This is a genomic window from Ostreibacterium oceani, assembly GCF_009362845.1.
Lineage (GTDB): Bacteria > Pseudomonadota > Gammaproteobacteria > Cardiobacteriales > Ostreibacteriaceae > Ostreibacterium > Ostreibacterium oceani.
The window spans coordinates 228763-286433 of sequence record NZ_WHNW01000002.1 but is presented as its reverse complement, the minus strand read 5'-3'; the positions used below and the strand labels follow the sequence as shown (position 1 = coordinate 286433).

Sequence of the window (57671 nt, the reverse complement as noted above, 5' to 3'; positions counted from 1 at the left end):
TTTGCGGAATGGGGATTTCAATGAGCTGTGTTGCGCCGATGGTAAAAGGCAAGTTAAAACCTGCATTATTGGTGATGGTTCCTGCTGTGCCTGCTTCGCCAGAGATAACGAGGTAGGCTGCGGAATAATCTACAAAACTGCCAGGAATAACAGCGGCAATAAAATCAGCGCGGCTGATGCTAGTCGCTAATCCGCATAATAACAGTAAAAAAGCAAGCAGTGGGTGGCGTAGAGAGCGGCGTGATAAAACAGTTGACAAAACAGGGTGTTGAGTTAGCATGATTAAATCCTTTAATTGTTAGTTCAAAGTTAGTTCAATTGGTTAGCGGGGTAAAATAGAAAAAAACATCATTCAATCAAGGCGTTAATTAGCGCTTAAGTTGATGAGTTCGCTTACGCTGGGTAAGGTGGTTTGTCGCAATTGCGCGTAGGTTTGTTTGTACTCTAAGACGCGTTTGACATATTTGCGGGTTTCGTTAAACGGAATGGCTTCTATCCAGATGGTTATATCGCTGGTGTCAAAGCTAACCCATTGCTCCACTCTGGCAGGACCCGCATTATAGGCCGCGGTTGCAAGGACGAGATGATTAAATCGATTATGCATGCTTTTTAGGTAAGCCGCACCAAGCTGTGTATTGATGCTCGGGTTGAAAATATCTTGTGAATTAAGCGTGATGTTATAGGCAGTGGCCATTTGTCTGGCAGTGCCTGGGATGAGCTGCATTAACCCTTGTGCTTGAGCGCTGGAAACGGCACGTGGGTTCATTGATGATTCTTGGCGAATGATAGCGTAAATCCAGTTGGCATCTACGCCTGTGAGTTGCGATGCTGCATCGACTAACGAGTCGTAAGGTCTGGGAAATCTAACGTCGGTGTCGTTCCAATCGCGCATGCGGCCAAGCACAATAATTGCTTCGTGGTGATAGCTGTGTTGATTAAGCCAGTACGCGAGCTGTCTCGCCATAGGTGGCGCGAGCTTGCTTGCGATGTCTAGGATTTCGCGCGTAGCGTTAGTGTGGTCGCCGTTTTCGGTAAATGCTTTGGCGCGAATCAACGACTGGTTGCGGCTGAGATCTGTTTGTAATTCAGCAACGGGTTTGATTGGTTCGTGGTTAAATTCGTAAGGTTGATTGAGTTTGTCCGCAGCGAGAAAGCTGTAATAATCTCGTTTATTGGCAATGAGTTGGTAGTGGGCTTTGGCGTTTTTATCATCGCCTAGTGCTGCAAAAGCACGTCCGCGCCAATAATTAACTAAGTTAGTTTTGGGTGAATTTTCGGTGAGTTGACGCAGCTTGTCCCACTGGCGATTAATGACAAGATAACGCGTAATCGCTTCGGTGGCGTCTTCATCTGGCTGCGTCATTAGTGCGTAGGTGGTTAGTGCTTGCGAATTATGGCGATTGACCAAAAATAGAGTGAGTTTACTCAGCATAGCTTGGTAGTTATTATTGTCGCTGAACTGTGTGGCAAACTGTGTCGCAAACGGGGTGTATTTGACCGAATCAATTCTGACGAGCTTTTCTAGTGCGCTAGGCAATAAATCGCGGTGTAGTGGCGTCGCTGTTAGCTGCTCGGGCGTATAATTAAGTAGCGTTGTTGGCGCATTTAAAAAACCAATAAATCGAGAAAAAATAGGAGCTTGCTCTGGAAGTTTGTCGGCCATGGTTTGCGCAAACGCCGTATTGCCTTCGTGGTAGGCTAATCGTGCGCGTTTTAAAATATAATCAGGCTGATTCGTCTGTTCCCAAGCACCAAAAATGGTGTCGCAATAGTGAGAAATGGAACGCGGTGATAACCAGATTTTATCGATATCGACGAGCGCGTCTTTGTGGTTGCCTAGCTGGTGCAATGCACTTCGATAGGCACAGTTGGCAGCTTGGTCGCCCGTGTCGTAGTAGTGCTTAACGATCGTATCAAAGTTGCCTAAATCAAATTGGCGCAGTATCCATGTGTCGTGTAATCGACGTACAGGTGGCGCATCAAAATGCGTTGTAAATAGCGCGGTGATATCAGCATCTCGCGTTAAATTTTGGCGGTAAAAATCCGCCGCTAAATAAGGGTAAAGGGGGTGGGCGGTCAGTGATTCAATTGCACGGATATCTGCGCCAGCAGCAATCGCAGCTTTGGCGCTAAGGTAATTATTGACCTCGAACTCGCTTGCTTGCGAAAAAAATGGGCTCATGATTAAGCCCATCGAAAATACAGCGTGTCTGATAAGTTTCATCATAGTAGACTCAGTGAATAATTGGGTTATGGTTTATCTTTTGCTTGTTTTTAACTTAGGATGAATACGGATATCGAGGCGTGATGGCGTCATTTAATGATAAGTTTAATTAAGTGCAATCAGTGTTCGATTCTGTTTGTATTTTCTGTAAAAGGCCATGACTTTTGGGACATAGGCTTGTGTTTCTTTAAATGGTGGTATGCTGCGATTGTATTTGCGCACAGAGCCTTCGCCTGCGTTATAACCAGCGGCGGCAAGTTCAAGCGTGCCAAATTCATCATAAAGAATGCGTAGATATTTAACACCAGCTTCAACGTTTTGATAAGGGTCATAGGCATTTTTGACACCAAAACGTTCTGCGGTAAACGGCATCAGTTGCATTAAACCCATGGCGCCAGCATGCGAGGTTGCGTTGGGTTTGTAGGCGGATTCAGCTGAAATAACGGCATGAATAAATTCGGGCTCCATGTTGTGCTTGCGTGCCATTTTGTTAACGTAGGCGGAAATTTTTTTGCGGAAATTGGCATCAACGCCATTGAGTTTGACGTGACTAGCGGCATAGCCTTTGCTGATAGAGCCTTTGCCACCTGCGCCGTATTTTTCGCATAACGCGGCGGGATCGAGGTGAAAGACTCTGCCGTTGACTTTGACCGTGCCACCAGAGCCGCTGCAGCCCATGGGTTTGACATCTTTGGCGGCGACTGGCTCAAACTCGGCTTTGGTCGCATTGGTGTTATAGGCATTGCCAGTAGGGGCTTTGTATTGGGTTTTTATTTTTTCGCCTGTTGCCGTGATGATGACTTCAGGCGTGGTGAGGCATTTTTCTCTTTGTTTGGTATCGCCCGAATCAAAGTAATTGGTCACCACTTCGGGGTGTTTTTTAACAACACACTTAACCATATCCGCGCGGGCTAACGAAGGAAGCATCAGTGCGGATAAGACAGTGATAAAGGCAGCGAAGATGACGTTTCTGTTAAATCGTTTTATTGTAATTGTGTTATTTTCCATTTTAGTTTTAACCCTACTTGGGTTTTATGCCATTTTATGAAGCGCTATTTTAACACACCTTTTTTAAAACACGTGCTAGTTTTCCTTGGTTTTCTTCTCGCTTGGGTTTTCGCTAGGGGCTTATTTTTCATTGTTTTTGCTGCTTGCAGGGTGTTTATAGGGTGCTTATGGGTTGTCTATGGGGTGGCGAGTTAAGGAAAAATATGGTTAAACCGCATCAGGGTAAGGCGGAAAAGGCTTGACAAGCGATGTCATAATAATGTAACAAAAAAACGTTAGTCAAATGTGCAAAAAACCGTTATATTGTGCTTTTTTAACCGCGATGACCCACTATGTGGGAGGTGCCAAATGGAATTACTGCAACACGAACTAAAAAACGCTAGCTATCAATTAGAAAAAAATGAAGCGTATATGAATGCTCGCCAGCTGGCGCATTTTAAACAGCTGTTATTGTCGATGAAAGAAAGCATCTTAGATCACGCATCAGATACGAAAGTGCATCTACAGTCAGACACATCAAAATTGGCAGATATCGCTGATCGAGCTTCACAAGAAGAAGAGTTTTCGTTGACGCTGCGTTCGCGTGACCGTGAGCGAAAATTGATTTACAAAATCGATGCTGCATTGGAGCGCATTGTTACCGGTGATTTTGGGTATTGCGAAAAATGTGGTGTTGATATTGGCATCAAACGCCTAGAAGCTCGACCGACGGCTGAGCTGTGTATCGATTGCAAAGAAATCGAAGAAAAAAAAGAAAAAACCAGACTGTAGTAAAAGACGGATAGGCGTTAGCTAGCTTGTACTAGCAAAGCATCAGATACTTTTGCTTGGGTTTATAGGATTTGCTAAATAAATAGTCTACAATGGTGGTATTTTTTCGGTAACTGCCACTATGAATGCTATCCCACTTTCTTTGTATATTCACATCCCTTGGTGTGTGCAGAAATGTCCTTATTGTGACTTTAATTCGCACGAATTAAAGTCGCACGAACTAAAGGGAGCCCCAGACGAATCGCAATACATTGATCGCTTATTAATGGATTTGGCTAGTGATGTTAGCCGATTTACAGAAAGGCGACCGTTGCAATCGATTTTTATAGGCGGCGGGACACCGAGTTTATTTAGTGGTGCGAGTATAGCGCGTTTATTGGACGGCGTAGCGCAGCAGCTGAGTATCAATAAAAATACAGAGATTACCCTAGAAGCCAACCCAGGCACGGTGGATGCTGCCCATTTTGCAGCGTATAGACAAGCGGGTGTTAATCGCCTGTCGATTGGGGTACAAAGTTTTAATAATCGACAATTGTTAGCGTTGGGGCGAATACACCATCGCGACGAGGCAATACGTGCGGTTGAAATAGCTAAGGCGACAGGCTTTGACAATATCAATATAGATGTAATGTTTGGGCTGCCTTTGCAGACGGCTGCACAAATGCTTGCCGATATTGAGCAAGGCATCGCGGCAGAGACTGAACATTTATCGTATTACCAATTAACCATCGAGCCCAATACCGCTTTTGCGCATCGCCCCCCTAGACTACCCGAAGAAGACCAAATAATTGACACATTTGAACTGGCCAGTGAAAGGCTTGTTGAAGCAGGGTTTCGACGTTATGAGGTCTCTGCTTGGACAAAGGGGCGCACTTCGGCGCACAATGTCAATTATTGGGAATACGGTGATTATTTAGGTATTGGTGCGGGCGCGCATGGAAAAATAACAACGGGTGGTGAAGGCATTGATGGCCGTCAAACCATCATTCGTACGCTAAAGCCTAAGCATCCGAAACAATACTTAGCCGCAGATAATTTACGTCAAGAAACGCCAGTGCCAACCGCTGAGAAAGGCTTTGAGTTTATGCTAAATGCCCTGCGGCTTTGTGGTGGCTTTAATCAAAGCTTAATAACAAGCCGTGGGTTGGTTTCATTGGATACGCTAACCCCTGTTTTGATGAAACTGGTCGACACTGGGCTATTAACATGGGAAGGTCAGTGGATTGCGCCAACCGCTCAGGGTCAGCGCTTTTTGAATGATTGTGTCGCGGCGTTTTTGCCCACAACGGCGTAGCTTTTTCTTGCCTAGCTATTTTTTGCCTTAACTATTTATTGGGTCATTGGCGAGTGGGAGCTTTGCTTAAGGCAACGCTGAATAAATCAGGGATTTTTTTAAGGTAAATCATCAATGTCTTCAGGTGCTTTGGGGGTTAGGTCGTCTTTGCTAAGCTTAAGCTGCATCGCCAAAGCGCTCGCAACAAATATCGACGAATACGTTCCGATTAAGATGCCGACAATTAACGCCAAAGAAAAACCAAACAAAATAGGGCCGCCAAAAATCGCCAGTGCAGCAACCGACAGTAGCGTTGTGGTTGATGTGATTAATGTTCTTGGCATCGTTTGGTTGATTGATTGATTGGTAATATTGAATTCGTTTTCCTGATGCATAAGGCGAAAATTTTCTCGAATACGATCAAATACAACCACGGTGTCATTGACAGAATAACCCAGTACGGCAAGTAGCGCGGCAAGGACGGTTAAGTTAAACTCAATTTGTGTCAGCGAGAAAAAACCCAGTGTAATCAGCAGGTCGTGTGCCAAAGCGGCAACCGCGCCCAATGCAAGTTTCCATTGAAAGCGAATGGATACGTAAAGCATAATCCCCGCAAGGGCAATAATGAGCGCATAAAGCCCTTTATCAACCAGCTCTTGCCCGAATTGTGCGCCGACTAAGGATTGCCCGAGAAAGGTAAATTGATAACCGCTGTCAGCCAAGGCGTGTTGTAATTCGGTCGAGACATCGCTTTCTTGATTTAGTGTGGGTGGGATTTTAATTTGAATCGTGCTTTCTGTGCCATAATGGACAACTTGGTTATCAGGAAAGCCTTTTTCAGCGAGTGTGTTGCGAATGGTTTCGGTGTCAACATTTTGTGTTGCTTGTAACTCGACAGTGATACCGCCCGTAAAGTCAAGTCCTAGATTTAACCACTGAGTCGATAATGAATAGATACTAATGACAATTAAAATCAACGAAATAAAGAAAGTTGTTTTAACTTTGCTCAAATAATTAAAATCCAGGTTCGCTAATTTTTTTGATACGAATTGCATGGCTTTCTCCTGAATTATATAGACAGTGCGTTAATTTGTTTCTTTTTATCAAGCCAGTAATGGATGATAAACCGAGACACGACAATGGCGGTAAACATAGACGTTAGAATGCCAATCGATAGTGTGACGGCAAACCCTTTGATCGGCCCCGTACCAAAGGCGAACAAAATAGCTGCCGCAATAAGGGTGGTGATATTGGCATCCATAATGGTTGAGAAGGCATTATCAAAGCCTGACTGGATGGCTTCTTTGGGCGATTTATTGAGCCTGAGTTCTTCTTTGATGCGTTCGAATATGAGGACATTGGCATCCACGGCCATCCCCATCGTCAAAACGACGCCTGCAATACCCGGCAAGGTCAATGTTGCCCCGATAAAGGACAGTAACGCGATAATAAAGATGACGTTAAGTAACAAGGCGGTAATGGCGACGAGACCGAATTTTTTGTAATATAGCCCCATAAATATCATCACGAGGACAAACCCGAGAATAATAGCGAGTGTTCCTTGGCGGATATTTTGTTCGCCTGCGCTAGGTCCTATGGTGCGTTCTTCAATGACGTATACAGGGGCTGCAAGTGCACCAGAGCGTAAGCTGCGCGCCAAATTTCGCGCTTCAGTGGCGGTGAAGTTCCCTGTGGTTTGAAAGCGTTTAGAAAATTGTCCTTGGATCGTTGCTGCAGAAATAACTTTTTCCTCTTTGAGCAGGGTGGTGACGGTGTCTCCGTTTTCGGCTTTTTCCTGAACGGGTTTGTACTCGATAAAGACAACTGCCATGCGATTGCCGACATTTCGCTGTGTGTTTTCGCCCATTTTAGATGCGCCTGCTTCGTCCAAAACAACCGAGACGATGTGCTGCCCTTGCTGTTGGTCGTAGGATGAGCTGGCATCAATGATGTTGTCTCCTGAGATGATTAAACGACGATCAAGGGCAATCCGTTGATTATTCTCGTCGTACAAAAACTTAACACCAAACCGCCCGCGCCCTGACGAAGTCGACTCTTCGTCGACCATGTAGTATTCGAGGGTTGCCGTTGATTGGATTAGTGCGATGGCATCGTTGGGATCAGAAAGACCTGGTAATTCGACAACAATTCGGTCGCTGCCTTGGCGCGTAACCGAAGGCTCGGCAACGCCAATGCTGTTCATCCGAGTCCGTAAGGTGACGGTGTTTTGCTCAACGGCGATTTGCTTGCGTCTTTCGAGCTCTGCATCACTAATGCCAGCGATTAATTTAGACGGGTTTTGTAAATCTGGCGTGACTAACAAGTCGGGGCGCTTTTCAAACAACAGGTTTTGCAGATTGGCTCTGTCGTCTGCATTAACCAGTGCAATGTCGATGGCCCCATTGGGCTGACGGTTTAGGGTGTTGTAGGCAATGCTGGCATCGTCTAGCATGGCTTTGATGTCTTGTAGGTTGGTATCGGACATGCGGTCAATGAGCAGGCTGGTATCGACCTGAAGCAACAGACTAACGCCGCCGCGCAAATCGAGTCCTTTGTTGATGGGTTTTAGCCCCAGAGACTGTAACCAGTCTGGGCTATTGGGTGCTAGTGTGAGTGCTGTATAGTATTGGCTGCTCAGTTCAGCTTCAAAAACGGCTTTGGCTTGGGCTTGGTTGGTGGCATCAGGAAATATGGCAATCAGCCTGTCTTCGCCAACCGTGATTTTTTCAAAGGCAATACGCTGGTTGTTAAGTAAGGTCTCTATTTGTTGTTGTTTATTTCCTTCGGCAAGATTCAGGCTGTCTTGCTCGCTAATGGGTTTGAGCTGTATCGCTGGTTGATCGCGATATAAATTCGGCGAAGCGTAGATGAATCCGAGTGCGATGGCAGCAAAGACTAAGACAATTTTCCAAAGTGGGTAGTGTTTCATTGTGTCGTTTCCATAGAAATAAACCAAGACAGGTAAACTAACCTGTCTGGCATAACAGCGTTTTTATTGCGTGATTAAGTTTATTTTGTGTTTAATTGTATTGATGTCGGGTTATTTTTGGTTTTTGCCACTGCCACCATTACCACCTTTGTAACTACCCTTAGGGAGCAAATTAATCACCGTATTCTTTTGCATTTTAATGGTGGTGTTTGGCGCAATTTCAAGGTCGATGAATTGCTCGTCTAAGTCAACAATGCGACCGACAATGCCACCAGCGGTTAGTACCTCGTCACCTTTTTTGAGTGCCTCAATGAGACCACGAAGTTCTTTTTGTTTTTTTTGTTGCGGGCGAATGACCAAAAAATAAAAAATCGCAAAAATCGCGACCAACATAATTAATGTCGTGAAACTTTCGCCTGAGCCTGATTGGCCTGCTGTTTGTGCGTGTGCAATAGAAATCATCATTTACCTCTCTAAAATAATGGTTTTTGTTTGTTTATTTTATCAATTTATGGCGTAATGCCAACCGCATATTGCGCGTAAAAATGTTCACAGAACGCGTCAAATTGGTTAGATTCGATGGCATCTCGTATTTGTTGCATCAGGGTTAGATAGTAGTGCACGTTATGGATGGTGTTAAGTTGTGCACCGAGTATCTCTTTGGTTTTATCCAGATGATGGAGATAAGCCCGCGAAAAATTTTGGCAAGTATAACACGAACAATCAGAATCAAGCGGATTTGTGTCCATTTTATAGCGTGAATTGCGAATTTTTAACTCACCAAATTGTGTCCATAAGCTGCCATTTCTCGCGTTTCGTGTGGGCATGACACAGTCAAACATATCAACCCCTCGTTTAACTGCTTCAACAATGTCTTTGGGCTTTCCAACGCCCATCAAATATCGTGGCTTGTCAGCTGGTAGCATCGGTGTAATGTGTGACACCATTTCATTGCGAATGGCAAAGTCTTCGCCAACCGCGAGTCCACCAAGGGCATAGCCATCGAAACCGATATCTTGCAAGGCGGATGCTGATTCTTGTCGTAAGTCTGCATGCATACCGCCCTGAACGATGCCAAACAATGCATTTTGATTGTTGAGTTGGTCGAACGCATCACGAGAACGGGCCGCCCAGCGCAGTGAGAGTTGCATGGACTCATTGACGGTGTTTTTGCTGGCGGGATACGGGGTGCATTCATCAAAAATCATGACGATATCGGCATTGAGTGTTGTTTGAATCTGCATGGAAATTTCGGGAGATAGCATGACCTTGCTACCGTCCACGGGCGATGCGAAAATAGCGCCCGCTTCGTTGATTTTACGCTTTTTAGCCAAAGAAAATACCTGGAATCCGCCTGAGTCCGTGAGAATGGGTCTATCCCATCCCATAAATCCATGTAATCCGCCGTGGGCGCGAATGACGTCCAAGCCAGGGCGCAGGTAAAGATGAAATGTATTTCCTAAGATAATCTGCGTGTCAAACGATTTGAGTGTTGCCGGGGTGAGTGATTTAACTGTGCCTACCGTGCCAACTGGCATAAACACGGGTGTTTCAATCACGCCACGCGACAACGTCAGACGACCACGGCGTGCGTGGTCGTCTGTGTTAAGGAGTTCAAATTGCATTACGCAGACTCATTTTGCTATTGGCTGGCATCTTATTGGCTGGTATTTGATTGGCTAGCATAGGTTAACATAGGCTGATATAGGACGGCATAGGCTGATATTGACGATTGTCACGGTTACCACGATTGTCAATATTGCCGTGGCGCTTAGCGTTTAGTCAATATCTAGCCAGCAGATTAGTCAGCAGATTAATCAATGTTAACGCCGAGGTTGCGCATGGTCTCAATAGTAATCGCACCTTTTGCAAGCCCTTTGGCCTCTTGGTATTTCTCTAGTGCCTCAAGTGAGCCAGCGCCAAATTTTCCATCCGCGGTGATGTCGTAGCCTGCGGCACGCAACCCCTTTTGAATCGCAATAATGTTTTCTTCGTTCAAATCGCTTTCACAAGGGACGCGTTGCCACTTGAATTGGGCTTCTTCTACGACTTCTTGTTTGGTGATTTGTTGCATTTCTGCTTGGGTTGGTGTTCTGATTTCTTGCGCTTCTTCGACTAATTCTTTAACGCGAATGGTTTTGAATTCAGCGGGAATCAATACTTCACGAGTGGTAGCGGGTGTGTCGACGACTTTTTTTTCAACGCTTGCGAAAACCGCAGGGATGATGACTTCGCGTATTTGTGGTGGGGCAACCATTTTGCGCTTGACAACGGTTTCATATTCGGCGGGAATTTCTACCAAACGCATCACTTCCCCCGTGAGTGCTGCTGCACCGCCTTGGGCGCGTTGCCAAACACGTATGGCGGGTTTGACTAAAATCTCTTCGCTGGTTTCTTCGAACTTAGCGGGGATGATTTCAAATTCCTTACGCTCAGGCTCAACCAAGACTTGTTCTTCGATGGTTTTATAGGTGGCTGGCACGATTTCAAAGGATTTTTCTTCCTCTGAAATAGGGATTTGTTTTTCTACCCATTCGTATTTGGCGGGAATGACCTCTAGGGTTTCACCCGCTTCTTGGCTGATGATTTCGGCAACCGTCGAGGTGAGCTTTGCAGGGACATTAACCAGTGCATGGCATTGACCTGGCGCGGACTGCGGCGCAGGTGGGATGGTGTTTGTGTTGGTTTGTGCGTGGCTAGAAAAAGCCAGCGCCAGGGTAATCGCTAAAGAAAGCTTGACCTTGGTCATAAAAAATCCCTCATCTAAAGTAGTCACTAAATGAGGGATTTTACCACGAATAGGCAATAAATAGCGTGTTGGCTTCGTAACTTTTTTGTGAAGCCCTAACCAACCCTAATCAATACGCGATCAATGCGTAGCCAATATGTAGCCAATACTAAATAATCGGCTCACCAATAGGCTAACTAATCGGCAACACAAATTATTAAAGTCAACTGGTCAAACCGACCAGTGACACGCTATCGAATAATCAGTACCGAGCATCCCGCATTACGTGAAATGCGGGCGACATTAGGTCCAAAATTGTTGGGGTGCTTTGGATCAACTGGGTTGTTGGCAGTGGTAATAATTAAATCAATGCTCAGTTGTTCAGCCATTTCTACAATACGTTCGTAGACTTTGCCGTGCGTCACTAAGTGTTTGATATTATCAACGCCGCTCAGGTGTGTTTGGGTGAATTCACGCAACACATTTTGCCCTTTTTCTATGAGTGCTTTGTCATAGCCCTGTGGTAGAAAAGAGGAGACAAATCCTTCGGTTTCGATTAATGGGATGACAGAGACAACATACAACTGACTGCCCATTTCAGCGTGTTGCTTGGCCGCGTCTATCGCGGCCTGATGCTGGTTTTTGTGATTTAAGTCGATAGCAAGTAATACATTCTTAAACATGTCGTTTCTCCATTAGATAGTCGCAGCGGCAAGCTTTTTGCGGCGGCGTTTTGCCTGTAAGAAGCCAATCGCAGCCAACACGCCGAGTGCTGGGATGTATAGTAGCTCCTTGGGTAAGTAGCTGGCTTTTGGAATTCTTGCGCTTAGAATTTCTTGATCCCAGTCTAGCCCTGCTTTTTTGGCAGGAGAATCAAAGGTCACATCGTCAACAATGACTTTGCCGTCTTTGTTGATTAGGGTGACACCCAGATTATCTAGACGCTCTTCTGCTGATGCCCCCGCAATCGGCAATGGTGTATAGAAAGTAATCGGCTCGCCAATATCACTGAGGCCGCTAATCTCTACAATCATCTCGCGATCAGTCGGGGCATCTGCTAATGCTGATACAAAATCAGACGCGTTGACGGTGTCGTATGATGGTGAAATACGCTCCATAAAGAATCCTGGTCTAAATAAGGTGAAAGCAATGAGTAATAAAACCAAAATTTCAACTATATTACAGCGATCAAAGAAATAAGCCTGTGATGCCGCGGTAAAGACCAGAATCGCGACGGTGGCGACAATAAAGACCAGTACCCCCTGCGCCGCGGTGACATCAATCAGCAGTAAGTCCGTGTTGAAAATAAACAAAAACGGAAGAATAGCCGTTCGTAAGCTGTAGAAAAAGGCAATGAATCCTGTCTTAATCGGATCGCCGCCAGAGACCGCCGCGGCCGCAAATGACGCGAGCCCGACGGGTGGGGTGACATCGGCCATAATGCCGAAATAAAAGACAAACAAATGCACCGCAATCAAGGGGACAACGAGCCCGTTTTGCCGGCCAACTTCGACAACAACGGTTGCGAGTAGCGACGAAACCACGATATAGTTAGCAGTCGTTGGAAGCCCCATCCCAAGAATAAGACTCAAAAACGCAACCATAATGAGCATCACTAAAATATTACCGCCTGAAATGATTTCGACGACTTGTGCAAGTGGTGCGCCAATATTAGTCAGGGCAACAACACCGACAATGATGCCTGCGGTTGCGGTTGCAATGGCAATACCAATCATGTTTCTCGCGCCCGTTTCTAAACCAGAAAGCAGGTCGGCAAAGCCGAGTTTCAGATTGTTGCCGTATTCGCCTTGGTTACGGAAAAAGGCAAACAAAGCGCGCTGTGTTAGTAAGATAAAGATTAATGTTACCGCGCCCCAATAAGCCGATGCGCCAGGCGACATACGCTCTACCATCAAGCACCAAATTAGCACAACGACCGGTAGTAAAAAGTGCAATCCTGAGTTGACGGTTTCTTTGACCGAAGGTAGCACAGTGACTTCTGAATTCGGGTCATCAAGCTCTAGGACAGGGAATTTGGCGCACCACCAAGCAAGTCCAATGTAAGCGCCCAAAATCAGCACCGCGACCGCATACAGTGATTGGTCTTTAAAAATGTCTTTGATAAAGCCTAATCCATACTTTAAGACAACAGAAAGAATGAGGATGCCAACGATAATGGTCGCCCAAATAAACAAGCGTGTCAGTACTGGCGGCGGGGCTTTGGGTCTGTCAAGGCCTTTCATGCCCGCTTTTAGTGCTTCTAAATGCACGATATACACTAGCGCAATGTATGAAATGAGCGCAGGGATGATGGCGTGTTTGACGACTTCAAAATAACTAATACCCACGTATTCAATCATCAAAAACGCCGCCGCACCCATAACAGGTGGCATGATTTGACCGTTGACCGATGAGGCGACTTCGACAGCACCAGATTTTTCTGATGAAAACCCAACGCGTTTCATCATAGGGATGGTAAACGTTCCTGTGGTGACGACATTGGCGATAGAAGAGCCTGAAATCAAACCAGTAGAAGCAGAGGCGATAACCGCTGCTTTGGCGGGGCCACCACGGAAATGACCCATCAAGGAAAACGCGGTTTTGATAAAATAATTCCCCGCGCCCGCTTTGTCTAGTAAAGCGCCAAAGAGCACGAATAAGAAAACAAACTTGGTCGAGACACCGAGTGCAATACCAAACACCCCTTCGGTTGTTAGCCATTGCTGGTTGATAATGGTTGTGATTCGATTGGCGTTATGCGCAACGAGTTGTGGTAGATGAGGGCCTGCGAAATTAAACAAGATAAAGACAATGGCAATAATGGCCAGCGGGAGCCCTAACGCACGGCGAGTGGCCTCTAGCAAAATCAAAATTCCCGCAATACCTGCAATAATATCCATGGTATTTGGTGTGCCAAGGCGATTGACGATGCCGTGATAAAAAATAAAGTAATAGGCGCCTAAAAAAGCCCCGATAACCGCTAATCCCCAATCTGGAACAGGGATTTTGTGGCGCGGTGAAAATTTAAAAGCAGGGTAAGATAAAAAGGCTAAAAATAAAGCAAATGCCAAGTGTATAGAGCGTGCTTTGGTATCATCCAATGCGACATTGAGGCTAATGCCTTGCCCGTTTAACCATGCCTGAAAGATAAAGGGCAATGGCGATGAAAAATATAATTGGAATAATGACCATGCAATCGCTACCCAAATAATCAATTTTGCAGGAAAACCACCAGGGTTTCGCCCGCCGGTGTCAGTCGAGGCAACTAAATCTTGCAGCTCGGTCTCTGACATTTGATTGGTTTTTGTACTCATAATCAGCCTCTCTTTAAATGACCAAATGTTTGTTTTTAATAATGCTTATTTTTAGTTATTTGTTTTATGTTGTTATAAAAAGAAAAAGCAGGGATTGCCCCTGCTTTTTCTTTGGCAGCTGATTACATCCAGCCTTTTTCTTTGTAGTACTTAATCGCGCCATCGTGTAGTGGTGCAGATAAGGCGTTTTTAATCATGTCTTCTTCTTTTAGCCCTTCAAACGCAGGGTGAAGCTTTTTGAAACGCTCAAAGTTGTCAAAGACAGCCTTAACGACTTGGTAGATGGTTTCTTCGTCGGTATTGGTCGAGCTAACAAACGTAGCATATACACCAAACGTTTCAACGTCTGCGTCAGTGCCGTTATACATGCCGCCTGGGATGGTTGCTTTGGCATAGTATGGGTTGTCAGCAACTAACTTATCGATGCCTTCGCCTGTGACGGGGACAACAACCGATTCGCAAGATGCGCCAGCTTCTTTGATAGCACCTGATGGGTGACCGACAACATAAGTGATAACATCTAGGTTGTTATCGCAAAGGGCTGCTGCCATTTCTGCTGCTTTTAGCTCAGAGCTAAGTGCTAAGTCGCCAGCAGATAGGCCGAGTGCTTCCATCGCAACTTCGGTGGTACCACGTGTACCTGAGCCTGGGTTGCCAATGTTAACGCGCTTGCCTTTGATTTCATTCATGTGCGTGACACCAGAGTCTGCACGTGCAACAACCGTTAATGGCTCGGCGTGAACAGAGAATACAGCACGGATTTCTTTGTTTTCAGCGATTTTATCTGGCGCAGTGCCGTTATAGGCATGGTATTGCCAGTCTGATTGTGCTACACCCATGTCTTGCTCACCCGCGCCGATGGCGTTGATGTTAGCCACGGAGCCGCCTGTTGAGGGTGCATTACACTTGATGCCATGCTCAGAAATTGAGCGGTTAACCAATTGGCAGATAGACTGTCCAACAACGTAATAGACGCCAGTTTGACCACCAGTACCGATGGTGACAAATTTTTGTTCCTCAGCGATTGCCATAGAGCCTGTCGCAATTGCTGCACTTAGTAATGATAGTTTAACTACATTTTTCATGTATTTTTCTCCTTTAGATAAAAGCTTTATCGTTTTTTTATAGAGTTAATTTCGACAAAAAAGCCTGTTAAAACAATTGGCTCTTATTGACGAGGCTATATTATATAACAAATTTGTTTTTCTTGTATGTAAAAATTCAATAAATGTGACGGCGTAAAAGCTTTTTCAAATACGGGTTTCTGATATACTGTATTAATTCATATAGCAGATGATTCAAAAATACTTTCAAGGTTGAATAAAAAAATGAGACGAAGACATAGATTAAATATTTTATTGTGGGTAGCGATGTGCCTACCTGCGCTGGCGATGAGTCAGGGCAATATTATTAAAATTGGCACGGGTAGCACGGGTGGTGCGTATTATCCAGTGGGTGGTGCGGTTTGCCGTTATATGAAAGAGGCGCGTGACGACGGGAAAAAATCTATCTGCTTTGCGCAACCGACAGGTGGCTCGGTTGATAATTTGCAATTATTGGCGGCGGGTACAATGGATTTGGGTATTGTGCAGTCTGATACGTTAATTGCGGCCTATAACGGAACGGGGGCGTTTGCTGATAAAGCCAATGACCAATTGCGCGTCATGTTTTCGTTGCACCAAGAAATGTTTACGATTGTTGCTACACAAAAATCAGGGATTAAAACCTTCGATGATTTGGCGGGTAAGACCATTAATTTGGGTGGGCTGAATTCAGGAAGCTATCTCAATATGCGTCGCTTGCTAGATGCTTTGATGCTTGATGTGAACCATTTCGCATCAACGCGGGAGCTGTCACCTGACGCAGCATTGGATGCCCTTTGCAGTGGTGAAATTCATGCAACGGTCTATATGGTTGGGCATCCGAATGATAATATCAGAAATAGTTTGTCGCGCTGTGATGGGCAGTTGGTCAGTTTGTCGACCGAGCAGATTGCGGCGTTACAGACGCGTTATCCTTATTACGTCCAATCGGTGGTGCCTGAGGATTTATATGCAGGCCAGACCGCGGCAACGACGTTTGGCCTAAGTGCGGTATTGGTGACAACAGCAAAAGCCGATACAGACGCAATCTATAATTTAACGAAAGCTGCCTTGGAAAATATCGCAGGTTTGCGTACTGTGCATCCGACATTGAGTCAGTTGAGTGCAGTGAGGATGGCCAGTGGTCAGTACGAAGTCCCTTATCACCCTGGTGCACTACAGTATTTAGAAGAAAAGTCCTTGTTGCCGCAATAACACGACAATAACGCCGCAATAACATAATAATAACAATACAATAACGCCACAATAACCACCACCTCGTCATCCATCGGTTTTTGGTGGGCTGGCAGGGTGGGTATTTGGTGAGTCGACAGTTGTGAGCAGTTAATTGTGTGGTTAATGTGTGGTTAATGTGTGGTTAATGTGTGGTTAAGCCAGTCGGACGGTTTAAAAAAAGTAATACCAAATAAGCTGCAATGGAACAGCGGCAAACACGCCAGCAATGATGTCGTCTAGCATAATGCCCAGTCCGCCGTGTACACGGCGGTCAACCCAGCGGATAGGCCATGGTTTGACAATGTCAAAAAAACGGAAAAAAACAAACCCTAAAAGCAAAGCCCAAGGCGATGCGGGCAAAAAGAGCAGGGTGATGCAAACACCGACAATTTCATCGATGACGATACTACTGTGGTCATGTGTTTTTAATAGGTCGGATGCGCGTTGGCATAACCAAATACCCAGCGCTGTGAGTGCGACTATGGTGAGCAAATGCAACCAGGGATGCGGCATCAAGAAGTAAGCAAGTACAAGCCCAGGAAGTGTCCCCCAAGTCCCAGGTGCGAACTTAGCCAACCCGCTACCAAAGCCAAACGCGGTAAACAAAATCATTTTTTCCGTGTAGCTTTTGCCGTGGAAATAGGTGCTGGCGCTAATCGGTTGGTTGTTTTTCTTCATATTGTCCTGTCGGTTCGCTCATCGCGGCAACCCGCATGAGTTCGTTTAAGGTCGTGGTGCCAGATTTGACCAGTTCGAGGCCGTTGTCAAGTAGGCTAGGAAACGCCAATCTGACTGCACTTTCAATGGCGTTTTCGCTGGCTTGCTGCACAATAAGCTCGCGGGTTTTGTGATCGAGCTGGATGAATTCATAGACGCCCGCGCGACCGCGATAGCCGATATAATTACACTGTTTGCAGCCGACAGCGTCGTAATGCGGGGTAGTCGGTCCTAATAGATGGGTGCTAAGTGTGGTTGCGGTGGCAGTTTGTTTGCAGTGTGGGCAGAGTTTTCTCACCAATCGCTGTGACAATACACCGCCTAAGGTTGAGCTCAGCAAAAAAGGCGCGATTCCCATTTCTTGTAATCGAGTGATGGCGCCGGTGGCGGTATTGGTGTGCAAGGTCGATAAAACCAAATGCCCCGTTAGGCTGGCTTGCACGGCCATTTCTGCTGTTTCTAGGTCTCTGATTTCACCCACCATAATAATGTCAGGATCTTGTCGCAAGATTGCGCGCAGTCCTTTGGCAAAATTCATGCCAATTTTATTGTTGACTTGCGTCTGGCTAACACCGTCCAGAAAATACTCGATAGGGTCTTCGACAGTCATAATGTTTTTATGCGCGATGTCTAATTCAGATAACGCCGCATACAGCGTGGTCGTTTTTCCTGAGCCGGTTGGGCCAACCACTAAAAAAATACCATGGGGTTGGTGTATTTGCTCGACGATGTTGGATTTGATAGGTACGGGCATGGCCAGTTCGGTCAAGGTAAAACTCGATGCGGCCTTGTCCAAAATACGCAGCACAATGCGTTCGGCATTGGCGACAGGCAGTGTAGATACACGAATATCGACGGCACGGCCGGCAATTTGTGTTGAGATGCGGCCATCTTGCGGCAGGCGTTTTTCAGCAATATCTAGCCCTGACATGATTTTGACGCGAGAAATTAAAAAAGGCGCCAGTTCAACAGGCGGCTCCATCAGTGACTGTAGCACACCGTCAACCCGAATGCGGACAGCAATACGGTGTTCGAAGCTTTCGATATGAATATCCGATGCTTGCTGTTTGATAGCCGTTGTTAAAATGGCATTAATCAGGCGAATAATCGGTGCATCGTTATCGGTGTCTAAGAGGTCTATTGACTGGGCGAATTGTTCTCGAAATCCAGCAAGGTCAATGTCTTCACTAAGTGCGGCGACGGCGGCTTCAGTGCTGCTATCGTGGGCATGGTGCATGTTTTCTAATAAATGCGTGAGTTCATGCTCGGTGATCTGCTCAAAGGCAAGGGGGGTGTCAAACTGTTGTTGGATTTGTTGTAATATGGCAGGGCTGATGGGTTTGACATAACACAAAGTATAATTCGCGCCACCGTCGGAGGACTTGAGGGCAATTTGGTGCGTTTTGCAAAAACGATAGGATAACATGGGTGTGCAATTGCGATTATGGCGTGAGCGGTTGGCTACGTTCGTAAACGGGGGCAGGTGCTTGCATTAGCGACTCGGTGCTGCCATCACCCGAGTTGTCATCATCCGTATCTAGCGCAATGGGCGGTAGGATGAATTCAGGCGGTGTGTTGTCATCGGCAATTTGGCGAAGCCGAATACTATCGTATTTTTCTTGTGTGGCAAAATTGGCGACTTGGGTGTTGCGAAAAATTGTCGGGCGGATAAAAATCATTAAGTTACGTTTGCGCATCCCTTGGCTACGCGAACGAAATAGATTGCCAATCACAGGGACATCGCCGAGACCAGGGACTTTTTGCACGCCTTCAGTCGATTGGTTGTCGATTAGCCCACCTAAAACAAGGACTTGATTGTCTTCGACCAATACCGTTGTTTTTAGGGCGCGTTTTGCCGTTGTTGGGCCTTGTTGCGGGTCAACGCTAGTGACATTAGAGACTTCTTGATAGATGTCTAGGGCGATTGTGTCACCTTCGTTGATTTGCGGTTTGATGTTGAGTTTGATGCCGACATCCTGGCGTTCGACTGTTTGAAACGGGTTGTCGCTGCCATTGCCGCTGGTTGAAAAGCTACCCGTCACATAGGGGATGTTTTGTCCGACGAGAAATTCAGCCTCTTCGTTATCCATAACCAGTAAAGACGGCGTTGACAATATATTGCTGTTATTGAGTGCCGACAGGGCGTTGATGAGAACGCCAGCATTGCGATTACCAATGCCAAACGTTGCGCCGCTAGAAATAGCCGCCGGTCGGCCTGTGCTATCGACGGGGATATCGTCGCCGTCTTGTTGCGTGATAGCGCTCGCAGCGATGCTAAGGATAGAGCTGCCAGCATTATTAAAATCAATCACGCCGACGGGGATGGTGCCAGAGCTACCTGCAGCATACCACTGCACGCCAAGATTTTCGATATCATCAAAGGCAATTTCTGCGATAATGGCTTCGACTAATACTTGTGCGCGACGAATATCGAGTTTGCCAATCACTTGTTTGATATTGCGCATCGCCGCAGGTGGCGCGGTGACAATCAGGGCGTTGGTCGCATCATCGGCACGGATGTTGATTGCCGTTTGTTGGGTGGACGATAGATTAGTGAAGTCAATTACCCCTTCATCTCCGCCTGCAGGCGCGGTTGGTCGCGCCCCATTGTCGTTGAAATTGCCGTTGATATTAGCGCTGTTATCTGTCAGCAAGGCCGATTGGGTTTGCCCAAGAATTCGAGCAATATCGCTGGCTTTGGCATTTTTTAAATAGATGACCTCGGTGTTGCCTGCCCGTTCGATTGGCGTGTCGAGATGCGCAATCAGTGCTTTGATGCGTAGATTATCTGCCTTGGTTTGTTGCAGTAAAATGGAATTAGTACGTTCATCGGCAACGACACGGCTGCCGTTAGCGCCAGCATTTGCGCCAAGCAGTAAGTTAACAGTGCTGGCAATATCACTGGCAGATGCATTTTGCAGGCGTACAATTTCAAAATCAGTCGCACTTTGGCGATCGATGCGCTCAATAACACGGACAGCACGGTCAATATCTTCGGGTTTTCCTGAGAGGATGAGGAGGTTGTTTTTGCTGTCAGCGCTGATAAAGTTGCCGTCGGGTAACAAAGGCTGGATGCTGGGTAAAATTTCACTGGCTTTGACAAAATTGGGTTTGATGACGTGTGATACGCCGCTGTATCCGATAAACGATTGCTGGCTGGCTGGCACAATTTTCGTGACACCTGCGCCACTATCGATGGCTTGGTATCCATTGACGGCTAAGACATTTTCAAAAATTTGATTGAGCGCGCTTTTGTCGAATTTTTCTGGGCTAATTAGGGTGACTTGTCCTTGTACTTGGTTATCGATGACAAAATTTTTGCCGGTTATCTTTGCAACTGTCTCGATAAATTCACGCAAATCAGCGCCTTGTAAGTTGAGCTGAATGGTTTTTTCAGCGGCCGCGCTAAAAGCAATGCCATTGATAAGTAAACAAAAAATTAGTCTGTATTTTTTTATTAAATCCATTAGACGCCTATGTTTAGTGTAAATATTACCCATTAGTTACCCATTAGTTACCGATGAATTCCCCAATGGTGATGACCGATTGTTGCATGGTTAAAATGCAGGGGGTAGTGGAATAATAATTTCTCGTATTGTACCGTTTCGCTTAATTTTCGCACTGATTTTTTTGTTTTTTTCAACGCTTGACCAAATTGAGTTTACGTGGCTGGGTGTTAATGATTGGTTATTAATCTGTAAAATTTCATCGCCATTTTTTAGCCCCATTGCGGCAACGGTTGCCTTGATTTGTTGGTTGGCGTTGTCTAGCTTAATTTGATAGCTTGGTGTTGGTGTGTCGGTTGCGATGGGCTGGATATGGCGTAGTAGTGCTTGAAGCTGTGGCCGTGCTTGGGTCTGTGTCGGGTTGGTAGGCATTGATTGGGTATCCGCATTGGTGTCAGTGTCAGTGTCAGACATGGTCAGCGTGATGGTTTGCCCCTGGTGCGTTATTAAGATGTGATGGGGGTGGATGGCGGCAATGACTATATCTTGCGCACTTGCTGACTGACTTGTTGACTGATTTTCTGGCTGATTATCTGGGTTGTTATCTGGGTCGTTATCTGGGTCGTTATCTGGGTCGTTATCTGGGTCGTTATCTGGGTCGTTATCGGGGTTGAGGCGAATCGTCATGTCACTCTCAGGCGTGATAATGTCGTTGGCTGAGACGACTAAACTTTGCGTTTTTGTGCGGATAATGGCGACACGAGGGCCTGCATTGTCGATATAAGTGCCGATTAATTGCCAGTCTTTAACGGCTGCTGGGCGTGATGTGCTAAGCGATGTGTTTGCGTCTTGACTGGTATTCGTTTGTCTGAAAACAAAATTGGGCAACGGTGCGTTTGTTGTGTTTGCTGTATTTGTGGTGTTGGTTTGAAACTGAGTGCTGGTCGATTTTGTAACGGGGTTTGTCGCAGTGTTTGTGGCAGCGTTTGCGGCGGCTAAACTAGGGGTAATAGACCAAAACAGCCCAGCAAGCTGATAAGCCAACAGACCAAGCAGGACAAGGGTAATGCCGAGGTTAATGCCAGCAGGGAGTAGGTTATTCAGCGTTTTTTTTAGTGAGTCAACGTATCGCATAGCGGTTATTTTACAATAAATCTGCGTTAAGGGTGGACTTATTGACAGGTCAATTAATTTTGGTGTCTGCTAAAGGTGATTATTGAAGACGGCTGCTGAATTGGCTTGTAGGCTTGAAGCGGCGCTAAGTGGCGCTAAGTGGCTTGAAGCGACGCTAAGATTACCTAAGCAAAAAGCCTTGTCTGTGTAAAACGTGATGCTTTTTTAATTTCTTTTACATGGTTTTGCCCACATTTTTGTTAAAATACTGTGCTAATGAATGAAATAATGAAAAACTAATGAGGAACGTATTCATGGCAGGACGAAACGCAAAAACAAACCGAGGCAATAAAATCAAGCGGCAAACGATGCCCGCGTGTCAACGTGGATTTACGTTGATTGAGTTGGTGGTAGTCATCGCGATTATCGCGGTAATGGCAGGTATTGTTGTGACTAAAATGGTTGATAAGCCAGGTGAGGCGCGCGCAGTGGCGGCGGCAGCCGATATAACGGCAATTAGCCAAGCGTTACAGCTTTATAAAATTGATAACTTTGTTTATCCCAGCTCGGACCAAGGCTTGCAAGCGTTGGTTGAAAAGCCAACGCTGCCACCTGTGCCGAAAAACTACGCGACATCGGGTTACCTCAGCAAACTCCCCAAAGACCCGTGGGGGAATGATTATATCTACTTGAGCCCAGGCCAGCACGGTGATTTTGACCTTTATTCGTTTGGGGCAGATGGCGTTGTTGGCGGTGAAGGTGAAAACGCCGACGTGGTGTCGTGGTAATGCTAGCAATGTTGGCGATCCCAAAAGCGTAATCAATGTCAGCGTAATCAATGTCAGCCATTAGTGCAACGATGGATGTGCGGACTGGCGACTTTTGCCGAGCGCGAGGGTTTAGCTTGTTAGAGACGCTTGTTGTGCTGGCGATTATCGCTGTGCTCAGCGGTATTGCCTTGACCCAATTGCGGTTTGATCGCGGCGAAAGACAATTAAACGCCACCGCTGCGGCGCTCGTGAGCGCTTATCGTTCGCTACAAGAAGAGGCCTTATTTTCGGGAAATGTCTTGCGAATGCAAGTCACACAAGACGGCTGGTATGCGGAAAAGCGGGATAATCTAACGTGGCAGCCTTTTGCACTCAATAGGCGTTCGATAGACTGGGAGCGACAAGGGTTAGACATGCGATTGCAGCCGGCAACGCCTGTTTATTTTTGGCCGACAGGGCAAAGCAGTGCGTTTCAATTAACGCTAAGCGAAAACGGCTTTACACGGCAAATTAGCGGCGATGCACTGGGTCGCTTAACGGCCGATGACCAGCCAGCCCAATTAACCCAGTCAGCCCAGCCAGCAGCCCAACTAGCCATTGGCGAGTGACACGAACGGGATAAACGCATACCAATGAATCGAACTGACAAAAAAATACGCCAACGAAGTCAAGGCTTTACGCTGATTGAGACATTGGTGGCATTGGCAATTTTTACGTTGCTGATTGCGGCGCTGACGACCGTGAATCAGACGGGGATTAATACGTTAATGACCAGCGAATCGCGAACCATAGCCACGCGTGCGCTAAATAATATTGTCCTTGAATTTCAGCAAAACCGACTGACATCTGGGCAATCAGATGAAAAACAATTAGGGGCAGGGCAGTTGGCGGGTGTGGGGCAATACAGTGGTACGTATCGGATGTCACATTATCAGTATCGTTGGGACATTCTGATTGAGCCTAGCCAAAATCAACTAACGCAAGTGCTGCAAGCGACCTTAACGGATACGCAGTCTGGGCAAGTCGTTGCTAGGGTTCGTCGCATTCAATGAGACGATTGATGAGACAGCCGATGAAAGCCACGAAAGCCACGAAAGCCACAGCAACAGGGTTTACCCTGATTGAGTTACTTGTGGTGATGGCCATTGTCGTGTTATTGGCCGTGATGGGGTATCGTCTGTTGACGGTATCACTAACGACCCAGCAAGTGGTTGAACAACGCAGTGAAACGCTACGTGAATTGCAACTCGGTTTGTGGATATTGCAACAAGACATGTCGCAGCTGCAAACTGCACCGTTGCCCAATGCATCGTTGCCTTTGGTGTCTTTGTTTGACAGTAGTGAGTATAAACAAACGACTGAGGCTGTTGAATTATGGCGGTTTTTTATTGCGCCGAATGCCGAGACCTTGCAAGGCGTGACGCAAGTCCGTTACTTGCTGGCTGACGACACCCTTGTCCGTGAGACGGTTTATCAAGGACAATCACAGCAAAGCATCGTGTTGACGCAGATTGATGCAGTGTCACTGATTTTTTATGATGACGATAATCGCCGCGTTAACCAATGGCTAGACGAAAAACTGCCACGGACGATGGGACTGATTTTTACGCATGCGCGCTATGGTGAAGTGACGGTCATGGAGGCGTTGGGTGGTTAACTATGTGCAGGCACGGTTGCGTGGACCAAGCCACCAGCAAGGCGTCAGTATCATGATGGCAATATTACTGGTGGTGGTGGTGACTACCGTGATGACGCACGTCACCGTCTCAAGCAACGCAAATTTGCGGCGTACCAGCGTGTTGACGCATTTAAATCAGGCACAACACTATACGGATGCGCTGCTCACCTACGCTGAGCGGGTATTGGTGCTGGATAAGTATCGCAGCAGTGCGGATAGTTTGGATGAGGACTGGGCGCAGCGTTTGCCTGCTTATTCGATTGATGGCGGTGAGGTGAGCGGCCATATAAATGAGTACTCTTCGCGCTTTAATCTGGCGCAGTTGCGGATTGCGGATCGGTTTGCGGTGGATGTTTTTTATCGGTTGTTTTCGCTGTTGGCGTTACCGCGCCGACAGGCCGATGCGGTGATTGAGCAAATACGGCAAGGTCAGCGGGTCAGTGTGATTGGCGCGTTTGCCAGTGCAGGTATGGCCGAAGCCGATATTCATCGCGTGTCTCCGTTTTTTTCGTTTTTGCCCATTAACTCAGAAAAACTCAATATGAATGTCGTCAGCCCCGAGGTTTTTGCCGCCTATTTTGAGATGACCATAGAAAGCGCCAAAAACTTATTGGCAGAACGTCTGTCTAACCCAATACAAAACCAAAGCGAATTAATGGCATTCGCCAGCAAACACAATTTATTAGGAAAAAAAGCAGCAGGCACAGGGCAGAATGCGGTATCCGTGATAGAATTAAAATTTAGCACGCAAAGCCGATATTTCCAAGTGGTGGGGCAAGTGCAAATCGGCGATGCCGTGCAAAGCGTGGTGGCGTACTATGATCGTGCCAGCGCGAGAAGATTAACACGGTTGAGTCGGCGACATAGCCAATTAATGTATGAATAAATAGGGATGAATGAATTCTTGTGAGTAAACTCTTTCGTCAATTTCTAGGCGTTGAAATCGTGAGTGATAACCACGTGCGGTTATACGACGGTATCAATCAGACCGTCCGTATAATAGATGATGCAGCCCTGTTTGAGATGCTTGGTGTGGGCGCGAATGGCGTGGATATGGGCAACGTGGATAGCAACACAGACTATCATCGTACGGATGTTTATTTATTCGACTCGTTATTTATTACCAGCAAACGGTTCACCCAGCCCGTTCAGGATGATCGATTGCTAGAAAAAATAATTCCCGCCGCGATGGAAAAGGATTTATTGCATGGCGTTGAGGCGTATACCTTTGCCCATGCGAGAGTGCAAGGTGGCAAAGTGCAAGGTGGCAAAATACAGAGCGACAAGTCACAGGGCGATATGTGGGTGTCGTGGATAGAAAAGGCACGAATTGATACGTTAAAACAACGTTTTTCGCAGATTAGACCACGGGTTAAGGGGCTTTATTTTTTGCCTTTAGGTTGGCAGTTGCTGCCGCCCACAGACTTGCATACAGAGGTACACACAGAGGCAAACACAGAGGCAAACACGCATGCCGTGTATGAATACGCCCCGTTGATTTATGTGGTGTCCAGTGAAGAAATAATGGCGATGGAGGCTGCACCATTTGAGGCATGGGCGCGGCACTTATCGTTGACACCGCAGCCGATGGTTGATTTGGCGCAATATTTAACACAGAACCTACCGCAGAACCTACCGCAGAACCTAGCGCAGGGCGGGGCTGGATTGTTTGATGCGTTGCAGCCATCGCGATTAAAATCGTTACCAAATCTGTGGCCAACACAGCAACAAAGCGCAAAAAAACGACCCATTAGGCGCTGGTTAATGTTGGGTGGTTTGATTATCGCGAGTTTGACGGGGAATGCGTTATTTTCGTATCAGCAGGCGCAAACCGCCTTATCCGCAGTGACTGCCGAGCAAGCCACATTACTCAAGCAGGTATTACCCAATGCGCGCCCCGATGATCCTTATACACGGATGCAGGTGGCGCAACGGCAAATTAGTTCACATGCACTGCAAAAACTGATTCAATTAGATGCCTTGTTTGGGCAAGGGCGGGTGGAAATTGACCGTCTATCGGTGGATTTAAGTGTGCGGCAAGTGACGCTGGTGGGTGTGTTGGATGAAGCGGTACAAACGGCGTTGACTGAATCGGGGTTTTTGTGGCAGCAAGCTGTTCAACAAAACGTGCAGCAAAACGGGCAACAGAACAGCCAGCAATGGGTGATTACATGGTAGCGTGGTGGCAGCAGTTAGCGCAGCGTGAAAAAATCGTACTCGGGGTTGGCGGCGGACTACTGCTACTGATGGGTTGGTATTTTGTCTGGCTAGAGCCGTTGCAAAAACGCACCGCGCAATTACAACAAAACACAGCGGCACGGCAAACCCAATTGGCTGAAATGAAAGCAATGGCGGCGACGATTAATGAATTTCACGGCATTTTAGCGCCCTTGTCAGTCGCGGAAATACTAGCGCAACACGAGGTCAGTGCGCAGCCACTCGCGGACGGCAGTCGTGGCGTACAGACAGCGCCGTTGTCGATTACCCAGGCCAAGACGCTACTACTGGCACTCGCGCCCGTTGCGGTGGTTAGTATGGAGATTGTTGATGCTGAAGCCGTTGAGGGCGTTGAAGCCGTTGGCAATAATCCCGCTGGTAATAATTCCGTTGAACATGGTGGTAAAATCATTCTGACGGTGATTGCCAATGCCAATTGACGCACTAAAGGCATTAAACCTATTGAATCGGCGCCAAAGCCGTATCCTTATCACGGTCGGTTATGCGTTGTTTTTTTTGCTGTGCTTGGTGTTGTTTTTATTTTGGCGTGCGCCATTATCGTGGGTCAGCCAATGGGGTATGCAACAGGGTATGCAACAGGGTACGCAAAACGGCATAGGAGCAGAAATACAGCTAGTCCAGCCGACAGGTACGCTACGCCAAGGCGGGTGGCAGGGCGTGGAAATATCAGGGCAGCGTTATCCACTGACTTGTGAATACTCCCAGCAGTGGCACTGGCGATTGCGCTATCATGTGGCGTGCGAATCACCGTTTGCCTTGAGCGCTGAAGTCACCTTGCATCAAGGTGGCATCACCGTAGCTAACGGGCAATTGACAGGTCAGTTAGCTGCCGCACGGCCGTGGTTAGATTGGTTGCAGTTGCCAGCGGGGATTGATGCCACGCTCAACGTGCGTTTGGCGAGGGCAGATATTCGCGCGGGGGCATTGCGCTATTTGTCGGTTGAGGGGCAGGCAACGGGGCTACAGTTTTTTGATCAGATCGTATTGAATCGGGTTGATTTAGCCACGCGTGAACCACAGCTATCTGAAGCGCAGGATATTGTATTGACAATCAGCGCAGACGAGGCGCTATCGCTATTTTTGCAAAGCGAGATTGACGGTAAACGTTATCGTACCAGCGGTCAGTTAACGGGTGAAGCGGTGGCGCAATACGCCCCATTGTTGTCGTTTTTTGGTCGTCAAGTCGCACCAGATACGCTTGAAGTTCGATTGCAAGGTCGGCTATTGCCTTAACACTATTTTAACGCGCCTTTAACGCACTTATTTCCGCTTACTTTTGCTTATTCTGTCTGGTGAATGACTAAGCGCTGCGGCTCGGTTAGGACACTAAAGCTACGCCCTTTCGCACGTGAAATTAGCATCACGCCTGCGGCTTTGCCAACCGCTACCCCCATTGCCGTTGCTCCTGAGCGTGATAGCAAAATCGGAATCTGCATTTGTACGGTTTTTATCACCATTTCGGAGGTTAATCGCCCAGTGGTGTACATGACGGTGGGTTTTTGTTGAGGGCTTTCTAGTGCGATGTAGCCACCGAGTGCGTCAATGGCATTGTGCCGCCCAACGTCTTCTACCGATTTGATAACGCTGTCGTGGGTACACAGCGCACAGCTATGCACGGCACCTGCTTGGCGATAAATGGTATTTTCGTGGGCAAGTTGGGCTAATAGTTCGTAAATTTGGGCGGTGGTGATGGTGGTATTGTGCTTGGAAAATGACGGCAAATTATCCATGACATGGCTAAACATCGTGCCTTGCCCGCAGCCTGAGGTGACCACGCGGCTGTTTGTTTTTTCTTCGATTTGTTGGGTAGTTTTGGCAGAAACCGCGGCGCTGTGGACGGACCAATCGATATGGATTGCGCTAATATCATCGACGGATTCGATTAAATGTTGGTGCAGCAAAAAGCCAACCACTAAGTAATGCGGCTCGTTACCCATCGTCATCAGGGTGACAATTTCCACGCGATTAAGGTATAGGGTCAAGGGGTGTTCTTGGACCAATAGCGTGGTCTGTGTTTCGCCTGTGGCACTGAGCGCCGTGGTCTCGACGGTCGCCGGCAGGCTGTCGGTGATAATGTCGATGGTGTGTTGCGCAGACAGGTTAGATGCGGTAGATGATGACATAATATGATGGGTGTATAGTTGTATGAACGTTATGGGGGTTATAGGTGTGGTGTTATGGGTGTTATGGGTTGCTAGGCGTAAAATGACCGTGCCACTGTGTTTAGTGCCTTTTAGCATCTTGATGGCATCTTTATAGCATGGCTGTGGGTGTGATGCAACCCCTGTGAACGCATCTGTGGATGCATCTGTCAGCGCCTTCTAGCAACCTAAGAGGACTATCTATTTGTTAACTTGTAGTAAAAAAAGTACCACTGATGGGTGATTGGGTTTATAATGTTAAATGGTTTTATTATTGACAAACAAGCGAAGTCGATAATCGCAATCTAATCAACGCACTAATTAATACGACAATCAATGCGGCAATCAATGCGGCAATCAATGCGAGACTTCATCATAAACGATAAATAAGAATAATAACACGAATAAACAATAGGGGATTTCAATGAATATGACAATGCATACGACAACTGGTGCAATAACTGGTACGATTAAGCAAAAACTCAGTCAATTACGGGTGCTACGGCGCGTGTTGCCACTCATCTCGTTGACCGTACTGGTCTTATTTGGGCAAGTGGCGCAGGCGCAAATCCCTACCAATGCAAATAGGACCATTTTTCTGCCTCAAGGTCCGGGCAGCTTTGGTACGCCGATGAACGTAACTTATCATCCGGGTTTTGACCAGTATTATGCTTCTAGTGGCGGTTTTCCTAGCGCGCAGGCCTCAGTCTATGATGAAAATGGGAATATTGTCAACAGCATCGCACCAATTAATATTGATGTGCGCAGCTGGAACTTTAACGCCAATAGTGGGTTGCTCGAAGTCGTTACTTTTAATGCTGTTTCTGGCGGCACTGGGCGAGGGCTAATCGAGTCTCAGCTCGATGGTAGTGGCTTTTATACTGGGGGAACATCGACGTTGTTGCCCAATATGCCTGGTAACGATGGTCAACAGACGATGCCTGCGTACGATAGTGGTAATAACGTGTTTTATTCGCGTAATACAGGCAATACCGTCAACGTGGTCAGCAGGGTGGACGGTAGCCTGTCTAATACCATCACACTAGACACCGCTGCTGCTGGGATAGGCACTTTGTCTAGTTACTCGCTAGGTTTTTCAGAGCCGGATGGCTGGCTCATTGTGCTGGATAGTAGCAACAACACAGCAGTGATTTTTGATTTGTCTGGTGCCTATGTCGGTACGTCGATTTTGGATATATCGGTGCCGTTTAGTTATGGGATGGGATTTACTAATGGTCAGTTGTTCGTTTGGGATGCCTCTCGCAATGGCTGGCAGGGTTATGGGGTTGGTGTATCTGAAGTGGCGTCTATTCCCACAATGCCATGGTTAGGGCTTGTGTTTTTGGCGAGTTTGTTAGGATTCGTTGGATTTAATCGCAGAATAAAAAAGTCGCATTAGTAAAAAGCATTAGTAAAAAACGAGGCTGGTTGAGTGATTAGCTGAGGCCTGTCAACAGACTTTGAATCTTATCGAGATTGGTGGTATCGTAAGACGGTATACTGTCGATTAGAGACCCAAACGGTGATAAACCTAGCCATGCCATTTAATCCATTATCATTCAATCAGCAATTGCCCTCGTCGGTATTGTCGATTGACGATGGCTGGATTGCCCGCGCCCACGCCGTGAAGCATTGCCCTTCGCCTAATTTTGATGCGCGGCCTTGCGGTGTTTCGTTATTAGTGATTCACCATATTTCGTTACCACCTGGGGTGTTTGGTGGCAATGCCGTGTGTGACTTCTTCACCAACAGGCTAGATACAACACAGCACCCATTTTATGCACAAATCGCCGATATGCGTGTATCGGCGCATTGCTTGATTCGCCGCAATGGCGAGATTGTCCAGTTGGTCAATTTTAATGACCGTGCATGGCATGCGGGGCAGTCTAGTTATCAAGGTCGTACTCACTGTAATGATTTTGCTATCGGGATTGAATTAGAAGGCACGGGCGATGTTGCGTATCGTTACGGGCAGTACGCTGCGTTACAAGCACTAACGCAAGCCTTGGTGGCGCACTATCCTGCCATCGGTACGCATATTGTCGGGCATGAACATATCGCGCCAGACCGCAAAACAGATCCGGGGCCGTCATTTGATTGGGCGCGCTATTTGATGCCCTTTGGTATTCCTGTGCCTGAGAAACTGCCTGAGAAACTGCACTTAGAATCGACAGCGGCGGATGGGTTGCGGTGATGCAACGCGTTGAAACGCCTCTGTACGATGCCGCGCAAATTCGTCAAGGCGAAACCCAATTATTTGCACACCACGATAGCTTTGCGATTATGCAACGCGCTGCTGAGGCGTTGTTAACGGTCATCAATGAATGTTTTCCGCTAGCAAAACACTTAACAGACAATGTGGACGAAAATGCAGCCGAAAATATAACTGAGAATAGAGCTGAGAATAGAGGCACATATCGTGTGGTATTGGGTTGCGGTAATAACGCGGGTGACGGACTAGTGCTGGCAGCACGATTAAAACAACAAGGGCAGGCGGTTATTTGCTACACGGTGTTTGATCAGCCACGTTCACAATCATTGCCACCGTTCACAGGCGATGCCGCACAAGCGTATCAAATGGCGCAAGACAGTGGCGTGCCGATCGTGCCTGTCGCGAAGTGGCAAAGCCAACCCACCGATGTCATTATCGATGCAATATTCGGTATTGGGCTGGATAGGCCACCGACAGGTGACGCACAATGGGCAATTCGTGCCATTAATCAGGCTAACGCGGCGGCAGTGGTCGCGGTCGATGTGCCGAGTGGTCTGCGCTGTGATACAGGGCAAGCTTATACTGATGTCGCAGACGAGGCGGGTGACATTGACAGTATTGACAGTATTGAGGGTGCTGACCTAAATGCCGTGCAGGCTGATATGACGGTGACGTTTATCGGTGATAAAATCGGTTTGCACACAGCAGACGGCAAAGGGCTATCAGGTCAGGTCGTGGTTGCCACGCTTGGGGCTGTGCTGCCTGCAAATCTAGCCGAGGCAACCGTGGTTCGCTATCACTGCGTATATCATCGCGTATATCACTGTGGTGCAGACGAACGACGGCGGCAACAACAACTTAATCAATCTGGCCAATCTAGGCAATCTGGTCAATCTGGTCAATCTAGGCGATTTAGCTCGGGCAATCAACACAAGGGTGACTTTGGTCACGTACTGACCATCGGCGGTGGTCAAGGCATGTTTGGGGGCGCAGCACTCGCGGCGGTCAGCGCGCTAAAAGTCGGCGCAGGAAAATCTAGCCTATACGCACACCCTGATTATCAATCGCAGTTTCATCTCGATGGGACGCCGCTGTATGAGGTGATGCGCTGTCATGATTTACATGCCATCGACGCGTCCATTTGCTTTAACGCTATTTGCTTAGGTCCAGGGTTGGGGAGAGACGATTGGGGTTGGGCGCAGTTTAAGACCGTGACGGAACGGTTGACTACAAACCAGCGATTATTAATTGATGCCGATGGCTTGTATCATTTGGCTAATAGTGACAATCATAGTGCCAATCGCTTGGAAAACGCGATTGCGGTAATAACCCCACACGAGGGTGAAGCCGCGAGATTATTACAAATAACGGTTGCTGCCGTGCGACAAGATAAGCCAGCAATCGTCAAGCAATTGGCGCAGACTTATCGCTGTATTGCGGTACTAAAAGGCGCGGGTACGTTGATTAGTGATGGCAATAGCGTCTGGATTAACGAAAGTGGCAATGTGAATTTGGCAACGGCGGGTACGGGCGATGTATTGGCGGGGGTGATTAGTGGCTTGTTAGCGCAAGGCTATACGCCGCTAGATGCCGCGCTACAAGGTGTCTATCGTCATGGGTTAGCAGCGGATGATTATTGTGCAGAGAAAAAACGGCATAGCGTCAATAAAGCGGGCGGTAAAACACTGCGGGCGAGTGATTTATGGTCGTATTTTTAGTGAGAGTGTCGGCGATACTATCGGCAAAACTATCGAATTTTCACGTTATTGCCACGCCATTGCCAGCGTTATTGCCACATTATTTCCAGCCATAAATCCACAGACTTTCGTTTTGCAAATCTTGCCAGTTGATAGGCATCACTCGCTTTGAGATAACGGCCTCAATGCAACACGAAACGACTGCGCCCGCTTCGTTGAATTCAATATCAGAGACTAAAAAGTGTTTTTCTTTATTTATCGGCGTCACCGCGGTCCATTTACTGTTTAGTAGTTTATTTGGGTTGATCTGATTGATTTTATTCATGCCAAACGATTAGTCATCAAGTGATTGAACATCAATTCATTAGCCACCAAGTATTAGCTATCAAGTACTTAGCCATCAAGCATCACCACGTCACCTGCGACGGGGCAGTGTACGGTGAGGTCGGTATGTTGCTCAACGTGGTCTTTGAATGCCTGACGGCTGTCGTCTTCGCCATGCACCAAATAAACATCGGGTTTGGTTTTGAAATGGCTTAACCACTTAAACATATCGGCTTGGTCAGCGTGTGCGGATAAACCGCCTACTGTGTGGATTTGTGCCTTGACCTCTAGCCATTCACCAAACATTTTGATGCGCTTTTCACCATTGACTAAACGACGACCTAACGTGCCACCTGCTTGGTAACCCACAATAATGACATGGCATTCGGGGCGTGTAATGTTGTGGCGGAGGTGGTGGATGATACGACCGCCGTTACACATGCCCGAGCCTGCGATAAAAATACAGCCCGATTCGATGGTATTGAGGTGCTTGGACTCAGCGGGTGTGACGGTGCGTTTATAGTTGGGGAGCGGTATTTTGTTACCAAAATCCCCCAGTAGGCGCTTGGCATCATTGTCATGCAGGTGTTTGAAGTCCCAGTACACTTTGCTGGCTTCAATCGCCATAGGTGAGTCGAGGTAAGTCGCCCAATTGTCAATCTGCCACTCATCGTAGTGCTCCACGAGTTGGTAGAGGATTTCTTGTGTTCTGCCGACTGAAAATGCAGGGATTAGGATGTTGCCTTGGTCAGCGGAGGCGCTGGCAATAATCTCGCCGATTTCGGTATAGGTGTTTTCGCGTGCTTTGTGTTCACGGCCACCGTAGGTCGATTCCATTAGGACAATATCGGCTTTTTCAAGCAGTGTCGGGTCTTGCAAAATGGGTGAGTTAAACTGACCAATATCGCCGCTAAACACGATGGTTTTTTCGTTGCCGTCTTCGTTAATGATGAGCTCGACGATGGCTGAGCCCAAAATATGCCCTGCGTCGTGAAAACGGACTTTAATCCCTGCTAAAGGCTCAAACCATGCTTGATAGCTATGCCCGTTGAACTTTTTTAGGGTATCGTCCACATCGCTTAAATCATACAGCGGGTATAGCGGGCGTTTGCCTTTGTTTTTTTTGTTGTAACGCTCGGCGTCGTATTGGGCGAGTTTGGCGGAGTCTTTGAATAGAATCTCACATAAATCCACGGTCGCGTTGTGTGTATGTATGGTGCCGTGGTAGCCTTCTTTGACTAAGCGCGGTAGGCGTCCAGAGTGATCAATATGCGCATGAGACAAAATTACGGCATCAATGGCTGAGGGCTCAAACGGAAAGGGTTCACGGTTTTGCTCGAATGCCTGGCGCGAGCCTTGAATGAGGCCACAATCGAGTAAGATTTTATGCTGTCCAACGTGCAAAATATGGCAAGAACCAGTCACTGTACCCGAAGCGGCGCCGTAAAATTCAATTTTCATGCGGTTTGTCCTTTGGTTATTGAAAGTGGTTAAAGATGGCTAAAGATGGTTAAAGATTGTTCTATTGATTATCAGTATAGCAGAAATAATGTCACATTCAGTTACTGGCATTCGGTTGCCGAAAAATCCCCCGATTTCCCCCCCGTTTTTTTGACTAAACGAATGGATTCAATGGTCATGGATTTATCGACAGCCTTGCACATGTCGTATATGGTGAGCAGCGCCGCGCTGCACGCGGTCAATGCCTCCATTTCGATGCCCGTTTTGCCAATGGTGTCGCAGGTGACGGTGCAGCGAATGATTTGTGTGCTGGTGTAATCAAAATCTACGTGGATATGGGTAATGGGAATAGGGTGGCACAGCGGGATAATGTCTGCTGTTTTTTTGGCCGCCATGATAGCCGCGATGCGGGCAATCCCAAGGACGTCGCCTTTTTTGTGGCCATGGTCAATAATGAGGCGTTGTACGGCTTCTGAGACGTGGATTTGACCTTCGGCGATAGCTTGGCGGTGACTATCGGATTTATCGCTAATGCTGACCATGTGGGCTTCACCGCTAGGGGTAAAGTGCGTCAGTGTTGTTTCAGTGCATTGCGCGTTGGTTGTGTGTTGACTGTTTTTGTCGTTGTGTGGGGTATCTGAATGCATAGGCGGTGGAATCGGTGTCGGTGTTAGTATGGGTGTTAGCATGGGTGTTAGTATCGTTGTTAGTATCGGTCTTGTCTAAGATGCTATGATATGATGAGTGGTTAAACCCTAGGATAAAATAACCGTGGGATAATAATAACCATTGAATAAAACACACTAACGACAGGATAACATGAATATTGAAAATGCCCAACAAGCCGTCGATGATTGGATTAAAGCGCATGGTGTGCGTTACTTTAATGAGCTAACCAATATGGCGCAACTGACCGAAGAGGTCGGTGAAGTGGCGCGTATCATTGCGAGGCGCTATGGCGAACAAAGCGAAAAACCCAGCGATAAAGACAAGGATTTAGGCGAAGAATTAGCCGATGTGCTGTTTGTCGTGCTGTGTCTAGCAAATCAAACGGGCGTGGATTTACAGGTCGCATTTGACGCGAAGCTGGCACTAAAAACACAGCGCGATCATAACCGCCACCAACAAAACCCCAAGCTAAAATCGTAAGTTTCAGCGAAATGGTTTGGGGGGATATTAGGAAGAGTCTGGTACAACTTTCAATCGTTAATTAACAGCGTGCGACAAAAAGCAGGGGCAATCAAGCAATGGCAATTTTATTGGTAGGATGTGGGCAGTTGGGGATGCAGTTAGGCACCGCGCTGAGTGCGGCAGGGCAGTCGGTGGTGGGCATTAAGCGGACGCCGATATCGAGTCCGTTTAAGATGATTTATGCCGACTTGCAACGGCCAACGGCGTTTGATGCGCTGGATGTGACGGATGGCGTAACGGATGGCGTAACGGATGGCGTAACGGATGGCGTAACGGATGGCGTAACGGATGGCGTAACGGATGGCGTAACGGATGGCGTAACGGATGGCGTAACGGTTGATGCAGCGATGCAAGCAACGGGCGATACAACGATAGAAGCGATAGTCTTTACCGTGACACCTAGCGAATACAGCGACGCAGGGTATCAAGCGGTTTATGAGACAATGTTGCAGCATACCGTGACATTCGCCCAGCAATGCGCGGCGCGTCAATCGGCGCGACAATCGGTGCGTCAATCGGCTGCCCCATTGTTTGTGTTGGTTTCATCGACCCGTGTTTATGGTCAAGATAACGGTGAATGGGTGGATGAAGCCAGCCCAACCAGCGCGCATGATTATCGCTCGAAGTGGCTGTTGTTTGGCGAAGATTTGGTGCAGTCCGCCTTGCCGAATTCGGTCATTGTTAGATTTTCAGGGATTTATGGTAATGCCCGCAATCGCATGCTGAAAAACGTCGCTCGTGGCACGCCAGTACAGCGCACGCCACCATACTGGACTAACCGCATCCACGAAAACGACTGTGTGGCTGCATTGGTCTTGTTATTAAGCCGTGCGCGGCAAGGTCACGCACTGGATTCGGTGTATTTGGCTAGTGATGATTGCCCTGCGCCATTGCATGAAGTCTATGATTATATTGCTAATAGACTTGCTGTTAAAGAATCGCCAGTAGGATTATCAGCCGCAGCTGCGGAAATGCTGCCCGAAAAAAGCGCAATTGCCACGACAAAGCAAGTGATTATTACCGCACAAGCTATCAAAACCATGCAGGGCAAACGCTGTTGCAATGCGCGCCTTAGGGCGTTAGGGCTTGAATTGATGTTTCCCAGTTACCGCGAGGGCTATGCGACAGGGCTTGAATCATAGTCGTGTTGCGGCCGTATCTGAGCGTGCGGCTAAGCAACGATTTGTTTTTTGTTGACTTTGTTAAATTGTGGCTTAGAATAGGGGGTGTTTTTAACAATCGATACGAAAACACCAAAAACATATTATGTCATTGATATCACGATTGGCAGGGCTGCACGGTGCGATGTTGTTGCTCGTTACGGCAATGATTTGGGGGAGTGCATTTATCTTTCAAAAAGGCGCGGCAGAAACGGTCGATGCCCTGACGTTTAATGCCCTGCGCTTTGGCATTGCCGTGCCTGCCTTGTTGTTGCTTTACTTATTGCCCAAAAAACTATTCCAGCCCAGCGCGGCGGTGATGCAGTCGGCAAAACGGCAGTATTCGGCGTGGTGGGTTGGTGGTGCGGCGGGTTTTTTTATGTACATTGGTATTAACTTACAACAATGGGGGCTCGCCTATACGACGGCGGGTAAATCGGGGTTTTTAACCTCGTTGTATATGATATTGGTGCCCATACTGGCGTTATTTATTCGTCAGCGCTGCCCGCTAGAGGTGTGGATTGGTGCTGTGATTACCTTTGTCGGGGTGTATTTTTTAGGCAGTCATGACGGGACGTTAGACGCTGAGTTGTCGTTTAATATTGGTGATGTAATGACCTTGTTTTGTGCGTTGGGTTGGGCGGCACAGGTATTATGGTTGGCAATTTTTGCGCGCTATAGCAATGTACTCAATGTGGCGATTATTCAAATGATTACCGTGTCAGGGTTGAGTTTTTTCACGATGGCCGTGCTGGCGCTGTTTGGGCATTTTACCCTACCTAGCTGGGAAACGATTTGGGGGATTCGTGATGCAATTCTTTATACCGGTATTATTTCGGGGGCATTTGCCTTTACCTTGCAAATCGTCGGACAACGCCACATTGATGCGACGAGTGCAGCATTGATTATGAGTACCGAGGCGGTATTTGCGTTTGTCTTTGGCGTGATGTTTTTGGGCGAAAGCGTTACGGTTAAAATATTACTCGGCTTTGCCTTGATTCTAACTGGCATTATTTTGGCGCAGTTGCAGGGTAAATTATTTAAAAAAACAAAAGCTTATTAGGTTGTTATTATGCAGTGGATTGCCCTATTAAAAGACTACGTTGATTATGCTATTTTGGGTTCTTTAGGCGTGATGGCGTTTATTGCGGTGTGGCTCACCATTGAGCGGTTAATTTATTATTGGCGCATCAATATCCATGATTTTAATGATGTTTATACCCTAGATCGACAGCTAACCCAGCATCTGACGACATTGTCTACGATTGGGGCGAATGCGCCTTATGTTGGGTTGCTAGGGACGGTTGTTGGCATCCTGATTACCTTTTATGATATCGGTGAGGCGGGTGGTCAGATTGTCGTGGGGCAAATTATGATTGGCTTGGCGTTAGCGCTAAAGGCAACGGCAGTGGGTATTTTGGTGGCGATTCCAACGATTATGGCATATAACGGTTTGTTGCGCCGCGTTGAGGTGAAAAAATCCGAATGGTTAAGCCAATTTAGCACGCCACGCGGTAATTGACATGAAAAAAGTGGATCAAATGAATGTCATTCCGTTTATTGATATTATGTTGGTCTTGTTGGCTATTGTGTTGATGACGGCGTCGTTTGTCTCGCAAGGCCAGATTGAAGTCACTTTGCCAGAGTCCAGTGCCACTAGCACCACCGATCCAGCAGATGCAAGCAAAAACGTATTGATTACCGTTGCAGCAGACGGGCAGTATTATTTGGACGATGCGCCTATCACGCTGGTAGCGCTAGATGAACAGGTGGCGCAATTAACCGAGGCGGCATCGGTGACATTGAAAATTGATGCCGACACACCGTTTCAGGCATTTGTTCGGGTGACAGATATTTTAAATCAACACGCCGTGACGCGGGTGTCGGTATTGACCGAAACGCGCTAACTGATACTGGGTTGCCTGTGAATGTTGCCGAAAAATCTGTTGCCGAGAAATCGCCTACAATAGTCGCGACGAAGCAGGCACTAATACGCTACGGATTGTCTTTTTTGCTAACGATGTTAGTTTTTGGCTTAGCGATAGCTGGCATTCAGTGGGGGCGTGATTTGTCGGTGCAGCCCAGCGAGGCGAGTGTCGCGCAACGGGTGCTATCACTAAGCGCACTACACATCAGAGATGCACGCGCTGAAAAGGAACGTGCCGAAAAGGAACGCGCCGAAAAAGAACGCGCCGAAAAAGAACGCGCCGAAAAAGAACGCGCCGAAAAAGAACGTGCTGAAAAAGAACGTGCTGAAAAAGAACGTGCCGAAAAAGAACGTGCCGAAAAAGAACGTGCCGAAAAAGAACGTGCCGAAAAAGAACGTGCCGAAAAAGAACGTGCCGAAAAAGAACGTGCCGAAAAAGAACGTGCCGAAAAAGAACGTGCCGAAAAAGAACGTGCTGAACAGTCTCGTTTAGATCGCGATGCGCAAAGCAGCGAAAAAAGTACGCAAAAGAGTGCGCAAAAGAGCACCGAAAAGCAGGCTGAGGCAAAAAATAACACACAGGCGAGTAATCCACAGGCGAGTAATCCACAGGCGAGTAATCCACAGGCGATAGCCGCTTATCAATCAGGGTTGCGGCAAGCTATCGAGCGCAATAAGCGCTACCCTAGACGTGCGAGCCAAGCTCGTGCAGAGGGTCGTGTGGTGGTAGCGTTTACGCTGGGTGCGCAAGGGGATATTTCTGGGGTGCGAGTGGTGCAAAGCTCGGGCAATCGGCATTTAGACAAAGCGGCCGTTGCGGCGGTAAAGAAAGTCGGTCGCTATCAGCCAAGACCGGCAGGTGTGACTGCTAATCAGCAGGTTGCGCTGAATTTTGCCTTAAAGTAATGTGCTGGGTGTGGTGCGCTGGGTACGCTACACTAGGTACGCTACACTAGGTGTTAATTTTAATGCTGAGGGCGTGGATGTTGTCTTGCATTAATTCGCCCAATGCTTGATAAATCATGCGGTGACATTGCAAACGGCTTTTGCCTGCAAAGGCCTCGCTGGTGATTGTCAGGGCGTAATGGCCTTTGCCAGATTGGGCGCCTGCATGGCCAATATGTAGGTGTGATTCGTCGATGATGTCGAGCTGGGTGGGGGTAAAAGCCGTTGTTAAGCGGGTCGTCATGGCTGACATGACGTCAGCTGGCGTTGATGTTGGTGTTGATGTCGGTGTTGATGTCGATGAATGTTCAGACATGGTTAGCGATCCTGTTTTCTGGTTTTATTTATTCAGCGTTATTTTTGCGTTATCTTTACGTTATTCTTGGTTTTGGGGCTTGTCTGCGGGTTTATCTGCGGGTTTGTCTGCGGTGTCGAATTGCCCAAACTTAAAGATATACACGGTCTGCAAAATGACGAAAACTAACGACGAGCCAAACGTCGCCACGCGATAAATCACCCACGCATCATCGGATAGTAAATCCAGCGCAATGTTCCACATAATAATCGCATTAATGAGTCCCACGAGGACATTGTAAATAATCCAGGCCCAATTAACGACCGACCAGTGTTTTTTGGCGAGTGTGATTTGGCTGCCTAACATATCCTGTAAGAACGTTTGTCCTTTGAAGATAGGGTATAGATAGAAAAAAATCGCAAACCCCCACGGGATAATCGTGAGTTTAGATTTTATGAAGATGTCATTTTTGAGTACAATGGTAGCGGTTGCAAAAACCAGCAGTAAAATGCCCGTATAAAACGTCATTTTCTGCATTGGTAGTTTGGTGATTTTGTAGATAGCAAATTGCAAAACGGTGCCAATCGCGGCGCCATAGGATAGATAAATCATGGCTTCGTCGGGGCTGATGGCTTTGCCGAGCAAAAAGCCGATAACAAGCGTTGCAAGGGGTAAAAATTCTAATAGTGAGTGCATGGGTGCGCGGGGGGTTGGTGAGTGCCAGACGGTTATTGTAAGGAAATGTGGAGTTAAGTCAATGGAAAAACGGCGAAAAAGCGGTGGCAAACTAAAAAAAACGATAAGCCAACCATTCAGCCAGCAATTCAGGCAACAAGTGCTACCCACCCTGCAGCAGCGCATGAAGGCGCTATTGCAATCGCGCTGCGCCATTTGTGAAGCAGTCAGCCATCACCCCGTTTGTGAAGCCTGTCGTGCGGGTATTCAATCGCCTGATGTCGCTTGTCGTGTGTGCGGGGTTGCCTTACCTTCGCCTACGCAAACCCTGCGTTGTCAGTCTTGTATTCAGACGCCGCCTGCGTTTGCGTCGATTCAATTTGTCGGGACGTATGTTGATACGCTGGCCGCGCTGATTATTCGTGCCAAAATCCGTCGTGAGGTGGGTGCGCTGGCCGCGCTTGATTACTTATTAACGATTTATGCCATGGAACACCCGCAATCGCAATCGCAACCATTGCCGCAACCATTGCCGCAACGGGTCACCGATTATCATTTGTTAGCCATGCCGATACCCACGGCGCGGTTGATGCGGCGTGGGTTTAATCTGCCGCAGTTATTTGCACAGCGGTTGTCCAGCGCGTGGCAGTTACCTGTATTAGCGCCTGATAGCGTGGCGTTGCCATTTTATCAGCGCAAGCAAGCCACGCTACCCAAGGCCGCGCGACAAAAAAATCACCACCATTTTCAGATTAATCGACCGTTACCGTCAAAAATTATGCTAGTGGATGATATTTTTACCACAGGGCAAACGGCGGGGCAGTTGGCGAAGTCGCTACGCAAAAATGGTGTGCAACACGTTGATTTGTTTGTATTTGCACGAGGTCAGTTGGGTGATTTTTGAGTGATTTATGAGCGGCTTTGCTGGATTTTAGCGCGGCGCTGTTGCAAAAAAACAACATTATTTTTGAATTAGTGTTGTATTTCTACCAAAAAGCAGGTAAAGTATGTCTTGCAAATAAACAAACAAATTCCGTACAAAATTTTATCAATTTTCGATTTACTGTTAGGAGATTAACATGAAAAAATCAATTCTTGCACTAGCAATCGCTTCAGCATCATTGGCTGGCGTTGCGCAAGCAAACAACACAACATTATATGGTTCGGTTCGTATGGCGGTTGAAGTAACCGACGATGGCGATACCACCTCTTCGCACGTTAGAAACAACAGCTCACGCTGGGGTATCCGTGGTACGGACGAAATCGGTAACGGCCTAGACGTATTCTACCGTTATGAGTTTGCTGTTCAGGCAGACACCAACGGTGGTGGTCAATCAAACCGTTTGGGCTTTGTTGGTCTTAAAGGCGGTTTTGGTTCTGTGGCACTAGGCTCACAGTGGTCACCGTACTACAATATCGTTGGTTACAATGATATCTTTAACGGTAGCTTCTCTTACGACCGTACTTACTTAGGTGCTTTCCGTATTTCTAATTCACTAATCTATACCACGCCAGAAATGGGCGGTTTCAAAGCGCAGGTTGCATTGATTCATAATGGTCTAGGTGGTAACGATGATCACGTTGATGCGTACAATATTGGTTTAAGCTATGCCAATGCAGGCATTTTCGCTGGCTTGACTTACTTCTCAACTAACGGTTTGGATGATGAAACATCTTTGGTTGGTGCAGCAGCTGGTTACTCTAACGATGCCTTCCGTATTGGTTTGGCAGCTGAGTATGGTGATGATGGTTCTGATGCGAATCCATTGAACCTAAGTTTAGCGGGTGAGTACTACTTGTCTGATGCCGATACCCTTCGTGCTATTTTTGAAGTGTTAGACACTGATACTGACGCCGATGAGCAAGTTCACGTTGCACTTGGCTACCAGCACAACTTCAGCAAGCGTTCACGCGTTTGGGCTGAGTACTCGTACTTCGACGAAGGCGATAACGCTGATGAGTTACAAGTACTTTCATTGGGTATCCGTACTGACTTCTAATCGTCAGTTCGTTCTCAACGAAACACTAAAAAGCGAGGCAACTGCCTCGCTTTTTTTTTATGCTTTTTTATCGGCTGACTGGGCAGGCTAACTGGGTAGGCTAACTGGGCGGTAGGTTGAAAAACACGCGGGCAGCGGCTTCATCGGCTTGGATTTGGGCTTTGAGTGCGGTTAAATCGGCAAAGGTTTGTTCATTGCGTAGTTTTTTGTGCGGATAAATCGTCAGCGACTTGCCGTACAACGATTGGTTAAAATCGAGTATGTGGACTTCCACTAGGCGTTGGTGATGCCCGATGGTGGGTTTTTTGCCGATATTGCATAGTGCGGGCCACCTTAGTGGATGGGTGGTGTCTGCATCAATGCAGGCGTTCTCGTCAAAGGCGCTCTCGTTAAAGGCGCTCTCGTCAATGCCAACGCTGACGGCAAACACGCCATTGGGTAAGCACAAAGTCTGATCAAAGGATAAATTCGCGGTGGGGTAATCGAGCGTACGCCCAATTTGTTGCCCATAAATGACCGTCTCGCGATAGCAGAGGTCACGTCCTAGTAGTTGTCTAGCAACATCAAACTGCGCCGACTGGATGGCGGCACGGATGCGACTGCTGCTGACGCGCTCGCCCTGCCAATTCACGGTTGGTGATTGTTCGACAGTAATATTGGCGCGTTCACACGCTGACTGCAAATGGGCAAAATCCCCCTCGCCACGATGACCAAAACGAAAATCATCCCCGATTAATACGTATTTGACTTGCAGTTGCTCAATTAAACGCGCGATAAAAGCGTCTGCGCTTAGCCGTGCAAAGGCTTCGTCAAAATTGATTTCCCATAATAGGTCAATGCCAGCTTGTTGAATCAGAGCGGATTTAGCGTGAGGTGTCGTGATTAGGTAGTTGTCAATTTCATGGAATAAGTGGCGTGCGTGCGGGGTAAATGTCATCGCCGCTGGCGTTAACTGGCGTGCGTTAGCCGCTATCCGTAGTTGTTTGAAAATCGCTTGATGCCCAATGTGCACGCCATCAAAATTACCAATGGTGAGGGCAATGGGGTTTTTGGTCGGGTTTTCTAGCGAATGAATGATTTGCATGCGAAGTTTTGTACGGGGTTTGTCGTTGTTGCGTTATACTGATGGATACGGTTTTTAAATCGGGGTTTAAAAAATTAAACGAACTCAATGCACGACATTATAAAGGTTGTTCGGTATAATGTCGCTTTTTTACGGGAATTAATTGGACGCTACTATGGCGCATATTCGAAATTTTTCTATCATTGCACACATTGATCACGGTAAATCGACGCTATCCGATCGCATTATCCAAATTTGTGGCGGATTAACTGAGCGCGAAATGTCTGCGCAAGTCCTTGATTCGATGGATCTAGAGCGCGAGCGCGGGATTACGATTAAGGCGCAAAGCGTGACCCTTGACTACCACGCCAAAGACGGTGAAGTTTATCAACTCAATTTTATCGACACACCAGGGCACGTGGATTTTTCCTACGAAGTTTCACGCTCGCTGGCGGCTTGCGAAGGCGCGTTATTGGTGGTCGATGCCGCACAAGGCGTGGAAGCCCAATCGGTCGCCAATTGTTATACCGCCATCGAACAAGATGTGGAAATTTTACCCGTACTCAACAAAATTGATTTACCAGCGGCAGACCCTGATCGCGTTTGCGCTGAAATCGAAAATATTGTCGGTATTGATGCGAGCGATGCACCACGCTGTAGCGCCAAAACAGGGCAAGGCGTACCTGAATTGCTAGAAAAGTTGGTGCAGTTTATTCCGCCACCCAAGGGCAACCCGGATGCGCCATTAAAAGCGTTGATTATTGATTCATGGTTTGATAATTATGTCGGTGTGGTGTCGTTGATTCGTGTCGTTGATGGCAAAATTAGCAAAAAACAGAAAATTCGCATTTGCTCGACCAAGGCCGAGCATATTGTCGATAAAGTCGGTATCTTCACCCCCAAAAGACAAGACAAAGACGTGCTACATGCGGGGCAAGTGGGTTATTTGATTACGGGTATCAAAGCCATTGACGGTGCGCCAGTCGGTGATACTGTGATGGATGCGCAGAATCTCGCTGATACCCCATTGCCTGGGTTTACACAGGTTCAATCCCGTGTTTTTGCAGGCCTTTTCCCTGTCGAGTCTGAGGATTACGAAAAGCTTCGTGAGGCGCTGCAAAAGCTTAGGCTAAATGATGCGTCGCTGTTTTTTGAGCCTGAGACATCGACTGCTTTGGGGTTTGGTTTTCGTTGTGGTTTTTTAGGGATGTTGCACATGGAGATTGTGCAGGAACGCCTAGAGCGAGAGTATGATTTAGATTTAATCACCACCGCCCCGACCGTTATTTACGAGGTTGAGACCAAAACAGGCGACGTGATGCAAATTGACAACCCCGCCAACCTGCCTGAGCCTAACGAAATTAATGAAATTCGTGAGCCAATTATTATCGCGAATATTTTAGTGCCCAAGGATTACCTTGGCGCGGTGATTGGGCTTTGTATCGAAAAACGCGGCGTGCAAAAAAACATGCAATATGCAGGCAATCAAGTGCAATTAAGCTTTGAAATGCCGATGAGTGAAGTGGTGTTGGATTTCTTTGACCGACTTAAGTCGGTATCGCGTGGTTTTGCTTCGTTTGATTATAGCTTTGTCCGCTTTCAGGCCGCCAAACTGACTAAGTTAGACATCCTTATCAATGGCGATAAAGTGGATTCACTGGCGCTGATTGTACACAGCGACCAAGCCCAATACCGTGGGCGGGATTTGGTTGAGAAAATGAAAGAACTCATCCCCAGGCAGATGTTTGAAGTCGCCATTCAGGCGGCTATTGGTTCGCATATTGTGGCGCGTTCTACCGTCAAGGCGCTTAGGAAAAACGTATTGGCGAAGTGTTATGGTGGCGATGTGTCGCGTAAAAAGAAATTACTTGAAAAACAAAAGAAAGGTAAAAAACGCATGAAGAGTGTGGGCAAAGTCGATATCCCCCAAGAAGCATTTTTAGCGGTACTCAAAACTGATAATTAATGGTTTATGTTTATTTATTGCATTTGTTACAGCGACACACGAAACAACGACACACGAAACAACGACAGACGAAACAAGAACCTACGGATTGGTTTAACAACGAGGAAAAAACATGTTTGATTCATTGAGGCAATTTTTCGAGCCAGCGCTAATTGGGCTATTTTTAGTCGCGGCAATATGCTATGCGGTGTATCGAATGAGCTTTGCTAAATCTATACAACAAGCACTAAAAGCGGCAGACAATCAATACGCCAAGCCGCGTGATAAAAAACAAAAGCAGGCGTATAGACTGGCAAAAATGCAAGCATTAGAAGCAGAGCTCAATACGGGCGTTAAACGCAAAGTGTATTTTTTTGCCGATTTGTTTTGGATTTTACTGATTGTCGTGGGTGTGCGTAGCTTTTTATATGAGCCTTTTGTTATCCCGTCACGGTCTATGGAGCCAGGGCTGTTGGTCGGTGATGTATTGGTGGTGAATAAATTTTCGCGTGGATTGCGGTTACCGATTACGAATAGTCGCTTGACCGACGGTGCGCCGATTGCGCGTGGCGATGTATTGGTATTTAAATACCCCAAAGACCCATCGCAATCGTATATCAAGCGCGTGATTGGTTTGCCAGGCGATGTGGTTTATTATGACAATCGGCGCATGACACTCAATGGCGAGCCCGTTGTCTTAGAAAAAACCAATGAAACACAGCAGCAAACCGTTTTAAACACCGCAGGGCAGGCCGTCACAGTGAATTACGAAGTGCTTAACGAAAATTTGGGTGGTTATTCGCACACCATTCAATACAGTCAATACCCGCCGAATCAGTACCGCCCTCGTGAGTGGCGCGTGCCTGAAGGGCAGTATTTGGTCATGGGTGATAATCGAGATAATTCGGCAGATGGGCGTGAATTTGGCTTTGTCGATGACAGCCTTGTGATAGGCAAAGCGGCGCGCGTGATTTTGAACTTTGATTGTTTTAAGGGTGATGGGAATTGTGATCGCTTTTTTAAAAAAATATGGTAGATAACGAAAAAGCAGACTTAGCGCGCTTAGAAAACACCCTAGGCTATACGTTTACCAATAGGGACTTGTTAGTCCAAGCACTGACACACCGCAGTAAAAGTCAGCATAACAACGAGCGGCTAGAGTTTTTGGGTGATGCGCTACTCGAGACGATTTTGAGTGATTTGTTGTTTTCTTTGCGACCCGAAGCGAACGAAGGCGATTTGACACGGTTGCGTGCGAATATGGTGCGCGGTGTGACGCTGGCTAAAATCGCCGACGATTTGCAATTAAAACACTATATCCGTGTTGGCTCAGGTGAGCTACGTACAGGTGGGTATCAACGGGATTCGACATTGGCGGATGCCGTAGAAGCCATTGTTGCGGCGATTTATTTGGATAATAATAGCTTTGATGCGACCTATGCCATTGTCGAAGCGATGTATCAAAAATACCTACGAGAGCTGCCTGATGCCAGCGTGCTGAAAGATGCAAAAACCCAATTGCAAGAGTACTTGCAAAGCCGCGGCGAAGGCCGCCCTGAATACGAATTACTATCCATATCGGGGCCTGATCACGACAAGCAGTTTGTTGTTTGTTGTCGTGTTGGCACGCACGAATCAACCGCCACCGCCAGCAGCAAAAAAAAAGCAGAGCAAAAAGCCGCGAAAACAACGCTTGCGCTACTGCACGAATTTGGCATGTAATTGAACCAGTTAATCGTCCACTTAATCGGCCAGTTAATTGCTCAGTAAATCGCCCACTTAATCGCTCAGTTAATCGGCTCAGTTAATCGCCTACATAACCAGTCAATCAATGCGTGCTAGTGATTAAATCACATTCATTACAAACGAGTACAGACACACAGACCCCATGAATACAGACCCCATGAATACAGACCCTACGAAGACGGAACCCATGAATACAACAGATAAAAAGACAAATAAACACTATAAACTAGGCTACATTGGGATTGTCGGTCGCCCAAATGTAGGCAAGTCAACGCTATTGAATTATATTTTGGGGGAAAAACTGGCGATAACCTCGCGCAAGCCACAAACGACACGCCAAAATCTATTAGGAATTCACACCAGTGAAAAGGCGCAATATATTTTTGTTGATACCCCAGGGCTGCACCAACAAGCCGATAAAAAAATTAATCAGTACATGAATAAATCGGCACGTCTGGCGTTGGAGCAAGTCGACGTGATTGTCCATATTTGTGATAGCACGCGCTGGACGACAGACGATGACTATGTGTTGCAGTTGCTCAAGCGGCATGATATTCCTGTGATTGCGGTACTTAATAAGATGGACTTGTTGTCAAACATGGACGCTATTATTCCTGAGATTGAAGCGATGTCAACGCGCTATCCATACGCAGAAATTGTCCCCGTTTCAGCCCTTAAAAATCGCAACGTGTCGCATTTACTGGACGTGATTGCGAATTATCTGCCACTGGGTGACAAAATTTACCCAGACGATCAGCTGACAACGGCAAGTATGCGCTTTATTGCCAGCGAAATTGTCCGCGAAAAGCTATTCAAAGCATTACACCAAGAGCTTCCTTATTCAATTGCGGTGATTACCGACAGCTACAAAGAAGTCGATGGCAAGGTGCAAATATTTGTGACTATTTTGTTAGAACGTGCCAGCCAAAAACCGATTGTCGTCGGCAAAGGCGGTAAAATTATTAAGATGATTGGTACGCAAGCACGAAAGGAATTACAATTGTTGCTCGGACAGCCCGTTGAGTTGCGTACTTGGGTTAAAATCAAAGAAAATTGGTCGGATAATGACAGCAGTTTGCAGCAGCTAGGGCTCAATCAGGGGATTGACCATTTTTAAACACAAGACAAATAATTGAGAGGTAGATAGGGTGCAAAATCGCCATACGATAACACAGCAAATGATGAGATTAGGATTGATATGCTTGCTTTTTTTGCAAGTGAGTATCATTAACGCTAACACCGAAGAGAATGCAAATGATAACGTCAATAATAGCAACAATAACAACACGCTAGATATTTACACCTACAGCAGTTTTGTCCAAGGCGGTATCACTGAGGCGGTCACGCCACTATTTGAAAAACAGTGCCAATGTGAAGTCAAGTACCACCATTTTGGTGATGCACAATCCATACTAACTCGGCTTAAAATCGAAGGTGAGCGGAGCATTGCCGACCTAGTGATTGGTTTGGACCAAAATCTGATGGGGATAGCGGATGCGGCTGGATTATTCGTACCACACCAAATCGATAACGCGCAATTAACCTTGCCGATTGCTTGGGATAGCTCAGTTTATCTGCCGTTTGATTATGGATATTTTGCGTTTGTTTACGATCAAAATCGCTTAACTGATGTGCCACAATCATTCGACGCATTGGCTGATAGTGACATAAAAATCATCATTCAGGATCCACGCACCAGCTCGCCAGGGTTGGGCTTGTTACTGTGGATAAAGGCAGCTTATGGCGATAAAGCACCCTCAATTTGGCAGCGATTGTCTGATAATGTGGTCACCACCACGCGCGGCTGGAGTGAGGCTTATGGGTTGTTTTTAAAAGGCGAATCGGATATGGTGTTAAGCTATACGACATCACCCTTTTACCATCATATGATTGAGAACGACAGCCAATACCAAGCCGCAACGTTTACCGCAGGGCATTACTTGCAGGTCGAAGTGGCCGCTATTCCCAAACACAGCCAAGCGCCTGAACTAGCCAATGCGTTTTTGCAATTTATGTTGAGCGAGGCGTTTCAACAAGAAATCCCCACCAGTAACTGGATGTATCCTGTGGTGGACATAGCAATGCCACCGATATTTAGTGAGACGGCAAAGCCGATGTCGCTCCCGCTGTTGGATACGGCGCTAATCGAATCAGAGCGCCGTAATTGGATTGATGAGTGGCTTAACGCGCTCTAGTTAATTGTCCTTTATTGTTGTTTATTGTTGATTGGTTGGTACCTAGGAGAACCTAATGATTTTATTATTTGTCTATTTATTTATTGCGCTTTTTGTCTCGTTTATCTGCTCGATTATGGAAGCGGTACTGTTGTCTGTGCCGAACGCTTACCTAAAATCGATTGCAGAGGCGGGCGATAACAGTGCAAAAGCGATGTTGGAACTCAAAGCAGATATTGATAGGCCGTTGTCGGCTATACTGTCATTAAATACCGTTGCGCATACGGTAGGGGCGGCTGGCGTGGGCGCGCAAGCAACTATCGTCTTTGGGGAGGCGTATTTTGGCCTTGTGTCGGCGATTTTGACGATTTTGATTTTGGTGGTGACTGAAATCATCCCTAAAACGCTAGGCGCGAACTACGCGAGGCCGCTGGTTGGCGTTGTTGTTAAGCTGTTAAAGATTTGTCTATTCATTACTTACCCATTGGTTGTCGCGTCGTCCTACATCACCCGTTTGTTGTCTAAGGATAAATCGATGGCAACGACTAGCCGAGAAGAACTCTCCGCCATGGCCAACATGGCAACACAAGAGGGCGTGTTTTCATCTGAGGAAAACAAAATCATGCAAAATTTAGTGAAATTAAAGCATAAAACGGTTTCCCAAGTGATGACACCAAGAACGGTAGTTGTCGCAGCCGATCAGGCCATGACACTGACAGACTTTTTTGCGGAGAAATCAACGTATCATTTTTCGAGAATTCCCGTTTATGAAGGCAGTAAAGACCATGTGACGGGGTATGTGTTGCGCGCTGAGATTTTTGAAAAGTTAGCTAGTTCAGAAAGTGATTTATGCCTTAAAGATATCAAGCGTGACATTGGTGTGTTGCCTGACAATACGGTATTATTTGATGCATGGGAGCAGCTGTCAAAAAATCGCGCACACATTGCATCAGTGATTGATGAATATGGTGGCTTAGATGGTATCGTGACGTTAGAAGACATTATTGAGACCTTGATTGGGCTGGAAATCTTAGATGAAAAAGACCGCGTAGCGGATATGCAGCAGTATGCTAAAAAACAATGGCAGGCCAAGAAAAAATGAACTGGATAAATGAATTACCGTCATGCCCAGCGTGCCAATCAGCTTATACCTATGAGGATGGCGGGTTGCTTATTTGCCCCGAATGCGGGCATGAATGGACAAAGGATGCCGCGCATGAAGTCTCTGATGTGAAAACCGTGCTAGATGCCAATGGCACGCCATTACAGGACGGTGATACCGTGAGTGTCATTAAGGATTTAAAAGTCAAAGGCTCATCCTCTGTGGTCAAAGTCGGTACAAAAGTCAAAAATATTCGCTTAGTCGACGGCGATCATGATATTGACTGCAAAATACCAGGTATTGGCCCGATGGCGTTGAAATCAATCTTTGTCAAAAAGGTAGCCGATTAACGACTAGCGATTAGCGATTAACGACTAGCGATTAACTAAGGGCATTTTGATTAAGCGGGTACTGGCATACCTGCGGTTAGGCAGATAATATCATTCCCAGTCCTGCTGCCGTTAACGCGCATAACGCCAACGTCAGCAATAGATTGGTTTTGTATTTAAACAATAAAGCGGCAGCCAACAGACTGATGGCAAACGGTATCATGTCAAATGCGGACAGCGAAACCGTGGGTAAGGCCGTGGGCAATTGAACGCCTAAAAATGAGGTGGTTTGTTTGATTTCTTGGAAATAAACGGTTAATGCAAACCAAATGCCTAAATTTAACATGACCCCGACAATGCCTGCGGTAATACCGCTGAGTATGTTTTTTAGCGTAGGCATCTGACTGAGCCATTGTAGGTAGGGTGCGCCAATAAAGATCCACAAATAGCATGGCACAAAGGTAACCCATAGGGTCATTAGCGTAGCAGCGATTGCATACCAGGTGCCATATTCGTAATAAGCAGCGATATACGCGGTGAATTCAGTCACTAAAATTAATGGGCCAGGGGTTGATTCGGCGAGCCCCAGCGCGTCTATCATTTGTGGTGTGCTTATCCAGCCATTTTCTTGGACGAGTGTTTGTGTCATGTAGGCAAGCACGGCATAGGCGCCGCCAAAGCTAATAACCGCCAGTTTAGAGAAAAAAACGCCCATGTCAAAGAGCATGTTTTTACCAAATAAAGCGTAGGTGGCCAGCAGGGGTGATGCCCATAAGCTAATCCCGATAACAAGGGTTCTTATCGTGGTTTGATGGCAGGGTTTGCTGTGTGCTGGTGCCGTGGTGGCCGTTGTGGTGGCGGTTGTGGTGGCGGTTGTTAAGTTGGTCGTTAACGGTGATTTATTGGGTTTTCGGAATAAAAAATACCCCGCACTTGCTGCGCCAAAGATAACCAAGGGATAAGGCAGTTGCAGCAAAAAAAGTGCCAAAAAAGCCGCTAATGCGATGAATTGATGGTGCAGGCTAAGCAAAACACGCTGGCTAATCCGCAAGAGCGCCTGGAGTATAATCATAATTACGGCGGCCTTGATACCAACAAAGGCGCTTTGCACCAAGCTGACATCAGCATAGTGCACGTAGCAGGCGGCGAGTAGCGCGATAATGATGGCGCCTGGCAGCACAAATAAACCGCCACTAATCACGCCGCCTATCATGCCACGTTGGCGCCAGCCGCAATAGGTCGCGAGTTGCATGGCTTCTGGTCCAGGCAATAGCATACAAAAATTGAGCGCATTCAGAAACTGAGTCTCTGATAGCCATCTTTTCTCATCGACGATCAAGCGGTGCATTAAGGCAATTTGTGCCGCAGGTCCACCAAAAGAGACTAGGCCAATATGGAGCCAAGTGCGAAAAAATTCACGAAATAAAGGTGTCTGTAACGTGGTTTGCATAGCGTCTTTGGATTATTTTTGGATTATTTTTGTATAAACTTTGTATAACGGTTGGCATAGTGGTTGCTATAACGGTTGCTATAACGGTTGCTATAACGGTTGGTATAACAAGACATTCAAGCGCTGTAATCTAATGCGCAGGGTCAGCTCAAGGTCTAATGCGCAGGGTCAGCTCAAGGTCTAATGCGCAGGGGTCTAGCTTAAGACCAACAAGGTATGTAGGGTATCATATCACCGTTTTGGTTGTAAGTTAGTGTAAGATACGCGATAAAATACGCGACAAAATGCGCGGTAAAATACGCCAATCACCTCCCACCATGATATCACTTGAGGACAGGGTTTAAGGTAGGTTTAATGGTGTTTTTAATGCCATGTTTAATGCCATTGTTTAGAAAAACGACATTTTGCCACTGTATTACGTAGCGATTTGACGTATAATATGCGATTGATTTTGTTAACCACGCTTTAGCTGAGAGACCCCGATGACGTTTGAAGCCTTTTTCCACCAGAATATTTTTTTGTTTGCCGTATCAATTGGCTTGTTGGTTTATCTGTTGGTGACCGAATTTATGCGAGGCGGCGCAAAGCACCAGCTGCTATCGAGTGCGGCCTTTTCGAGAATGATTAATGATGGCGCCACATTAGTTGACTTGCGTGATGAGTCGGCATACCAGCGTGGTCATATTGTCGGCGCGCAAAATATGACCCTAGAGGCACTGTTAGATAAATTAGCATCGCAGGCCAAAGATAAACCAATCGCGCTATATTGCGATAGCGGTCGAAGCTCTCAGGTCGCACTTGGGCGCTTGAAAAAAAGTGGGTTTAATGCGGTTTATCATTTACAAGGTGGTGTTAGACAGTGGCTGTTAGATGGGTTGCCACTAGAGAAAAAATAACCCAGATGGATTCGCAGGGTTAAGTTCAAGAGGTTGGTTTAAGCATATTGATATGCTATAAATAACTGTTGTTCTGACTGCTTTCCTGCTGTGAATAACGAATAAATAACGGTCATCGAGGCTTTGCCTAATTATCATGAATTTGTCTTTTTATATTGGGAAACGTTATCTGAGTGCGACCAAAGGCAAGGGTTTTGTGTCTTTTATCTCGGTCGTTTCTGTGCTCGGCATTGCGGTGGGCATTATGGCTTTGATTGTGGTGCTATCTGTTATGAACGGCGTCACCAGTGAAGTCAGGGAAAAAATCCTCTCGATGACGGCACATGCAAAAATCGTCGGTGTGCAGGATTATATTGACCCCAGCGTTGATATTGCCGACGTATTGCCCGACAGCCAAGATAATCCAGAAATCGAACAAATTATCGCGAGCGCTCCTTACATCGAAGGCCAAGCCCTTATCGGCATAGGGCAAAGCTACCAAGGGGTTCAGGTCAAAGGCATTGATGCGGCCCGCGAGCCTGCTGTCTCAGAAGTCATTGCGAGCTTAGGTGATGAAGTCAATGGCTTAGCACCGGGCGAATTCAATGTCATTATCGGCAAATCACTGTCTGACCAACTGGGTATCTACCCGGGTGATAAACTGACTTTGGTCGTTCCCAAAACCACAGTTTCGGCCGCTGGTATTATCCCGCGGATCAAACGATTTACTGTGATTTCGCTATTTGAATCGGGACATTTTTTGTATGACACGGGTTTGATTTTGATTGATATTGATGATGCGGCGACGCTGTTTCAGCGCTCAGGTTATGATGGTTACCAATTAAAACTGGCGGATTTGTTTGCCGCGCAAACGCTAACCGAATCACTCAATCAGGCATTGCCATCGCCATACTATGCGATTGACTGGACTTCGCAAAACCGTACGTATTTCGATGCCGTCAAAGTTGAAAAAGCGGCGATGTTTTTTATCTTATTAATTATCGTAATGGTGGCTGCGTTTAATATTTTATCGACACTGGTGATGGTGGTTAATGATAAACAAAGCGATATTGCGATATTGCGTACCATTGGCGTGACGCCGCAAACCATTCAACGGGTTTTTATGATACAGGGCACGGCATTGGGGTTGATTGGCACTATTTTGGGTGTGGTCGGTGGTGTGTTATTTGCTAAGCAAGTCCCTAATCTGATGCAGTTTCTAGAAGCTAATTTTGGGTTTAGGTTGCCTGCTGAGCTTTATTTTATTTCGAGTTTGAACCCAAAAATTGAAGTCGGTGTGATTGTGTTAATTGCATTGTGTGCGTTGTTGTTAAGTTTTCTCGCGACGATTTACCCCGCATTTAAAGCGGCTAGAACTGACCCTGCGAGGGCGCTAGCTTATGAATGAAACCATGAGAACCGAAAATAAAACCCCCGTTGTCATGGCCAAGCAAATTGACTATGCGTATGGCGAAAAACACCAGCGTGTCGAGGTCTTGCAGTGCCTTGATTTGACTGTTTTTGCAGGTGAGAGCGTGGCGATTGTCGGGGCATCAGGCTCGGGGAAAAGTACGCTGCTGCATGTGTTGGGCGGCTTGGATAAACCGCAGTCGGGCGAGGTATTGGTTTGTAACCAATGTCTTGTCAAAGCCAGCGGGCGCTCGCCTAACGCCAAACAACAGGGCGAAATTCGTAACCAGCATTTGGGGTTTGTCTATCAATTTCATCACTTGTTGCCAGAGTTTAGTGCGCTAGAAAACGTGATGATGCCTTTGTTTGTTCGTGGTATTACGCCACGTGAGGCAAAAGCAGCAGCAATGCCGCTACTAGAGAAAGTTGGTGTTGCGTCGCGTGCCGCACATAAACCCGCGGAATTATCAGGCGGTGAACGACAGCGTGTGGCGATTGCACGGGCGATGGTGACGAATCCTGATTGTTTGCTCGCCGATGAGCCGACAGGGAATTTGGACCAAGAAAATGCAGCAGCGGTAATGGATTTGCTGTTTACATTGCAGCGCAGTGAAAATACCGCATTGATTATTGTCACCCATGACTACGCCATCGCAGACCGAATGGAAAAAACGTACACCCTAACCGACAAGCGATTGCAGTTGTCTGAAAACCCGCTAGTCACAAGCGCTGGGCAGTAATAGTCCAGTGCATAGATGACAGGTTATAAGGTCACGATGCGTTGGTTATCTCAGTTATTGGCCAAGTCTCAGCGCCATCCTCAGCGCCACCCTCAGCGCCATTCTCAAAACCATTTGAAACAGCCCAAAGGCGCACCCCACTCGTTGTTTGACGATGCGCAGGGCGTACTGACAGGGATGCTGTTAATGAGCCTTGGGATTACCATTTTTCAATCAGCGCAGCTGATGACGGGCGGTGTAACGGGGTTGGCGCTATTGTTGCATTATAGTCTTGGTTTTCCGCTTTCTTTGTCGTTGTTATGTATGAATATTCCGTTTTTTGTGTTGGGTTATTATCGCTTTGGGCGTGCCTTTTTTACCAAGTCGTTATTGGCTGTGTTTGGCTTAGTCGTATTGATTGAGTTGATGCGTTATTGGATTGTGATTGAATCGATTAATCACTATTTTGCGGCGGTATTAGGCGGATTGTTGGTTGGTGTTGGGCTGATATTTTTATTTCGCCACCGTGCGAGCATGGGGGGATTTAATATTTTGGTGCTGTATTTGCAGGATAAATTTCATTGGAATGCAGGGTTGTCACAATTGCTACTGGATGTGGCTGTTATTGCGTCTTTTGCGTGGATTGGGTATACAGGTGGACATGCAATCGGGCATGCAGGCGTTATCATCGCGTCGTTTCTTGGTGCGGCGGTGTTAAACTTAGCCATTACCATCAATCATCGCCCAGGGCGGTATATTTCTTTTTAGCCTTTTTTGGGTTTTTTTATCGCTTCGAAACATTGCGATAACTGAGCCCAATAGCTCGTATAAAAAAAAAGATTGTATCGATTTTGCTTGTGTGCTATCGTGATTCTTCTTATCCTCTACGGTGTAAAATGATGACTGAACGCGCAACAGAGCCCAGCGCAACAGAGCCCATGCAATGCGGTGTGTTACTAGAAGTGAATGACTTGAGCGTTGCCTATCCTTCTCGCCATGGTATTTTTTATGCGGTTGATAAGGTTTCCTTGACGGTTAATCGCGGTGAAATACTCGGTATTGTCGGCGAATCAGGCGCTGGCAAGTCAACTGTTGGTAATGCCGTCACCCAATTACTCAGCCCGCCAGGCTATGTCTCTGGTGGTGAGGCGTATTTGGACGGCGTGCAACTCACTTCGCTGTCTCGTGAGGCCATGCGCAAAGTACGTGGCAAAGACATTGGCTTCATCTTTCAGGACCCGATGACCTCGTTAAATCCCTTGTTCACGATTGAAGAACAAATGATTGAAACCATGGTCACTAATTTGGGTATTAATAAAGCAACAGCAGCAGTACGTGCCGTTGAATTGTTGGCGTCTGTCGGTATCCCCGAGCCTGAAATCCGCATCAAGCAATACCCCCATCAGTTTTCAGGCGGTATGCGGCAACGTGTGGTGATTGCGATTGCGTTATCCACAGATCCTAAATTGATTATTGCCGACGAACCGACAACCGCGCTGGATGTTTCAATCCAAGACCAAATATTGCAACTCATTCAAACGCTATGCAAAGAGCGTAATGTAGGCTGTGTATTAGTGACGCACGACATGGGGGTTGTTGCTTCGGTAACCGATCGCGTGGCTGTCATGTATCGCGGACAATTAATGGAAATCGGCGAAACAGAGCAAGTGCTCAGACAGCCCAAGCACGAATACACAAAGAGCCTTATTTCTGCCGTGCCACGTGGTGATAAAAAATTTGATCGCTTTCCGCTAGTCACCTATATTGAATCGGTGGATACGGAAAAGCAACCGATTGACGTCAAAACGCATTGGCTAGGTAAGGCATTAGAAACAGTCGATTACGACGGCCCGATTCTGTCAGTCAACAACATCGACTTAAAATTTGCCACCAATAATGCCTTTTTCAAAGCCAATCGCACATATGTACACGCCCTAAAAAACATCAGTTTTCACGTCAATAAGGGCGAAACGTTTGGGTTGGTTGGCGAATCAGGCTCGGGTAAATCAACGATTGCACGTGCCGTCACAGGGCTTTACCCACCCGATAAAGGGGATATTATCTTTGAAGGACTATCCCTGATGTCGCTAAAAGATGAAAAAGCCCGAATGCCGCTGCGCCGACAAATGCAGATGGTTTTTCAAAATCCTTATTCTTCGCTAAACCCTCGCATGCGAGTGGCGGATATTATCGCTGAGCCCATGCTGTTTCATGGTTTGGTGGACAGTAAGACACAGGCGCATTCGATTGTTAGAGATTTAGTTTCACATGTGGGGCTCGCGGCAAATGCGGTCAATAAATTT

The 57671-nt window shown here is 46.9% G+C and carries 57 protein-coding genes (2 of these 57 only partly in view); 34 read left to right on the top strand and 23 right to left on the bottom strand.

Annotated elements, in window-relative coordinates; genetic code table 11:
* The 3 genes from GCU85_RS02895 to GCU85_RS09925 form a co-directional block, all read right to left on the bottom strand.
* Window positions 1-280, bottom strand: partial view of an IgGFc-binding protein gene (locus GCU85_RS02895; protein WP_152809156.1) — the beginning only. Its footprint begins 1274 nt before the window's first position; 280 of the gene's 1554 nt are visible here — the first part of the coding sequence; the start codon lies at window positions 278-280; its stop codon lies off the left edge, out of view.
* Window positions 281-364: 84 nt separating this feature from the next.
* The gene (locus GCU85_RS02890) at window positions 365-2182 is read right to left on the bottom strand and encodes a lytic transglycosylase domain-containing protein (protein WP_218110500.1); all 1818 of its coding nucleotides are present in this window, start codon (window positions 2180-2182) and stop codon (window positions 365-367) included.
* A 147-nt stretch (window positions 2183-2329) separates the two neighbouring features.
* Complete coding sequence (locus GCU85_RS09925; protein WP_218110499.1) at window positions 2330-3232, bottom strand: lytic transglycosylase domain-containing protein; 903 nt, start codon at window positions 3230-3232, stop codon at window positions 2330-2332.
* 348 nt (window positions 3233-3580) lie between these two features.
* Between GCU85_RS09925 and dksA the strand changes: the two genes are divergently transcribed.
* Window positions 3581-4003 carry an RNA polymerase-binding protein DksA gene (gene dksA / locus GCU85_RS02880; RefSeq protein WP_152809152.1) on the top strand — a complete coding sequence of 141 codons (423 nt, stop codon included), beginning with the start codon at window positions 3581-3583 and terminating at the stop codon, window positions 4001-4003.
* A 121-nt stretch (window positions 4004-4124) separates the two neighbouring features.
* Window positions 4125-5297: a radical SAM family heme chaperone HemW gene (gene hemW / locus GCU85_RS02875; RefSeq protein ID WP_152809150.1), complete on the top strand. Its 1173-nt coding sequence runs from the start codon at window positions 4125-4127 to the stop codon at window positions 5295-5297.
* A 98-nt stretch (window positions 5298-5395) separates the two neighbouring features.
* On the opposite strand, the gene secF is transcribed toward hemW, so the two are convergent.
* The 8 genes from secF to GCU85_RS02835 form a co-directional block, all read right to left on the bottom strand.
* Window positions 5396-6331, bottom strand: a complete 936-nt coding sequence (gene secF / locus GCU85_RS02870; RefSeq protein WP_152809148.1) for a protein translocase subunit SecF — start codon at window positions 6329-6331, stop codon at window positions 5396-5398.
* A gap of 14 nt (window positions 6332-6345) precedes the next feature.
* Window positions 6346-8205 (bottom strand): protein translocase subunit SecD, encoded by a 1860-nt coding sequence (gene secD / locus GCU85_RS02865; protein ID WP_152809147.1) that lies wholly within the window; start codon window positions 8203-8205, stop codon window positions 6346-6348.
* A 111-nt stretch (window positions 8206-8316) separates the two neighbouring features.
* Window positions 8317-8670, bottom strand: coding sequence for a preprotein translocase subunit YajC (yajC, locus tag GCU85_RS02860; protein ID WP_152809145.1), 354 nt, complete (start codon window positions 8668-8670; stop codon window positions 8317-8319).
* A gap of 44 nt (window positions 8671-8714) precedes the next feature.
* Window positions 8715-9830 carry a tRNA guanosine(34) transglycosylase Tgt gene (gene tgt, locus GCU85_RS02855; RefSeq protein WP_152809143.1) on the bottom strand — a complete coding sequence of 372 codons (1116 nt, stop codon included), beginning with the start codon at window positions 9828-9830 and terminating at the stop codon, window positions 8715-8717.
* 188 nt (window positions 9831-10018) lie between these two features.
* The gene (locus GCU85_RS02850; protein ID WP_152809141.1) at window positions 10019-10954 is read right to left on the bottom strand and encodes a peptidoglycan-binding domain-containing protein; all 936 of its coding nucleotides are present in this window, start codon (window positions 10952-10954) and stop codon (window positions 10019-10021) included.
* Window positions 10955-11184: 230 nt separating this feature from the next.
* Window positions 11185-11616, bottom strand: coding sequence for a universal stress protein (locus tag GCU85_RS02845; RefSeq protein WP_152809139.1), 432 nt, complete (start codon window positions 11614-11616; stop codon window positions 11185-11187).
* A 12-nt stretch (window positions 11617-11628) separates the two neighbouring features.
* Entirely contained in the window at window positions 11629-14247 is a 2619-nt protein-coding gene (locus tag GCU85_RS02840) for a TRAP transporter permease (protein ID WP_152809138.1), read from the bottom strand.
* Between the two features lie 122 nt (window positions 14248-14369).
* Window positions 14370-15332 carry a TAXI family TRAP transporter solute-binding subunit gene (locus tag GCU85_RS02835; RefSeq protein WP_152809136.1) on the bottom strand — a complete coding sequence of 321 codons (963 nt, stop codon included), beginning with the start codon at window positions 15330-15332 and terminating at the stop codon, window positions 14370-14372.
* A 243-nt stretch (window positions 15333-15575) separates the two neighbouring features.
* Here GCU85_RS02835 and GCU85_RS02830 point away from each other — a divergent pair, with 243 nt between their 5' ends.
* A complete protein-coding gene (locus GCU85_RS02830; protein WP_152809134.1) occupies window positions 15576-16544 on the top strand; it encodes a TAXI family TRAP transporter solute-binding subunit in 969 nt (322 codons plus the stop codon).
* Window positions 16545-16736: 192 nt separating this feature from the next.
* Here GCU85_RS02830 and GCU85_RS02825 read toward each other — a convergent pair whose 3' ends face one another.
* The 4 genes from GCU85_RS02825 to GCU85_RS02810 form a co-directional block, all read right to left on the bottom strand.
* Entirely contained in the window at window positions 16737-17243 is a 507-nt protein-coding gene (locus tag GCU85_RS02825; RefSeq protein WP_218110498.1) for a phosphatidylglycerophosphatase A family protein, read from the bottom strand.
* Window positions 17218-18708: a GspE/PulE family protein gene (locus GCU85_RS02820; RefSeq protein WP_152809132.1), complete on the bottom strand. Its 1491-nt coding sequence runs from the start codon at window positions 18706-18708 to the stop codon at window positions 17218-17220. Before GCU85_RS02820 ends, GCU85_RS02825 begins: the two co-directional genes overlap by 26 nt.
* Window positions 18709-18724: 16 nt before the next feature.
* Complete coding sequence (gene gspD / locus GCU85_RS02815) at window positions 18725-20749, bottom strand: type II secretion system secretin GspD (protein WP_218110497.1); 2025 nt, start codon at window positions 20747-20749, stop codon at window positions 18725-18727.
* Window positions 20750-20839: 90 nt separating this feature from the next.
* A complete protein-coding gene (locus tag GCU85_RS02810) occupies window positions 20840-21862 on the bottom strand; it encodes a hypothetical protein (RefSeq protein ID WP_152809128.1) in 1023 nt (340 codons plus the stop codon).
* 347 nt (window positions 21863-22209) lie between these two features.
* Here GCU85_RS02810 and gspG point away from each other — a divergent pair, with 347 nt between their 5' ends.
* Genes gspG through GCU85_RS02770 form a run of 8 tightly spaced genes read left to right on the top strand, consistent with a single transcriptional unit; the run spans window position 22210 to window position 27760 of the window.
* Complete coding sequence (gspG, locus tag GCU85_RS02805) at window positions 22210-22629, top strand: type II secretion system major pseudopilin GspG (RefSeq protein ID WP_152809355.1); 420 nt, start codon at window positions 22210-22212, stop codon at window positions 22627-22629.
* 50 nt (window positions 22630-22679) lie between these two features.
* Window positions 22680-23219: a prepilin-type N-terminal cleavage/methylation domain-containing protein gene (locus GCU85_RS02800; RefSeq protein WP_152809126.1), complete on the top strand. Its 540-nt coding sequence runs from the start codon at window positions 22680-22682 to the stop codon at window positions 23217-23219.
* A 24-nt stretch (window positions 23220-23243) separates the two neighbouring features.
* Entirely contained in the window at window positions 23244-23663 is a 420-nt protein-coding gene (locus tag GCU85_RS02795; protein ID WP_152809124.1) for a type IV pilus modification PilV family protein, read from the top strand.
* Between the two features lie 20 nt (window positions 23664-23683).
* Window positions 23684-24268 (top strand): type II secretion system minor pseudopilin GspJ, encoded by a 585-nt coding sequence (gene gspJ / locus GCU85_RS02790; protein ID WP_218110496.1) that lies wholly within the window; start codon window positions 23684-23686, stop codon window positions 24266-24268.
* A gap of 52 nt (window positions 24269-24320) precedes the next feature.
* Window positions 24321-25175, top strand: coding sequence for a type II secretion system minor pseudopilin (locus GCU85_RS02785; protein ID WP_152809120.1), 855 nt, complete (start codon window positions 24321-24323; stop codon window positions 25173-25175).
* 20 nt (window positions 25176-25195) lie between these two features.
* A complete protein-coding gene (locus GCU85_RS02780) occupies window positions 25196-26467 on the top strand; it encodes a hypothetical protein (RefSeq protein ID WP_152809118.1) in 1272 nt (423 codons plus the stop codon).
* Complete coding sequence (gene gspM / locus GCU85_RS02775) at window positions 26461-26946, top strand: type II secretion system protein GspM (protein ID WP_218110495.1); 486 nt, start codon at window positions 26461-26463, stop codon at window positions 26944-26946. Before GCU85_RS02780 ends, gspM begins: the two co-directional genes overlap by 7 nt.
* Complete coding sequence (locus GCU85_RS02770) at window positions 26936-27760, top strand: hypothetical protein (protein WP_152809113.1); 825 nt, start codon at window positions 26936-26938, stop codon at window positions 27758-27760. Before gspM ends, GCU85_RS02770 begins: the two co-directional genes overlap by 11 nt.
* Before the next feature lie 47 nt (window positions 27761-27807).
* Here GCU85_RS02770 and fdhD read toward each other — a convergent pair whose 3' ends face one another.
* Complete coding sequence (gene fdhD, locus GCU85_RS02765) at window positions 27808-28650, bottom strand: formate dehydrogenase accessory sulfurtransferase FdhD (protein ID WP_218110494.1); 843 nt, start codon at window positions 28648-28650, stop codon at window positions 27808-27810.
* 442 nt (window positions 28651-29092) lie between these two features.
* Between fdhD and GCU85_RS02760 the strand changes: the two genes are divergently transcribed.
* The 3 genes from GCU85_RS02760 (at window position 29093) to GCU85_RS02750 (ending at window position 32598) form a co-directional block, all read left to right on the top strand.
* Window positions 29093-30067 (top strand): hypothetical protein, encoded by a 975-nt coding sequence (locus tag GCU85_RS02760; RefSeq protein WP_152809109.1) that lies wholly within the window; start codon window positions 29093-29095, stop codon window positions 30065-30067.
* 186 nt (window positions 30068-30253) lie between these two features.
* Window positions 30254-30862, top strand: a complete 609-nt coding sequence (gene ampD, locus GCU85_RS02755) for a 1,6-anhydro-N-acetylmuramyl-L-alanine amidase AmpD (protein WP_407944968.1) — start codon at window positions 30254-30256, stop codon at window positions 30860-30862.
* The gene (locus GCU85_RS02750; protein ID WP_152809105.1) at window positions 30862-32598 is read left to right on the top strand and encodes an NAD(P)H-hydrate dehydratase; all 1737 of its coding nucleotides are present in this window, start codon (window positions 30862-30864) and stop codon (window positions 32596-32598) included. The genes ampD and GCU85_RS02750 overlap by 1 nt, the downstream gene beginning before the upstream one ends.
* A 79-nt stretch (window positions 32599-32677) precedes the next feature.
* Here GCU85_RS02750 and GCU85_RS02745 read toward each other — a convergent pair whose 3' ends face one another.
* The 3 genes from GCU85_RS02745 to moaC form a co-directional block, all read right to left on the bottom strand.
* On the bottom strand, window positions 32678-32893 hold the full coding sequence (locus GCU85_RS02745; protein ID WP_407944967.1) for a TIGR02450 family Trp-rich protein: 216 nt from the start codon (window positions 32891-32893) through the stop codon (window positions 32678-32680).
* A 77-nt stretch (window positions 32894-32970) separates the two neighbouring features.
* Window positions 32971-34362 carry an MBL fold metallo-hydrolase RNA specificity domain-containing protein gene (locus GCU85_RS02740; protein WP_152809101.1) on the bottom strand — a complete coding sequence of 464 codons (1392 nt, stop codon included), beginning with the start codon at window positions 34360-34362 and terminating at the stop codon, window positions 32971-32973.
* Window positions 34363-34463: 101 nt separating this feature from the next.
* A complete protein-coding gene (gene moaC / locus GCU85_RS02735; RefSeq protein WP_268965598.1) occupies window positions 34464-35051 on the bottom strand; it encodes a cyclic pyranopterin monophosphate synthase MoaC in 588 nt (195 codons plus the stop codon).
* Between the two features lie 130 nt (window positions 35052-35181).
* On the opposite strand from moaC, the gene GCU85_RS02730 reads away from it, so the two are divergent.
* The 6 genes from GCU85_RS02730 (at window position 35182) to tolA (ending at window position 39546) form a co-directional block, all read left to right on the top strand.
* Window positions 35182-35511: a nucleotide pyrophosphohydrolase gene (locus GCU85_RS02730; RefSeq protein ID WP_152809099.1), complete on the top strand. Its 330-nt coding sequence runs from the start codon at window positions 35182-35184 to the stop codon at window positions 35509-35511.
* A 98-nt stretch (window positions 35512-35609) separates the two neighbouring features.
* A complete protein-coding gene (locus GCU85_RS02725; RefSeq protein WP_152809097.1) occupies window positions 35610-36695 on the top strand; it encodes a Rossmann-fold NAD(P)-binding domain-containing protein in 1086 nt (361 codons plus the stop codon).
* 124 nt (window positions 36696-36819) lie between these two features.
* The gene (locus tag GCU85_RS02720) at window positions 36820-37776 is read left to right on the top strand and encodes a DMT family transporter (protein ID WP_152809095.1); all 957 of its coding nucleotides are present in this window, start codon (window positions 36820-36822) and stop codon (window positions 37774-37776) included.
* Window positions 37777-37782: 6 nt separating this feature from the next.
* Window positions 37783-38235 carry a TonB-system energizer ExbB gene (exbB, locus tag GCU85_RS02715; RefSeq protein ID WP_407944966.1) on the top strand — a complete coding sequence of 151 codons (453 nt, stop codon included), beginning with the start codon at window positions 37783-37785 and terminating at the stop codon, window positions 38233-38235.
* Between the two features lies 1 nt (window position 38236).
* Complete coding sequence (exbD, locus tag GCU85_RS02710; protein ID WP_152809091.1) at window positions 38237-38620, top strand: TonB system transport protein ExbD; 384 nt, start codon at window positions 38237-38239, stop codon at window positions 38618-38620.
* A 17-nt stretch (window positions 38621-38637) separates the two neighbouring features.
* Complete coding sequence (tolA, locus tag GCU85_RS02705) at window positions 38638-39546, top strand: cell envelope integrity protein TolA (RefSeq protein WP_152809089.1); 909 nt, start codon at window positions 38638-38640, stop codon at window positions 39544-39546.
* 46 nt (window positions 39547-39592) lie between these two features.
* Here the strand turns inward: tolA and GCU85_RS02700 are convergent, their stop codons facing one another.
* Both GCU85_RS02700 and GCU85_RS02695 read right to left on the bottom strand, forming a co-directional pair.
* Window positions 39593-39838, bottom strand: a complete 246-nt coding sequence (locus GCU85_RS02700; RefSeq protein WP_407944965.1) for a BolA family protein — start codon at window positions 39836-39838, stop codon at window positions 39593-39595.
* Between the two features lie 123 nt (window positions 39839-39961).
* Window positions 39962-40576: an inner membrane-spanning protein YciB gene (locus GCU85_RS02695; RefSeq protein WP_218110492.1), complete on the bottom strand. Its 615-nt coding sequence runs from the start codon at window positions 40574-40576 to the stop codon at window positions 39962-39964.
* A 61-nt stretch (window positions 40577-40637) separates the two neighbouring features.
* On the opposite strand from GCU85_RS02695, the gene GCU85_RS02690 reads away from it, so the two are divergent.
* The gene (locus GCU85_RS02690; RefSeq protein ID WP_218110491.1) at window positions 40638-41459 is read left to right on the top strand and encodes a ComF family protein; all 822 of its coding nucleotides are present in this window, start codon (window positions 40638-40640) and stop codon (window positions 41457-41459) included.
* 175 nt (window positions 41460-41634) lie between these two features.
* Window positions 41635-42555: a porin gene (locus GCU85_RS02685; RefSeq protein WP_152809083.1), complete on the top strand. Its 921-nt coding sequence runs from the start codon at window positions 41635-41637 to the stop codon at window positions 42553-42555.
* 100 nt (window positions 42556-42655) lie between these two features.
* Here GCU85_RS02685 and ribF read toward each other — a convergent pair whose 3' ends face one another.
* Window positions 42656-43639, bottom strand: a complete 984-nt coding sequence (gene ribF, locus GCU85_RS02680; RefSeq protein WP_152809080.1) for a riboflavin biosynthesis protein RibF — start codon at window positions 43637-43639, stop codon at window positions 42656-42658.
* A 154-nt stretch (window positions 43640-43793) separates the two neighbouring features.
* On the opposite strand from ribF, the gene lepA reads away from it, so the two are divergent.
* From lepA to GCU85_RS02645, 7 genes are all read left to right on the top strand, one after another.
* A complete protein-coding gene (gene lepA / locus GCU85_RS02675) occupies window positions 43794-45584 on the top strand; it encodes a translation elongation factor 4 (RefSeq protein WP_152809078.1) in 1791 nt (596 codons plus the stop codon).
* 112 nt (window positions 45585-45696) lie between these two features.
* Window positions 45697-46599 (top strand): signal peptidase I, encoded by a 903-nt coding sequence (lepB, locus tag GCU85_RS02670; protein ID WP_152809076.1) that lies wholly within the window; start codon window positions 45697-45699, stop codon window positions 46597-46599.
* Entirely contained in the window at window positions 46593-47285 is a 693-nt protein-coding gene (gene rnc, locus GCU85_RS02665) for a ribonuclease III (protein WP_152809075.1), read from the top strand. Before lepB ends, rnc begins: the two co-directional genes overlap by 7 nt.
* Before the next feature lie 211 nt (window positions 47286-47496).
* On the top strand, window positions 47497-48426 hold the full coding sequence (gene era / locus GCU85_RS02660) for a GTPase Era (protein WP_152809073.1): 930 nt from the start codon (window positions 47497-47499) through the stop codon (window positions 48424-48426).
* 61 nt (window positions 48427-48487) lie between these two features.
* Window positions 48488-49504 (top strand): thiamine ABC transporter substrate binding subunit, encoded by a 1017-nt coding sequence (thiB, locus tag GCU85_RS02655; RefSeq protein WP_218110490.1) that lies wholly within the window; start codon window positions 48488-48490, stop codon window positions 49502-49504.
* A gap of 55 nt (window positions 49505-49559) precedes the next feature.
* Entirely contained in the window at window positions 49560-50585 is a 1026-nt protein-coding gene (locus GCU85_RS02650) for a hemolysin family protein (protein ID WP_152809071.1), read from the top strand.
* Entirely contained in the window at window positions 50582-50935 is a 354-nt protein-coding gene (locus GCU85_RS02645) for a zinc ribbon domain-containing protein YjdM (protein ID WP_152809069.1), read from the top strand. Before GCU85_RS02650 ends, GCU85_RS02645 begins: the two co-directional genes overlap by 4 nt.
* Window positions 50936-51011: 76 nt before the next feature.
* Here the strand turns inward: GCU85_RS02645 and chrA are convergent, their stop codons facing one another.
* The gene (gene chrA, locus GCU85_RS02640; RefSeq protein ID WP_152809067.1) at window positions 51012-52364 is read right to left on the bottom strand and encodes a chromate efflux transporter; all 1353 of its coding nucleotides are present in this window, start codon (window positions 52362-52364) and stop codon (window positions 51012-51014) included.
* Between the two features lie 482 nt (window positions 52365-52846).
* On the opposite strand from chrA, the gene GCU85_RS02635 reads away from it, so the two are divergent.
* From GCU85_RS02635 to GCU85_RS02615, 5 genes are all read left to right on the top strand, one after another.
* Window positions 52847-53260: a rhodanese-like domain-containing protein gene (locus tag GCU85_RS02635; protein ID WP_152809066.1), complete on the top strand. Its 414-nt coding sequence runs from the start codon at window positions 52847-52849 to the stop codon at window positions 53258-53260.
* A gap of 136 nt (window positions 53261-53396) precedes the next feature.
* A complete protein-coding gene (locus tag GCU85_RS02630) occupies window positions 53397-54647 on the top strand; it encodes a lipoprotein-releasing ABC transporter permease subunit (RefSeq protein ID WP_152809064.1) in 1251 nt (416 codons plus the stop codon).
* Window positions 54640-55389 carry an ABC transporter ATP-binding protein gene (locus tag GCU85_RS02625; protein ID WP_218110489.1) on the top strand — a complete coding sequence of 250 codons (750 nt, stop codon included), beginning with the start codon at window positions 54640-54642 and terminating at the stop codon, window positions 55387-55389. The genes GCU85_RS02630 and GCU85_RS02625 overlap by 8 nt, the downstream gene beginning before the upstream one ends.
* Window positions 55390-55404: 15 nt before the next feature.
* Window positions 55405-56136 carry a YitT family protein gene (locus GCU85_RS02620; RefSeq protein ID WP_218110488.1) on the top strand — a complete coding sequence of 244 codons (732 nt, stop codon included), beginning with the start codon at window positions 55405-55407 and terminating at the stop codon, window positions 56134-56136.
* 170 nt (window positions 56137-56306) lie between these two features.
* Window positions 56307-57671, top strand: partial view of an ABC transporter ATP-binding protein gene (locus GCU85_RS02615; protein ID WP_152809345.1) — the 5' portion only. The gene runs 363 nt beyond the window's last position; 1365 of the gene's 1728 nt are visible here — the first part of the coding sequence; its start codon is at window positions 56307-56309; its stop codon lies beyond the right edge, outside the window.

Coding starts and splice junctions, on each gene's coding strand:
- GCU85_RS02740 (WP_152809101.1), bottom strand. CDS start 34,362: ATGAAAATTGAATTTTACGGCGCCGCTTCGGGTACAGTGACTGGTTCT.
- secD (WP_152809147.1), bottom strand. CDS start 8,205: ATGAAACACTACCCACTTTGGAAAATTGTCTTAGTCTTTGCTGCCATC.
- GCU85_RS02630 (WP_152809064.1), top strand. CDS start 53,397: ATGAATTTGTCTTTTTATATTGGGAAACGTTATCTGAGTGCGACCAAA.
- rnc (WP_152809075.1), top strand. CDS start 46,593: ATGGTAGATAACGAAAAAGCAGACTTAGCGCGCTTAGAAAACACCCTA.
- chrA (WP_152809067.1), bottom strand. CDS start 52,364: ATGCAAACCACGTTACAGACACCTTTATTTCGTGAATTTTTTCGCACT.
- yajC (WP_152809145.1), bottom strand. CDS start 8,670: ATGATGATTTCTATTGCACACGCACAAACAGCAGGCCAATCAGGCTCA.
- GCU85_RS02785 (WP_152809120.1), top strand. CDS start 24,321: ATGATGGCAATATTACTGGTGGTGGTGGTGACTACCGTGATGACGCAC.
- GCU85_RS02890 (WP_218110500.1), bottom strand. CDS start 2,182: ATGAGCCCATTTTTTTCGCAAGCAAGCGAGTTCGAGGTCAATAATTAC.
- GCU85_RS02625 (WP_218110489.1), top strand. CDS start 54,640: ATGAATGAAACCATGAGAACCGAAAATAAAACCCCCGTTGTCATGGCC.
- thiB (WP_218110490.1), top strand. CDS start 48,488: ATGATGAGATTAGGATTGATATGCTTGCTTTTTTTGCAAGTGAGTATC.
- GCU85_RS02810 (WP_152809128.1), bottom strand. CDS start 21,862: ATGCGATACGTTGACTCACTAAAAAAAACGCTGAATAACCTACTCCCT.
- GCU85_RS02650 (WP_152809071.1), top strand. CDS start 49,560: ATGATTTTATTATTTGTCTATTTATTTATTGCGCTTTTTGTCTCGTTT.
- era (WP_152809073.1), top strand. CDS start 47,497: ATGAATACAACAGATAAAAAGACAAATAAACACTATAAACTAGGCTAC.
- GCU85_RS02725 (WP_152809097.1), top strand. CDS start 35,610: ATGGCAATTTTATTGGTAGGATGTGGGCAGTTGGGGATGCAGTTAGGC.
- GCU85_RS02825 (WP_218110498.1), bottom strand. CDS start 17,243: ATGAAGAAAAACAACCAACCGATTAGCGCCAGCACCTATTTCCACGGC.
- GCU85_RS02720 (WP_152809095.1), top strand. CDS start 36,820: ATGTCATTGATATCACGATTGGCAGGGCTGCACGGTGCGATGTTGTTG.
- GCU85_RS02695 (WP_218110492.1), bottom strand. CDS start 40,576: ATGCACTCACTATTAGAATTTTTACCCCTTGCAACGCTTGTTATCGGC.
- GCU85_RS02760 (WP_152809109.1), top strand. CDS start 29,093: ATGAATATGACAATGCATACGACAACTGGTGCAATAACTGGTACGATT.
- dksA (WP_152809152.1), top strand. CDS start 3,581: ATGGAATTACTGCAACACGAACTAAAAAACGCTAGCTATCAATTAGAA.
- lepA (WP_152809078.1), top strand. CDS start 43,794: ATGGCGCATATTCGAAATTTTTCTATCATTGCACACATTGATCACGGT.
- fdhD (WP_218110494.1), bottom strand. CDS start 28,650: ATGTCATCATCTACCGCATCTAACCTGTCTGCGCAACACACCATCGAC.
- GCU85_RS02795 (WP_152809124.1), top strand. CDS start 23,244: ATGAATCGAACTGACAAAAAAATACGCCAACGAAGTCAAGGCTTTACG.
- GCU85_RS02730 (WP_152809099.1), top strand. CDS start 35,182: ATGAATATTGAAAATGCCCAACAAGCCGTCGATGATTGGATTAAAGCG.
- GCU85_RS02690 (WP_218110491.1), top strand. CDS start 40,638: ATGGAAAAACGGCGAAAAAGCGGTGGCAAACTAAAAAAAACGATAAGC.
- GCU85_RS02850 (WP_152809141.1), bottom strand. CDS start 10,954: ATGACCAAGGTCAAGCTTTCTTTAGCGATTACCCTGGCGCTGGCTTTT.
- GCU85_RS02840 (WP_152809138.1), bottom strand. CDS start 14,247: ATGAGTACAAAAACCAATCAAATGTCAGAGACCGAGCTGCAAGATTTA.
- GCU85_RS02835 (WP_152809136.1), bottom strand. CDS start 15,332: ATGAAAAATGTAGTTAAACTATCATTACTAAGTGCAGCAATTGCGACA.
- gspM (WP_218110495.1), top strand. CDS start 26,461: ATGGTAGCGTGGTGGCAGCAGTTAGCGCAGCGTGAAAAAATCGTACTC.
- GCU85_RS02800 (WP_152809126.1), top strand. CDS start 22,680: ATGTCAGCCATTAGTGCAACGATGGATGTGCGGACTGGCGACTTTTGC.
- GCU85_RS02700 (WP_407944965.1), bottom strand. CDS start 39,838: ATGTCAGCCATGACGACCCGCTTAACAACGGCTTTTACCCCCACCCAG.
- GCU85_RS02645 (WP_152809069.1), top strand. CDS start 50,582: ATGAACTGGATAAATGAATTACCGTCATGCCCAGCGTGCCAATCAGCT.
- GCU85_RS02635 (WP_152809066.1), top strand. CDS start 52,847: ATGACGTTTGAAGCCTTTTTCCACCAGAATATTTTTTTGTTTGCCGTA.
- ribF (WP_152809080.1), bottom strand. CDS start 43,639: ATGCAAATCATTCATTCGCTAGAAAACCCGACCAAAAACCCCATTGCC.
- GCU85_RS02845 (WP_152809139.1), bottom strand. CDS start 11,616: ATGTTTAAGAATGTATTACTTGCTATCGACTTAAATCACAAAAACCAG.
- GCU85_RS02620 (WP_218110488.1), top strand. CDS start 55,405: ATGACAGGTTATAAGGTCACGATGCGTTGGTTATCTCAGTTATTGGCC.
- GCU85_RS09925 (WP_218110499.1), bottom strand. CDS start 3,232: ATGGAAAATAACACAATTACAATAAAACGATTTAACAGAAACGTCATC.
- GCU85_RS02685 (WP_152809083.1), top strand. CDS start 41,635: ATGAAAAAATCAATTCTTGCACTAGCAATCGCTTCAGCATCATTGGCT.
- GCU85_RS02820 (WP_152809132.1), bottom strand. CDS start 18,708: ATGTTATCCTATCGTTTTTGCAAAACGCACCAAATTGCCCTCAAGTCC.
- hemW (WP_152809150.1), top strand. CDS start 4,125: ATGAATGCTATCCCACTTTCTTTGTATATTCACATCCCTTGGTGTGTG.
- exbD (WP_152809091.1), top strand. CDS start 38,237: ATGAAAAAAGTGGATCAAATGAATGTCATTCCGTTTATTGATATTATG.
- gspG (WP_152809355.1), top strand. CDS start 22,210: ATGCCCGCGTGTCAACGTGGATTTACGTTGATTGAGTTGGTGGTAGTC.
- lepB (WP_152809076.1), top strand. CDS start 45,697: ATGTTTGATTCATTGAGGCAATTTTTCGAGCCAGCGCTAATTGGGCTA.
- moaC (WP_268965598.1), bottom strand. CDS start 35,051: ATGCTAACACCCATACTAACACCGACACCGATTCCACCGCCTATGCAT.
- GCU85_RS02770 (WP_152809113.1), top strand. CDS start 26,936: ATGCCAATTGACGCACTAAAGGCATTAAACCTATTGAATCGGCGCCAA.
- tgt (WP_152809143.1), bottom strand. CDS start 9,830: ATGCAATTTGAACTCCTTAACACAGACGACCACGCACGCCGTGGTCGT.
- GCU85_RS02830 (WP_152809134.1), top strand. CDS start 15,576: ATGAGACGAAGACATAGATTAAATATTTTATTGTGGGTAGCGATGTGC.
- gspD (WP_218110497.1), bottom strand. CDS start 20,749: ATGGATTTAATAAAAAAATACAGACTAATTTTTTGTTTACTTATCAAT.
- GCU85_RS02750 (WP_152809105.1), top strand. CDS start 30,862: ATGCAACGCGTTGAAACGCCTCTGTACGATGCCGCGCAAATTCGTCAA.
- gspJ (WP_218110496.1), top strand. CDS start 23,684: ATGAAAGCCACGAAAGCCACGAAAGCCACAGCAACAGGGTTTACCCTG.
- secF (WP_152809148.1), bottom strand. CDS start 6,331: ATGCAATTCGTATCAAAAAAATTAGCGAACCTGGATTTTAATTATTTG.